Here is a 43,796-nt window from a genome sequence, read left to right as displayed (position 1 = left end):
GGTTGCGGCCGGGTCCCCGAGGGACCGGTCGGGGTGGTCGGTGTGGTGGGGGTGGTGGGGGTGGTCGGCGTCGCGCCTCCCGGCAGCGCGGGCGCAGGCGGAGCGGCGGGGGTGGACGGCGCGTCGATCGGGGCTGGAAGGGCGGGGGACGGGGCGACCGGCGCGGGGCTGGTCGGCGCGGGGGCGGCCGGTGCAGGATCGGTCGGCGCGGCCGTCGCAGAACCGTCGGCGGGCGCCGGGGCGGTGGGCTGTGCGGGCCCGGCGACCGCGGCGCTGGTGGGGGCGGGCGTGGGGGCTAAGAGCGACGGGCCGAGAACGGCGGCCGCAGCCACGGCGGCCGCTACGAGCACCCCGCCGACGGCGAACGACGTGATGGTCACGGCGCCGGCGCCGGCGGCACCTCCGGCCGACGTCGACGAGCCGCCCGCGGCACCCGCGGACGAGCCTCCCGCTGCGCCTGCACCCGCGAGGGCCGATCCTGTCCCGCCCGTGGCGGCCGCCGGCATCGCGGCCCCGGCGGCGCCGAGCGCGTACGACGCGGTGTGCGCTCCTGTCTGCATCCACGCCGTGTACGCGGTCGCGCCCCCGACGCCCGCTGCGAGCGGGAGCAGAACGAGGGCGATCCGGGATCCGACATCCTTCGCCTCCGCAGCGACGATCGTGCAGCGCGCGCAGTCGATCAGGTGCGCCTCGACCTTGGCGGTCTCCCGCTTGCCGAGACCGTGCCGGGCGTACGCGCCCAGCCGCTCGGTCGTCCACCGGCACTCCGACCCCTCGGGCACGGCGGCGATGTGCGCCTGGATCCAGGCCTGCCGGAGACCCTCGCGGGCACGGTAGGCGAGAGCGGCGACGGCGTTCGCCGACATCCCGAGCAGCGGGGCGATCTCGGCGGGTTTCATGCCCTCGACCTCGCCGTACCAGAGCACCTCCTGCCAGCGCGTGGGGAGGGTGCGGAAGGCGGTCGCCGTGAGGGAGCGGTCGAGGGCTTCGAGCCCGGCGGCCTCGGTCGAGGCCGGGTCCTCGATGGTCTCGGCGTCGTGGATGGGTGTCTCGCGCGCGCGGCGCCCCCAGGTGGCGGCCACGCTGCGCACGGTCGTGAACAGGTAGGCCCGGAAGCCGGAGGTCGGGCCGTGGCCGTTGGCGATGGCCTGGTAGATCTTGGCGTACGCCTCGGCCACCAGGTCGTCGGCGTCGAGGTCGCTGTGCGCCCGCGCGACCGTGAGACCCGCCCGCGCGTGGCGCCGCCAGAGTTCGGCGAACGCCTCGCGGTCGCCGCCACGGGTCGCCTCGACGAGCTCGAGGTCGGAGAGATCGTGGACGGCGCGCATCCCACGATTGTCGCGCATCCTGGCCGCGAAGTGGCTGTGCGATCCAGGCCGTGGGACCTCGGGAAAAAACTTCGGGAACCGGCGTCATGGAATGCGGAAGACCCGGTCTCTTCAGACGTGGCCACCGCACAGGGGGCGGAAAGACCACCGCACGTGCCGGACCCGAACCGGCACGAGCTCGAGGATGACCGGCGACCCGAACGCCGATCGCCCTCGACGAAGGGGAGCCTCGAGGGCCGGACCCGGAAACAGGGTCCGGCCCCGGGTCACCGTCAGCGCGCGACCGGCGCGCCCTCCGCGAAGACCTGCAACACCCGGAAGTCGTCATCGAGCACTACGGCGTCCGCGGCGTATCCGGGGGCGAGGCGGCCCAGGTCGTCGCCGCGGCCGATCGCCGTCGCCGGGGTCTGCGTCAGCGCGAGCACCGCTTCCTCGACCGGGATGCCGACCTCCAGGACGGCGCGGCGCAGCGCGTCGTCGAGCGTCAGAGTCGACCCGGCGATGGAACCGCCCTCCGCCAGCCGGGCGACGCCGTCGCGCACCTCGACCGCCAGCGAACCGAGCAGGTAGTCGCCGTCGTCCGCGCCCGCGGCCGCCATCGCGTCCGTGATGAGCGCCACGCGCCCGGGAGCGGCGGCGAACAGCATGCGGACGACCTCGGGGTGCACGTGCACGCCGTCGTTGATGACCTCGAGGGTCACGCCGGGTGTGCGGGTCGCGGCCGCCACCGGGCCCGGTGCCCGGTGATGCACGCCGTCCATCCCGTTGTACGCGTGGGTGAGGATGCTCGCGCCCGCCTCGAAGGCGGCGAGGGTCTGCGCGTAGTCGGCGGCCGTGTGCCCGACGGCGACGGCCGTACCTGCGTCGCGGAAGGCCCGGACCGCGTCCAGCCCGCCCGGCAGCTCCGGGGCGAGGGTGATCTGGCGCAGGGTGCCATCGGCGGCGTCGACCAGCAGGTCGATGTCGGACGATGTCGCCGCCCGCAGCAGACTCGGCTCGTGCGCGCCCTTGTGGCCGACATCGAGGAACGGGCCTTCGAGGTGGGAGCCGAGCACCCGCGCGTCCGACCGGGTCAGCGCCGCGATCTCCCGGAGGCTCCGGGCGAGATTCGAGACGGGCGCCGTCACGAGGGAGACGACGGCGCGTGTCGTTCCGTGGCGCTGGTGCAGGTCGAGCGCGCGGAGGATGCTCTCGGGGCCGTCGTCGAAGCTGGCGGTGGCGCCGCCGTGCCCGTGGATGTCGACGAACCCGGGTGTGACCCAGGCCCCGTCGGCGTCCGTGACGACCGCCTCCTCGCCCGCGACGGCCGCGCGCCAGTCGTCGCCCGCGCCGGTCGCGACGATGGTGCCGCCCGCGAAGCGCACCCACCCGTTGTGGACGACGCGGCCCTCGCTGACGAGGCGGGCGGAATGGATCACATGCGCGGTCATTGCACCGACGATACCGTCGCTCGCCCCGCGCTCACCGTTCCGGGTGCGGTACCGGGCCGTCGAGCAGGTCGCGTGCGCGCAGCGCAGCCCCGATCACACCGGCGTTCTCGCCGATGCTGGCGCGCAGCAGCACAGGGCGCCGCTGGAAGGTGAGGATGCGGTCGAGCCGGTCGGCGAGCGGGCCGAACAGCGCATCGCCGGCCTGCGAGAGGCCTCCGCCGATGACGACCGCTTCCGGGGAGAGCAGGGCGACGGTGTGCGAGAGGTCGAGCGCGAGGGCGTCGAGGGCGCTCTCCCAGACGGCGACGGCGTGCTGGTCGCCGGTTCGGGCGCGCTCCAGCACCTCGCGGGCTCCGGGCACGGACGCACCGGTCGCCGCGTTGTACCGGCGGGCGATCGCGGCCGCCGACGCCACCGCCTCCAGGCAGCCGATGCCGCCGCAGGCGCAGACCGGGCCGTCGGCGACCTTCGAATGCCCCATCTCGCCGACCAGCCCACCGCCGGTGATCAGCCGGCCGTCGAGGAAGAGCGCGCCGGCGATGCCGGTGCCGATGGCCATCACCACGACATCGCGATACGGGGCCGCTGCTCCGAGACGCTGCTCGGCCTCGCCGGCGCCGCGCACGTCATGGCTGAACGACACCGGGATGCCCAGGGCCTGCGAGGCCGCCGCGCGGAAGGGGAACTCGGTCCAGCCCAGATTCTCGGCGAAGACGCCCACGCCGCGCGCGTCGTCGACGTGCCCGGGCACCAGCAGCCCGAGGGCCGCCGGGGCGAGCCCGGGGTGGGCGAGCCGGAGCTCGCCGGCGATCGCGACGACCGCCTCCACCACGGCCTCCCCGGTGCGTGCGCCCTCGTGCGGCGTGGGCCGACGCAGGATCTCGACGATCCGGCCGTCCGCGTCGACGAGGGCGGCCTTCATGTCCGTCCCTCCCACGTCGATCGCGAGGACGGGGAGCCCGGGGCCGAGGAGGGCGGGGTGCCGCGAGGCTGGAGACGGATCGGTGAGTACGTTCACATGTACAGGATCCCATCCCGGTCGCCACTCACGGTGCGCCGGAGTACCATCCCCCTGAGCATGTCAGCGGGAATCACGAGCACAGCGCCCGGGCCGGGAGCCGGTACGCGCACACGCGGGGGACGGGTGCGCCTGTTCGGCCGCGATCTGCCGTGGTGGGGCGCGATCCTCATCGTCTACGCGTCGTCGCGGCTGCTGACCACCGTCTTCATGCTCTCCCTCTACGTCGCGGCGACCGTCGGCGACTGGCATTTCGCCAGCTCGCGGCACGACCCGACGTTCTTCACCTTCTCCAGCTCGTGGGACGGCTCGTTCTACCAGCGGATCGCAACCGGCGGCTATCCCACCACCCTGCCTGTCGACGGATCGGGCGACGTCGAGCAGAACGCGTGGGCGTTCCTCCCGCTCTACCCGCTCGTGGTACGCGCCCTCATGGCGATGACCGGGCTGTCGTTCGCCCCGGCGGGCGTGCTGAACGCGGTGCTCTGCGGCGCCGGCGCCGCCCTCGTGCTGTATCGCGTCGTACTGGCGCGCGGCGGCACGGTGTCCGCGCTGTGGGCGACGATCTTCTTCTGCTTCGGGCCGCTCTCGTTCGTGCTGCAGATCACCTACGCGGAGAGCATGTTCTTCCTGCTCATGTTCGGTGGGCTCTTGGCCATGATCCGCCGCCGGTACTGGCTCGTGATCCCGCTCACGGTCGCTGCGGCCTTCGCCAAGCCGGGCGCGCTGGCCATCCCGCTGGCGCTGGCCGTCGTGTTCGTGGTGCGTCTGCTCGCGGACCGACGGGGACGGGAGGAGTTCCCCCGGCGCGAACGCATCGCCGTGCTGGTCGCCGGCGCCGTCACCGCGTCGGCCGGGCTGGCCTGGCCCCTGATCGCCTCCGCAGCGACGGGGGCGCCCGACGCGTACGTCTCGACCGAGCTCTCCTGGTGGACGGGATTCATCGGGCACGTCTCCTTCGTGCCGTTGACGCCGTGGTTCCTGTTCACCTGGAAGTACGCGGGCGTGGCCGGTGTGCTGCTGGTGATCGCCGCTCTCGCCGGGTTCGTGTGGGTGCTGACCCGCCGCGGCGTGCGCGCGCTCGGCACAGAGGTCGTCGCCTACGCCGCGAGCTACGGCCTCTACCTGGTGGCGGTGTTCCTGCCGCAGCAGAGCCTCTTCCGGCTCCTGCTGCCGCTCGCTCCGCTCGGTGGGGCGCGCGGCCTGACCCACAGCCCCCGCGCGCGGACGATCGGGCTCGCGGTCGGCGTGGCCTTGCAGCCGGTGGCGTTGATCCTGCTCTGGTTCCTCGGCTATCCCTGAGCCTCCGCGGCTACCCCTGGCTTCCTCGGTTCCGAGCCCGCGACGGCTGCTGCGGAGCCCGGCGCGGGATCAGGGGCGAGCGCCCTCCGGCCACGGCACCTCGGCGACGCGACGGTACGAGGTGCCGGAGGCATCCCAGTGCTCCGCCACCGCCGCGAGCCGCCGGGCGAACGCGGGGAAGTCGCGCGCGGCCTCCACCTGCTCGGTGTCGGCGGGGGCCGGGGACCAGCCGATCTCGGCGACGGCGGCCAGCCGCGGGAAGGTCATCTCCTCGGCCTGCTCGATCGTCTCGACCGTCTCGGTCCACAGCGGCGCCTCGACGCCCAGGATGTGGGCGTCCCCGAGTCCCGGCACGATACGCGCCGGGTCCCACTGCAGCGCTGCGGACAGGCTGGTCGGACCGTCGGCCCAGTCCTGACCGATCGCATCACCCTCCGCGTACACGATGTCGAGGTAGGCGACGTCGGCCGGCGACATGATCGCCGCGCCGCCCTGTCGGACGAACGACAGGATGTCCTCCGCCGCGTTCCCGCGGGGCGTGCGGAAGTCCCAGTACTGGCCGACCGTCCCCGCGGGCAGCGCGTCGCACGCGCCCATCTCGTGCCAGCCGACCGGCGTCTTGCCCGCGGCCGCGACGAGCGCCGCGGCGTGCTCGATGAAGCGCACGAAGTCCCCCCGCGAGGTGCTGAGGCACTCGTCGCCGCCGATGTGGAGCAGCCGCCCGGGTGTGAGCGCGGCGACCTCCCCGATGACGTCGGCGAGGAACCGCTCGGTCGCCTCGTCACCCGTGAGCAGAGTGCTGAAGCCGACCGTCGTGCCGGTGTAGAGCTCGGGCGCGTCGCCGTCCGGGTTCAGTTCGGGATACGAGGCCAGCGCCGCGTTGGTGTGGCCGGGCATGTCGATCTCGGGCACGATCGCGATGTGCCGCTCGGCGGCATAGGCGACCAGGCCGCGGTACTCGTCCTGCGTGTAGAAGCCGCCCGCGCCTCCGCCCACCGCCGTCGACCCGCCGATGCGCGTGAGCTCGGGACGCGACAGGATCTCCAGCCGCCAGCCCTGGTCGTCCGTGAGGTGCAGGTGGAGGTGGTTGACCTTCAGGAGGGCGATCGCGTCGATGAACCGTTCGACGTCGCGCACCGGGAAGAAGTGCCTGGCCACATCGAGCATCGCGCCCCGGTAGGCGTAGCGCGGGTAGTCCCGTACCCGCACAGCGTCGATCGTCAGGGGATCGTCGGAGCACGACGCCGGAACGAGCTGGCGCAGGGTCTGCACGCCGTGGAACGCGCCGGCCGCGGTCGCTGCGCCGATGCGCACGCCCTCGGCGGCGACGTCGAGCGAGTACCCTTCTTCGCGGTGCCCCTCCGGACCTTCGTGGTCGGCGACGACGATGGCGATGTCGCCGTACTCCGGCGGCTCGATCACGACGACGAGTTCGCGGCGGCAGTCGCTGCGGAGCGCGTCGCGCAGCAGGGCGGCAACGCTCTCCGCTCCCGCCCCCGCGACGCTGATCCGGGCGGTGGGCCCGAGGACGAAAGGCGCATCGGTCGTGCTCTCGAGCTCGACAGGGCGGGGTACGACCACGGAGGCTCCTAACGCGGCTGGGGACTGCTCGGGTGTCGGCCGCCTCCGTCCACCCCGCCGGGCGGCCACCAGCGAGTATCGCAGCCCTCCCGACCCAGGGGCAAGGGCACGGCGCGCACCCGCCTTTGCTATGCTTGCCCACGTCGCGACTGGCGCTCAGATGGTCACCATCGGGGAGCGACGACGGTACCTCGAAAGCATGGGTGGATTCGGCCGCGCGCCTGGGTCGATACGTACGAATGTCCATCCCTGTCCGAAGGAGCCCGTTGTGACCGACACCCTGCCCTCGACCTTCACCGCCCCCCTCGCGGAGGTCGACCCCGAGATCGCGGAGGTGCTGCAGCTCGAGCTCGGCCGCCAGCGCGACTACCTCGAGATGATCGCCTCCGAGAACTTCGTTCCGCGCGCCGTACTCGAGTCCGTCGGCTCCGTGCTGACCAACAAGTACGCCGAGGGCTACCCGGGCCGCCGCTACTACGGCGGCTGCGAATACGTCGACATCGCCGAGCAGCTGGCGATCGACCGGGCGAAGAGCCTGTTCGGTGCCGAGTACGCGAACGTCCAGCCGCATTCCGGCGCCTCCGCCAACGCCGCGGTCCTCTCTGCGATCGCGACCCCCGGCGACACCATCCTGGGTCTCGAGCTGTCGCACGGCGGCCACCTCACCCACGGCATGAAGCTCAACTTCTCCGGCAAGCTCTACAACGCCGTCTCGTACGGCGTCGACCCGGAGACCTTCCTGGTCGACATGGACGTCGTGCGCGACAAGGCGCGCGAGCACAAGCCGCAGGTCATCATCGCAGGCTGGTCGGCCTACCCCCGGCACCTCGACTTCGCGGCCTTCCGCGACATCGCCGACGAGGTGGGCGCCAAGCTCTGGGTGGACATGGCGCATTTCGCCGGACTCGTCGCCGCGGGTCTGCACCCGTCGCCCGTGCCCTACGCGGATGTCGTCAGCTCCACGGTGCACAAGACCATCGGCGGCCCGCGCTCCGGCTTCATCGTGAGCCGCGACACCGAGCTCGCCAAGAAGCTCAACTCCAACGTGTTCCCCGGCCAGCAGGGCGGCCCGCTCATGCATGTCATCGCCGCCAAGGCGACGGCGTTCAAGCTGGCCGCGACCGAGGAGTTCAAGGACCGCCAGGCGCGCACCATCCGCGGCGCCCAGATCCTCGCCTCCCGCCTCACCGCCGACGACTCCCGCGCGGCCGGCGTCGACGTGCTCACGGGCGGTACCGACGTGCACCTGGTGCTCGCCGACCTCCGCACCTCGGAGCTCGACGGCCAGCAGGCGGAGGACGTGCTGCACGAGGTCGGCATCACGGTGAACCGGAACGCGGTCCCGTTCGACCCGCGCCCGCCGATGGTCACCTCCGGCCTCCGCATCGGCACCCCGGCGCTCGCGACCCGCGGCTTCGGCGACACCGAGTTCACCGAGGTCGCCGACATCATCGCCGCCGCGCTCGTACCGGGCGCCGACACCGCGGCGCTGCGCTCGCGCGTCGACGCACTCACCGCGGCCTTCCCGCTCTACCCGGGCCTGACCCCCTCCGGACAGGATGCCTTCCCGGTCGAGCTCCCGTCCTCCATCTGACCCGGCCCCACCACTCGAGTACACACAAAGTCGGCGGGAGACCGTCGAGTACGCGGACGATCCGCGTACTCGACGGCCGATCGTGAAGGAGCAGGGAACATGAGCGCGAAGATTCTGGACGGCAAGGCGACGGCGGCCGCGATCAAGAGCGAGCTGACGGAGCGCGTGGCGCGGCTGCGCGAGCAGGGCGTGGTGCCCGGGCTCGGCACCATCCTGGTCGGCGACGACCCGGGTTCGCAGTGGTACGTGGCGGGCAAGCACCGCGACTGCGCGGAGGTGGGCATCGCCTCCATCCGCCGCGACCTCCCGGCCGACATCTCCCAGGCCGAGCTGGAGGCCGTGATCGAAGAGCTGAACGCCGACCCCGACTGCACCGGGTTCATCGTCCAGCTTCCGCTGCCCGCGCACCTCGACACCGATGCGATCCTCGAGCTGGTCGACCCCGCCAAGGACGCGGACGGCCTGCACCCGACCAATCTCGGCCGCCTGGTGCTCAACGTCAACCGGCCGATCACCACACCTCTGCCGTGCACCCCGCGGGGCGTCATCGAGCTGATGGAGCGCCACGGCATCGAGCTGAACGGCAAGCACGTCGTCGTCGTGGGCCGCGGTGTCACCGTCGGGCGCCCCATCGGCTCGCTGCTGACCCGTCGCGAGTACAACGCGACGGTGACGCTCACCCACACCGGGACCGTCGACCTGGACGAGCACCTGAAGCGCGCCGACGTGATCGTCGCCGCGGCGGGCGTCGCCGGCCTGGTCTCGGCGGAGAACGTCAAGCCCGGCGCGATCGTCCTCGACGTCGGAGTGAGCCGCGTGGAGGACCCGGTCACCGGCAAGAGCGTCGTCGCCGGTGACGTGGCCGCCGATGTGGCCGGGGTCGCCGCGTGGGTCTCGCCGAACCCCGGCGGGGTCGGCCCGATGACGCGTGCGCTGCTGCTGCAGAACGTGGTCGAGTCGGCGGAGCGGTCCCTGGCATGAGCGCGGAGGGCGCCGACCGCACGCACCCGGCCGTCGAGAAGGTGGAGGCGGCGCTGCTCGCCGCCGGCGTGGAGCCGCGGGTGCGCTGGTTCGAGGCGGCGACGCCGACAGCCGTGTCCGCGGCCGCGGAGCTGGGCGTCGAGATCGGCGCGATCGCGAACTCGCTGGTCTTCACGATCGACGGCGAGCCGTTGCTCGTGATGACCTCCGGCGCCCACCGCGTCGACACAGCATTCCTCGGCGAGCGGCTGGGTGGTCGCATCCGCCGCGCCGACCCCGAGACCGTCAAAGCGGCGACCGGTCAGACGATCGGTGGAGTCGCGCCGGTCGGGCATCCCGCGCCGCTGCGCACGGTCGTGGATGCCGAGCTCGCGGGCTACCCGGAGGTCTGGGCGGCCGCGGGCCACCCGCACACCGTGTTCCCGACGACGTTCGCCGAGCTCGTGCGCATCACCGGCGGAGAGCCCGGCCCGGTCGAGCCCGGCTCCTCGGCGCACGAGGCCTGATCCCGCACATGGTCCGCTCTCTCAGTCGCCGCAACTTCGCGGCGGCGGCGGTGCTCTCCGGGTTCGCCGGTTTCGTGGACGGTTTCGGGTTCAGCTATCTCGGCGGGTTCTTCGTCTCGTTCATGAGCGGCAACACCACGCGGCTGAGCGTCGACCTGGTGCACGGCGCCTGGCCTGCTTTCGCGCTCTGCGGCCTCCTCGTGGTGTGCTTCGTGGGCGGTGCGATGGCGGGCACGGTGCTCGGGGCCGCACGGCACGGTTCGACCCGTGTACTGGTGCTCATCGCTCTCGCTCTCGCCGCGGCGGCCGCCGTCGCCTCGGCGGCGGCACTGTCCGGCACAGCCGATCTCCGCCCGATCGTCGGCGCCCTGCTGGCCGTGGGGATGGGAGCCGCCAACACCGTCTTCTCCCGCGGCGGCGAAGTCTCCTTCGGTATCACCTACATGACCGGCGCATTGGTCAAGGTCGGCCAGGGCCTGGTGGCGGCGTGGCGGGGCGGTCACCGCACGGGGTGGGTGCGGCATCTCGTGCTCTGGGCCGCGATCGCCACGGGAGCGTTCCTGGGCGCCGGGGCGTTCGTCCTCGCGAGCAGCTACGCGCTCTGGGTCGTCGTGGGAGCGCTCGCTCTGGTCACGGCGTGGCCGTCGGCCCGCCGTTGGCTGCATCCGGAGGCGTGACGTGCAGCGTCGCGGCGGCCGCGGGGCGGGGATGCTCGCGCGTGTGGTGGACGTAGGACTGCGCATTCTGCAGTAGTCCCTCCCGTTCCTCCGGCGTCAGCGCACGGCGCACCTTGCCGGGCACGCCGGCGACGAGCGATCCGGGCGGGACGATCGTGCCTTCCAGCACCACCGCGCCCGCCGCCACGAGGGATCCGGCGCCGATCACCGCGCCGTTGAGCACGGTGGCGTGCATCCCGATCAGGGCGCCGTCCTCGACCGTGCAGCCGTGCAGCACCGCGTTGTGGCCGACGGAGACGTCCGCGCCGATCGTCAACGGGAAGCCCGCGTCCACATGGCAGGAGACGTTGTCCTGGATGTTGCTGCGTTCGCCGAGCGTGATGTCCTCCGCCTCGGCGCGCAGCACGGCGTTGTACCAGACGCTCGAGCCGGACAGCAGTCGAACGCGCCCCGCGAGGACGGCGCCGGAGGCGACGAAGGCGTCCGCGGCGACGCGGGGGATCGAGCCGTCGGACAGGGTGACGATGGTCATCCCGTCAGCTTAGCCAGCCTCGGCGGGCCGCTCCCTGCTCTCGTCGACCACGATGAAGCGCTTGCGCACGACGCGCCCGTCGGGGGAGCCCGGCAGTTCGTCGAGCGCATCCCGCACCCGGTTCAGGATGCGCGGCGGGAGCTCCAGGGGCGGTTCGTCGGGCTGATCGATGGTCCCGGGCGGGTAGACGACGCCCGGCTCCCGCGACATCTCGATGTGGGCGCCTCTCAGCTCGCGCACGCGCACCGGCGCCGCGTCGCGGAACCGGATCAGGCGGTCGATGGTGGCCCGGTACTGCCCGGGATCGCGGATGTAGAGGTGCGCGGGAAGCACGGTGTCGCCGGTGAGCAGGATCCCGGTCCGACGGTCGAAGAACACGACGGCGGACGGTTCGTGGCCGGGGCCGCCGATGACGTCGATCGGGCGCTGGCCGAGGTCGTATTCGACGATCTCGTCCGGCCAGGCGCGGAAGCCGAAGAAGGAGATGACCTGCGCCGGCGTCGTGCCGACGACCGTCGTCGCGGGCCGTGCGGCGAGCAGCAGGTCTCCGGCGATGTGATCCCGGTGGGCGTGCGTGTGGGCGACGACGAGCGGGTACGGCCGCAGGAACACGGCGGGGTTGCGGCGCAGCCAGGTGTCGGTGAGCCGGTCGATCGTCGTGCGCAGCGGGAACACCGACTCGTCGCCGGTCGCGCCGGTGTCCAGCAGGAGCGCGCGACGGCGCCCGAACAGCAGGAACAGGAACGGCGCCTCCCAGTGCGACGACTTGGGCTGTCGCAGCTGCACCGTGTCGGCGTCGAGCCAGGTGATCTCGGGATCCGTCATCCCGTCCATGTTCCTCCCGGCCGGTTGCCGGGAGGTTAACGCCGGGTGAGGCCGGTCGTCAGCTCTCGCGACGCGAGCCCTCCGACGGGACGACGGTGAAGAGGTTCGGCTGGCCGAAGCCGTGCTCGGCGAACGCACCGTCGAGCGCGACCAGGACCCGGCTGACGGTGTCGGCCGGGACCAGCGCGATGGCGGAGCCGCCGAAGCCGCCGCCTGTCATGCGCGCGCCGATCGCGCCGTTCGCCTGCGCCGTCTCGACCGCGAGGTCGAGCTCGGGGACGGAGATCTCGAAGTCGTCGCGCATCGAGGCGTGGGAGGCGTCGAGCAGGTCGCCGATGGCGGTGGGCCCCTGCTCACGCAGGGTCCGGACGGTGTCGAGCACCCGCTGGTCCTCGGTGACGACGTGGCGGACACGGCGGAAGGTCACGTCGTCGAGGATCGCGCGCGCCCGATCGAGGTCCGCGACCGAGACGTCGCGCAGCGAGGGGACTCCGAGCGCGGCCGCACCGGCTTCGCAGGAGGCCCGGCGCTCGGCGTAGCCGCCGGTCGCGTGGGCGTGCTCCACCTGGGTGTCGATGACGACGATCTCGAGTCCGGCCTCGGCAAGACCCAGCGGGACGATCTCCGAGTGGAGGGTGCGGCAATCGAGGAACACGGCCGAGTCGGGCTCGCCGAGCAGGGAGGCGGACTGGTCCATGATCCCGGTCGGGGCGCCCACGGCCACGTTCTCGGAACGCTGCCCGACGCGGGCGAGGGTCTTGCGGTCGAGGCCGACCCGCCAGACGTCGTTGAGCGCGAGTGCGACGGCGCCCTCGATGGCGGCCGACGACGACAGGCCGGCGCCGACAGGGACGTTCGAATCGATCAGCAGGTCGAAGCCGGGCACGGCGGCCAGGTCGGCGCCGAACTCGCCGAGCGCCCAGGTGACGCCGAGCGGGTAGGCGGACCAGCCCGCGAGGGCGTCGGGCGTGAGCGCGTCGAGGTCGATCTCGACCAGCTCGTCGGCGAAGGTGCTGCCGACGCGCACGGTGCGGTCCTCCCGGAGTCCGAGCGCGGCGACGGTGCGCCGGTTGATCGCGAACGGGAGCACGAAGCCGTCGTTGTAGTCGGTGTGCTCGCCGATGAGGTTCACCCGGCCGGGGGAGGACCACACGCCGTCGGGCCGGCGGCCGAACACCTCGGCGAAGTCGTCGCGGACGCCGGAGCGCAGATCGGTCATCGGTCGGCCTTTCGGTCGGAGGTGGTGGCGGGGGTGACGGTGACCAGGCCGGAGATGCCCGAGGGCAGCGCGCCGACCGGGTTCTCGCGGTCGGCCCGCGCGACCGCCTCGCGGAGCGCCTCAGCGGACTTCTCCGGCGGGACGTCGCCGATCCAGGCGCCCATCGCGGCTTCGGAGCCGGCCAGGAACTTCAGCTTATCCGCGGCACGGCGGGGCGAGGTGATCTGCAGCATGAGACGGATCTCGTCGCGACGCACGTCGACCGGAGCCTGGTGCCAGGCCGCGATGTACGGCGTGGGGGAGTCGTAGAGGGCGTCGACGCCGCGCAGCACGCGCAGGTAGAGCGTCGCCAGTTCGTCGCGCTCGGCGTCGTTCGTCTCCGCGAAATCCGCGACGTGGCGGTGGGGGAGTACGTGGACCTCGATGGGCCAGCGGGCGGCGAACGGCACGAACGCCGTCCAGTGCTCCCCGGCGAGCACGACCCGCTCGGAGGCGCGCTCGCGTTCGAGGATGTCGGCGAAGAGCGTGGGGCCGTACGCGTCGAGCGAGCGGATCAGCGCGCTCGTCCGCGGGGTGATGTACGGGTACGAGTAGATCTGCCCGTGCGGGTGGTGCAGGGTGACGCCGATCGCCTCCCCGCGGTTCTCGAAGGGGAACACCTGGCGGACGCCCGGCAGCGCGGACAGCACCGCGGTGCGGTCGGCCCAGGCCTCGATCACGGTGCGGGCGCGGGACGGCGTGAGACTCCCGAACGAACCGCTGGTCGCCGGGCTGAAGCAGACGACCTCGCAGCGGCCGACGGAGGTGCGCGTGCGGCCGAGACCGACCTCGGCCAGGTCGTCGAGACCGAGCGGGGCGTCGGCGTCCTCCAGCAGCGGACCGAAGGATGGCGACTTGTTCTCGAAGACGGCGACGTCGTAGACGCTCGGGATCTCCGACGGGTTGCTCGGGGTGGCCGGGGCGAGCGGGTCGAGTTCGGCCGGCGGCAGCATGACGCGGTTCTGGCGGGCGGCCGCGATCGACACCCACTCGCCGGTGAGCGGATCCTGGCGCATCGTCGCCGTCGCGGGACGGGGTGCGGGCTCGCGCAGGTCGGGCGCGCGGTCGGGAGCCAGCGTCGAGTCCGCGTCGTCGTAGTAGATGAGGTCCCGGCCGTCGGAGAGGACGTGCGGGCGCTTGGTGATGGAAGCCATGCCAGCCTTTCGATTCCGAAAGCAAATGTACCGATTGGCTTTCGTATTGACAACCAAACGCAAGCCGAACAGCATAAGGCGTATGAGCGAATCGCCGCGCGACCCGCTGCCCGCCGCCCTCCGCCGTGAGCGGATGCTCGACCTGATCGGACGTGCCGGCTTCGTGAGGGTCAGCGAGCTGAGCGAGGCGTTCCAGGTCTCCGACGTCACGGTGCGCAGCGACCTCGACGCTCTGGACGAGCAGCAGAGCATCCGGCGAGTCCACGGTGGCGCGGTGCTGCGCGGCGCCGGGATGCGCGAAGCGAGCTTCGAGGAGGCTCTGGAAGCCTCCGCCGACGAGAAGCGCGCGATCGGCCTCGCTGCGGCGTCGCTCGTGACGTCCGGCAGCAGTGTGCTCCTCGACGTCGGCACGACCACCGCGGCCATCGCGCGCGCCCTCGTCGACCGGGAGGAACTGACCGACGTGACCGTGATCACCAACGGCCTGACGATCGCGCTCGAGCTGGAGCGCGCCATCCCGCGCTTCCAGGTCGTCGTCACCGGCGGCACCCTGCGGCCGCTGCAGCACTCGCTCGTCGAACCGCTCGCCTCCAGCCTGCTCGAGCGTGTGCACGCGGACCTCGCGTTCATCGGCTGCACCGGAGTCCACCCGAGCGGCGGGATCACCAACGTGAACCTGCCGGAGGCCGACCTCAAGCGGGCGATGGTGACCACCGCAGAGCGGGCGGTCGTGGTCGCGGACGGCTCCAAGCTCGGCCGGACGCATCTCGGACGCATCGCGGGGGTGGATGAGGTCGCCGCCCTCATCACCGGTGCCTCCGCGCTCTCCCCTCAGCTCGCCGCCCTGCGCGGGGCCGGGCTGCCCGTGACCGTCGCCGCGGGCCTAGGCTGAGCCCATGCGAGCACCCACCGGCGATCAGTACGACCTCGAGTTCGGCGACCTCACCGCGACCATCACACAGGTCGCGGCGGGCATCCGCACCCTCCGCTATGCCGGCGTCGACCTGACGGAGCCGTTCGCGGAGGGGGCGACGCCGCCGTCCGCCGACGGGATCGTCCTCGTGCCGTGGCCCAATCGTGTGAAGGACGGCCGCTGGGAGCTCGACGCAACGGCTCAGCAGCTCGCGCTCACGGAGCCCGCGCTCGGCAACGCGAGTCACGGCCTCCTGCGCTTCTCGCCATACACCCTGGTCGCCCGCACCGATTCCTCCGTCACGCAGGCGGCGACGATCTACCCGCAGGCGGGGTACCCGTTCCTGCTCGACACCGTGGTCGAGCACGAACTCGACACGGAAGGCCTCACCGTCACCCACACCGTCGCGAACGCCGGTGAGCGGCGTGCGCCGGTCGCGATCGGCGCACACCCCTACCTGCGCATCGGAGACGTGCCCGCCGACCAGCTCACGCTCACCGTCGCGGCCGCCACACGCTACGAGACCGACGACCGCCTGAACGTGACGGGGACGGCCCCGGTCGCCGGAACCCGTTTCGACCTCTCCGCCGGCGTGCGCGTGAGCGACCTCGACGTCAACGACGGGTTCGGCGGCCTCGCCGAGCGGCCGGAGCACGCCCTCGCCGCCGACGACGGCCGCCGGGTCGTGCTCTGGAGCGACCCCGCGTTCGCCTACGTGCAGGTCTTCACCCACCGCTCGTTCGCCACGAAGGAGCCGGGCGACGTGGCGCTCGCCGTGGAGCCGATGACCGCGCCCGCGAACGCGCTGAACTCGGGAGAGGGGCTGCGCTGGCTCGAGCCGGGCGAGGAGTGGACGGTGCGCTGGGGGATCCGGCCGGAGGGCTTCGCCGGGTCGTCCTATCTGGCCAGCTGGGGGTAGAGCGCGCGCACGTCCTCGTGGAGCTTGGACTTCACGTGCCGGGCGACATCGCCGACGATCGCCTCCGCCTCTCCGGCCCGCACGGCCTCGAGCGCCTCGTCGACGACCTGCGCCGGCGGTACCTTCACGCCCTCCGCCCCCGCCGCCATCTCGGTGTCGACGTAGCCGACGTGCACCCCGACGACCTGGATGCCCGCGGGTGCCAGCTCGACGCGCGCCGAGTTGCTGGCGGACCACAGGGCCGCCTTGGTCGCGCTGTAGGAGCCGAGCGCCAGCCAGCTGAGCGCGGAGTGCATGTTCACGATCGCGCCGCCGCCGTTGCGCTCGATCGCCGGCGCGAGCGCGCGGGTGACGAGCACCGGACCCCAGAAGTTCGTGTCGAACTCGCGGCGGATCTCCTGCAGGTCGCCCGAGACGAGCGACTGGTTGACGGCGATGCCGGCGTTGTTGACGAGCACGCTGATGTCGGATGCGGTTTCGGCGGCGCGGCGGATGCTCTCCGGGTCGGTCACGTCGAGGGCGAGCGGGACGACGCGCGGGTCGCGGACGGCCACGGTCTCGGGCCGGCGGGCGGCGGCGTAGACCTTCGTGGCCCCGTGGTCGAGCAGACCGGTGACGAAGGCGGCGCCGAGTCCGCGGTTGGCGCCCGTGACGAGGGCGATGCGTCCGTTCAGGTCGGTCATGAGTCGGTCCTCCAAAAGTAAACTGATCGGTGTACTCGGCAATGTAAACAGATCGGTTTACTTTGCGCAAGCGGGCCTCTAGAATCGCTGGATGACCTCCACAGCCGATGCCGCGCCCGTCACGCCGCCCGCGCCCCGGCCCAAGCCGCGCGAGCGGGTGCTCGCCGCCGCCGCCCGCCTGTTCATCGGGGAGGGAGTCGGCGCCGTCGGAGTGGACCGCATCGCGCAGGAGGCTGCGGTCTCCAAGCGCTCGATCTACCAGCACTTCGACGGCAAGGACGCGATCGTCGCCGAGATGCTGCAGGAGTACGGTCCGCGGGTGGTCGCCAGCTACTTCACGGAGGACGACCGGCGCTCCCCGCGCGACCGCGTCCTCCACGTCTTCGACGCCCTGCACGAAGCTGCGCGCTCCAGCGATTTCTACGGCTGCCCGTTCGTCAACGTGGCCACCGAGCTCCGCGATCGCGAGCACCCGGCCGCCCACGTGGCGCGCCACTTCAAGGGCCGGCTCACGGACTTCTTCCAGCGGCAGGCCGAGGCGGCGGGCGCCGCAGATCCGCACGTGCTCGCCGTCCAGCTCACGCTGCTCTTCGACGGCGCCTCCGCGAGCGCCGCGCTCTGCGGTGGAACCCCGCTCGCCGCCCGCCGCGCGGCGGAGCAGCTCTTCGACGCCGCGGTGGGCGCCCGCCGCTGAGGCGTCCGGCGTCGCCTACGCGGTCGGCGACAGACGAGCCCTGAATTCACCGTTCGGTGTTCCGGGGGCGTGAAGCGACGACTGCCCTCTCTCGACGGTCGCCTACTGAGATCTCTGAGGATATTTCGGAGACGCCGTTCTGCGGGGGTTGCACTGTTTCGGGTCAAAGCGGGTTCCGATGCCCGTCCCCGACCTCCCGCACCCAACCCGAACAGATTGAGACCACCATGAGTCGTTCCCTCCGCACGCTCGTCATCGGCGCGGCGGTCGCCGTCGGCGCCATCGTCTGCGTCCCTGCCGTCGCCTCCGCAGCCCCCATCGTCCCGGCCGCCGCAGAAGAGGTGACCCTCTCGACCCCGCCATTCGGTTCGACGGTGGCTCCCGGCCAGGTGTACTCCGGCACGATCGTCTATGCGGGCGTGACCGAAGGCGACAGTATCCGGCTCGCCGGAACACCGATCGAGGGCGGCGCGCAGAGCGCGTGCGACCAGGGAGTCGCCCTGGGCGCCGGAACGGTCGGCGTGGGCGGTTCGTTCGCTATCGCGGCGACCGGGACGCTACCCGACGGACTGTCGCTGATCCATGTCTGCCACGCGCGCGTCAGCTTCGGTGGCCTTTACACGATGGACAACCCTTTCGAGCTTCGCTCGCCCGCCCCGAGCGAAGCGCTCCCGGTGGACGCGCCGGTGCTGAGCGGCGTCGGCAGCCCCGGGTCCACCGTGGAGGCGACCTCCGCCGACGGCACCGCACTCGGTAGCGCCATCGTCGGCGAGGACGGCACGTGGAGGCTGACGCTCGACGGCGCCGCCCAGGGCCCGTCGACGATCACCCTCACTCAGGGTCGCAAGACGATCGAGGCGGGCGTCCTCATCGCCGACGGCGAGGAGTCCACGCCGTTGATCGACCCTCTCACGGGTGCAATGCTCGCCGGTGGCGTCCTGGCTCTCGGCGCGGTCGCGTGGCGTCGGAGCCGAGCCGCCCTCAGGCGCTGACGGCCGCCCGCGCTTGGCTCGCGATCGGCCGACGGAGAACGTGATACCGCGCGGTCGGGCTACGGCGCGATCGACAGGAAGATGAAGGCCGCGAACAGGATCAGGTGGATGCCGCCCTGCATCCGGACCGCGCGGCCGGGCATGAGTGTGAGGATGCTCACCGCGACCGTCAGAGCCAGCAGCACGATCTGGCTGGCACCGAGCCCGAGATGCAGCGCGCCGGGCAGCCAGATCGAAGCGACTGCGATCGCGGGGATCGTGAGTCCGATGCTCGCGATGGCGGAGCCGAGCGCCAGGTTGAGGCTGGTCTGCATGCGGTTGCGCTGTGCGGCCTTGGCGGCGGCGATGCCCTCCGGGAGCAGCACCAGGAGCGCGATGATGACACCCACGAACGACTGCGGCAGGCCGATCCCGGTCACGGCGCGTTCGATCGGCGTCGACTCGAGCTTGGCGAGCCCGACCACCGCGACCAGGGCGACCAGGAGCAGCGCGACGCTGATCAGCGCGGTCCGGGTGGAAGGGGGCTCAGCGTGGCTGTCCTCGTCGTCGGTCCCGTCGTCCGTGTGAGTGACCGGCAGGAAGAAGTCGCGATGCGCCAAGGTCTGGGTGAAGACGAACATGCCGTAGAGGGCGATGGAGGCGAGCGCCGCGAACACGAGCTGGCTGGGTGAGAACTGCGGACCGGGGGTCTCGGTGAAGGTCGGCACCACCATCGTCAGCGTCGCCATGGCGGTGACGGTGGCGAGCGCCGCGCTGCTGCCCTTGGCGTTGAACGAGGACATCGTCCCGCGGCTCGAGCTGAGCAGCAGCGAGAGGCCCACGATGCCGTTCATCGTGATCATCACGGCCGAGAAGACGGTGTCGCGGGCGAGGGACTCCGAGTCTTTGCCGGTCGTCATCAGGGTGACGATCAACGCGACCTCGATCACGGTCACGGCGACCGCCAGCACCAAGGAGCCGAACGGCTCGCCCACGCGGTGGGCCACCACCTCCGCGTGCTGCACCGCGGCGAGGACCGTGCCGCCCAGCACGAAGGCGATGAGGACGACCGCCCACGGCTGCAGCTCCACGGTCCAGAACAGGGCGAGCACCACCACGCCGATGATCGGGACGACGACCGCCCAGTAGCGGATGAGCCAGGACAACGTCGCTTTCATGGGTCCATCCTGCCAGGGTGCACCTCCACGGCGCAGGGGCGAGCAGGCATCGAACCCGCGAATCCCGGCCTGCACGGCGTGCTGTCCGGCCGAGCGCCGCCACTGCTGGTGGGATGGGCCAATGGCCCGTTACCGGATCAGCTCGTCCCGTCCCGCCTCCCGCCTGGCCGCCGCTGCGCTGGCCGCGGGAGCGCTCGTCCTCACGATCGCCGGCTGCTCGCCCTCGGCGTCTCCCACGTCGACACCGGCGGCGTCGACGTCGACGTCCACGCCGACGGGTACCTCCACCCCGCGCCCCACCGGCACCAGCACGTCCGCACCCGTCGACGGGCAGTGCGACACGGCGTCCCTCTCGGGCAGCATCCAGCCCGGGGGAGGAGGAGCGGCGGGCAGCGTGGAGGTGACGCTCGTGCTCACCAACAACGGCGCCACCGAGTGCGCGTTGCAGGGGTGGCCCGGCGTGTCCTTCGTGGGCGACGGCAACGGCACCCAGCTCGGTGCCGCAGCGGACTTCGACCGGAGCACGCCCCACCCGACCGTGACGCTGCAGCCGGGAGGAACCGCGCAGGCGCCGCTCAAGATCGTGCAGGCGCTCAACTACTCCGCCTCCGACTGCAACCCCAAGCAGGCCGATGGATTCCGCGTCTACCCGCCGGGATCCACCGCATCGCTGTTCGTGAAGGACGCCGACGTGACGGCGTGCCAGTCGAACTCGATGTCGCTGCTCACCGTGGGAGCCCTCGTCCCGGGAGCCTGACCCGCTCGGATACGCTGGTGCGGTGCATCCCGCCGCAGCAGCGCGCCGTCCCGGCACCCCGTCCTGGCTGATCCGCCTCGTCGTCGTCACCGCGCTCGTCGGAGTCGGTGGGGGCATCGGCGGCGGCCTGGTCTACCTCGCGCTGCACGGCATCCAGCACCTCGCCTTCGGGTACTCGGAAGGCTCGTTCCTGGAAGGGCTGCTCGAGGCGCCGCCGGTCAGCCGCGTCGTCGCCCTGGTCGTGGCGGGTGTCATCGGCGGTGTCGGCTGGTGGCTGCTGCGCCGGTGGGGGAGCCGGCGCCCCGACCACGCGGTCGTCTCCGTGGAGGCGTCGGTCGGGGGCCGGCGCATGCCCGTCGTCGTGACGCTGATCAACGCGGGCCTGCAGATCGTCATCGTCGGGCTCGGTGCCTCGATCGGCCGGGAGGTGGCACCGCGCGAGGTGGCGGCGCTCTGGGCCGGCTGGCTCGCGGAGCGCGCGGGGGTCTCGGCCCGGGAGCGCCGCATCCTCGTGGCGTGCGGCGCCGGCGCCGGCCTCGCCGCCGTCTACAACGTGCCGCTCGGCGGGGCCGTCTTCGCCGTCGAGATCCTCCTCGCCGAGGTGAGCTTCGCCACGGTGCTGCCGGCGCTCGCGACGTCGGCGATCGCGGCGCTGGTCGCGCGCGTCGTGGTGCCGGCGAATCCGCTCTACGCGGTGGAACAGGTGCCGCTCACGCCGACGATCGTGGCCTGGTCGGTGCTGGCCGGTCCCGTGCTCGGCTTCGCGGCGGTCGGCTTCGTCAAGCTCGCCGGGTTCGCGCAGCGGCACCGCCCGACGTCCTGGGGCATCCTGATCGTGATGCCGCTCGTGTTCGCTGCGGTCGGCGTGGTCTCGCTGTGGCTGCCCGCCGTCCTGGGCAACGGGCGCTCGCTCGGCCAGCTGGCTTTCACGGCGACGCTGCCCGTGCTGCTCGTCTTCGCGACCACCGTTGTCAAGACGGCGGCGACCGTCGGAACGATCGGCGCGGGCGCGGCGGGCGGGACGCTGACGCCGTCGCTCGCCATCGGGGCCGGTCTGGGGCTCACGATCGGAGCGGTCTGGAACCTCGCGTGGCCCGGCGCCCCCCTGGCGGGTTTCGCCTTGATCGGCGCGGCGGCCTTCCTCGCGGTGACCATGCGGGCGCCGTTCACCGCGCTGGTGCTCGTGATGGAGTTCACGAACCAGGGCCTCCAGCTCCTCGCGCCCATCATGCTCTGCATCGCGGGAGCCGTGGCGGTGGGCTACCTCGTCGAGCGCGGGCGCGTCACCGGCGTCGCCTAGCGATGACGAACGGGCGGCCCGGCGTGCTGGTGCATGCCGGGCCGCCCCTCCTCTGCTGAGGTGTCGCTCAGCTGGTCCGCGAGCCGTCCGAGGCCGCTGTGCGCTGCCGTCGGCGGAGCAGGCCGACGGTCGTGACGGCGATTCCGCTCAGGAGGAGCGCACCGGCGCTGACGAACGGCAGGGCCAGGTCCGACCCGGTGCGTGCGAGCGCGTCCGCCGATCCCGACACGGTCGACGCGCCTGTCGTGCCCCTCCCGGAGGTTCCCGATCCTGTCGGGTCTCCCGTTCCCGGCGCGCTGCCGTCGTCGCCTCCTCCGGTGCCCGGCTGGTTGGCCACGGCCGCGGTGAAGGAGACGCCGAACGGGTTCGGCGCCTTCTTGGCGTCCATGCTCGCTCCGGTGGAGTACCACCACGATCGCATCGAGGGGTCGAACCAGTCGATGAACTCGGCCGGGTACGACGAGGCGCTGGCGCCGTAGGTGCGTCCCGCGTAGTCGGGCGTCGCGGTCAGTGTCACGTCGTCTCCCGCGCGCTGCGCCGCGGTTGCGCCGAAGGTCGCGACCACCACGCGGCGGTAGCCGTCGCTCGTCGTGTCGGCAGCGACCGACCACGCTACGTCCATGCTGAGGCTGCCGGACCCGTCGGCAGCGACCGTCAGGATCGGGTTTCCGAGCGTCGAGACGACCTCGGGGGCGAGCGCTGCGTAGTGGCGGAATCGGAAGCCGTCGGTCCACGCGATCGAGGTGGCTCCGGTCGCGGGGTCCGTCCACCCGGTCCCTCCGGTGAACACGAAGTCGTCGCCGGCCAGGTCGACGGCTCCGAGCGCCTCGCGCGTCCAGGCCTTCGCGTACTCGTTGAACGACCAGCTCAGGCGGGCGTTCGCGACGGCTGCTGCTCCCGCCGGGGAGGTCGACGCCGACCCGGCGGCGGGCCCCGCCCACGGCTCGTTCTCCGGGGTCTCGGGCGGTGTCGTGTCGTCCTGTCCGGGCGTCACCGGCTGCGCGGTGATTGCCGGTGCGGCGCCCGAGCGCGAGATCACGCTCATCCGCGCCTGTCCGTACGGGTGGGTGACATAGAGCGTCGCGCCGTCGCCGCTCACTCCCAGCGCCCAGACGTCCGCGTTCCCGGCGCCGGTGCCCGCGGTGACGCCGAGCGCGGTGAAGTCGAGCGTGTGCGACACGGACCAGGTGTCCGGGCTGATCACCGAGAGCGAGTTCGAGAACCCGTTGAGCGTGTAGACCTCGTGGGTGGCCGGATTCACCTCGATCGCCCGGGCCGTCTCGCCGACGACGATCGGCGAGCCGAGTCGCTTCGTGGTGGTGGTGTCGATCGCGACGACGCGGTCCTCGTCCCAGCTGTCGGCGAGGGTGGACTGGACGACGACGTAGAGCTTCGCGAGCTGCTCGTCCACGGCGAGGCGCGCCGGGCGCCCGCCGAGCGCCGTGCCGTCGTAGGCGAACGAGCTGATCGGGATGTTCAGGCTGTCGATCCAGCGACCCGACACCGTGCTGAAGCCGGTCACGACCTTCGCGCGACCCTCCGCGATCCAAATCATGCGGTTCGTCGAGTCGTACACCGCGTCCTTCAGCAGCGGGTAGGCCTGCGTGGAGATCGGTATCTCCGAGCCGACGGTGCCGGTGGCGGGGTCGACCGGCGTGAGACCGTCGTCGAGCACATAGAGCATCCCGCTGTCGGTGTCCTGCACCAGCCCGCCCGCGTAGGTGGGCAGGCCCGTGACCGTGCGGGTGACGGCGCCCGTCGCCGTGTCGACCACCGAGAGGACGCCCTTCCCGTAGTGCAGGACGTAGAGCGTCGAGCGGTCGGCGCTGAGCACGACGTTCTCGGGTGCGGCGGTGCCGAGCGGATACGCGTCGGGACTGGGCGTCCGCGTGGCGGTGTCGAGCCAGGTGACGGCGCCCGGGTCGCTCGAGACGGGCACGTATACACGGCCGCGCGCGTCGTCGACCGCGAGACTGCGCGTCGTGGCGCCGACGGCCACCGTGGACTCGAGGGTGTAGGCGCCGGGGTCGGCGGGGGCGGCCGTCGCCGCGCTGGGGGTGCCGGCGAACGTGCCGACGGCGGCGATTCCGAACGCCGCGACGGCGGCGCTCCACAGGCGGATGGATCGTGACATGGGGATAGAGGGCTCTCGCTTCGGGAGGCGGCCGAGCGGCCGGGCTGGTGAAACTTAGGGTTACCTAAGTGAGGTTAGCCTATCCTTAACATCCCGCCCTCGTCCATCGACGAACCGCGCCTTCAGCACCGGGAGCGTGAGCGCGGAATCGGCACGAATGTCGCGAAAGAACGCCCGGGACTCACGATTCGGCACGAACGTCGCGAGGGATTGCGGGGAAGAGAGGTGGGCCCGGTGGGGCTCGAACCCACGACCCGCGGATTAAAAGTCCGATGCTCTGCCAACTGAGCTACAGGCCCGATCGCTGACTAATCTACCGTGGATCGTTCTCGGCTCGTACCAGGGGGAGAATGGGGCAATGGTTGAACGACACCACAAGCCGGTGACCTTCCCCGGTGGGATGTTCGAGGCGTTCCTGGGCGGGGAGGATCCGGCGCAGATCAGCCGGGTCGCCCACGAGACGGCGCGGGCGCTGCTCGCGCGGGTGCGCGAGAACCCGGATCCGGAGATCGTCGACCGGTTGGTCGCGTACACCGACGCGCACGGGATCGACGCGCTCGCCGAGCTCTGGTCGCGGTCGAACGCGAAGAGCCTGCCGGGGGCGCTGTGGCGAATCTACCTGCTGCGGCTGCTGATCCGGCAGGACGCGGACGGGACGGCCCTGCTCTACCAGCGCGGCACCGAGGTGCTCACCTCGATCGACCCCGTGGTGGCGGGAGCGCCGACGCCGGCAGGCCCGGCGGAGATCACGGAGCTCGCCGACCGCATCCTGCGCGGGCTGTTCGAGGGAGACTTCGCCGGCGCGCTCGACCGTGCCGCCGCGTTCTGCCGGGTGGTCGCCGCCGGAGCCGCGGCGGTCGCGGACGACCGGGACGTCGTCCTCGACACGGAACGCGCCGCCGAGCTCACCACGCGCGCCCTCCGCTTCACGACGACGGCGGAGGAGCTCACGGCGTGCGCGCGCCTCTGGCGGTCGGACTCCCTCGACTGACGCGCGCGGGATCGGGCTCTCAGCGGATTCCCCGTTCTCGGGCGGCGAACGGCACGCCGTCGACGTCCGGCGGGGGATGTGTACTATTGATGGAGCCGGGCCGCAGTAACCCCGGGCTCCAAAACTTGCCGCTCCGAGCGGCCTCGCGCCGAGAGGCGTTCTGCGGCCCGGTTTTTGTGTGCCTCGATGAAGCATGATGCCCCGACCGGCAGCGACAGAGCGGAGACGACGTGGACGACGCCGTAGCCTCGGACCTCGATGCGCTCGTGGTCCGGACCGCGACGGGCGATCAGCAGGCGTTCTCCGCCTTCTACGATCAGACCGCTCCACGCGTGCTCGGCCTCATCCGCCGCGTCCTGATCGACGCCGCACAGTCGGAGGAGGTCGCCCAGGAGGTGTTCCTCGAGGCATGGCAATCCGCTTCGCGTTTCGATCCGAACAAAGGTCGAGCGATGACGTGGATCATGACCATGGCCCATCGTCGAGCGATCGACCGGATCCGGGCGTCCCAGGCGTCCCGCGACCGCGACACCGCTGTGGGTATCCGCGACCTCCCCACGGCGTACGACCAGGTGGCAGAGACGGTCGAGATCCGAGTGGAGCACGAACGAGTGGAGGTGGCCTTGGCGACGCTGAGCGAAGCGCAACGCGCGGCGATCACACTCGCCTACTACGGCGGCCTCAGCCAGAGCGAAGTCGCCGCCGAGCTGGGGATCCCTCTCGGCACAGCGAAGACACGGCTACGGGATGCGATGATACGGCTGCGAGAGGAACTGGGGGTGACACGATGACCGACGAGACCCGCCGCACCCCCGCACGTCTCGGCACCGAGCTGGGCGCCGAGAACGAGCAGGAGGCCCGCGACTTCGAAGCCGTCGCGGCACAGCTCGGCCTCGCTGCCGAGCCCGTCACTCCGCGACCGGAATTGAAGACGGCGCTGTTCGCCGCCCTCCAGACGACGCCGCAGCTGCCCGCCGAGACGACCGATGCCACGGCTGCGCCGCAGGCGCCTGTCGCACCAGCGCCCCCGTCCGTCGCACCAGCGCCCCCGTCCGTCGCACCTGCGCCCGTCGCCACCGCGTCTCCCGCAGCCGCCGCCCCCGCAACCCCCGGCCCCGCCGAGCGTGCCGCCCAGCGCCGCTGGTTCTCGCGGCCGATGGCCATCGCCGCCGCCGCAGCGGCCGCCGTCGTGCTGTTCGTCGGCGGAACGGTCGTCGGCGGCGTCCTCTCCGGCACCGACTCCACCCAGCAGCAGCAGGCCTCCGCCCTCGCGTCCATCAACGCGGCTCCCGACGCCCAGCGGGCGACGGCTGCGGTGACCGGGGGAGGGACGGCGACCCTGGTGTGGTCCGCGAAGCTCGGCACCTCCGCCCTCATCGCGAACGACCTGCCGAGCCTGCCGAAGGACAAGACCTACGAGCTCTGGTACATCCGCGACGGCGAGGCGACGCCGGCCGGCACCATGGACGCGGCCGCCGCGGGCTCGACGTGGAAGGTCCTGGCCGGGACGATGCGCGCCGGCGACACCGTCGGAGTCACGGTCGAGCCGAGCGGAGGCTCGCCTCGCCCCACCACCACCCCCATCGTCGCCATCCCCTCCTGACCGGGGCACCCGCCGAGTACGCAGAAAGTGCGCCGATTCGTCGTGAATCGGCGCACTTTCTGCGTACTCGCGGCCGTTAGGGCGCGCGAAGCTCAGCTCAAGTCAACCGAACCGGCCGGAGACGTAGTCCTCGGTGGCCTGGACGGTGGGGTTCGAGAAGATCTGGTTGGTGTCGTTGTATTCGATGAGCTTGCCGGGCTTGCCGGTGCCCGCGATGTTGAAGAACGCGGTGCGGTCGGAGACGCGCGAGGCCTGCTGCATGTTGTGGGTCACGATCACGATCGTGTACTCGTTCTTGAGCTCCTCGATGAGGTCCTCGATGGCGAGCGTCGAGATCGGGTCGAGGGCCGAGCAGGGCTCGTCCATCAGGAGCACGTCGGGAGAGACCGCGATCGCGCGGGCGATGCAGAGACGCTGCTGCTGGCCGCCCGAGAGGCCCGAGCCCGGGAGGTTGAGGCGGTCCTTGACCTCGTTCCACAGATTCGCGCCCTGCAGGGACTTCTCCACCAGGTCGTCCGCCTCCGACTTCGACATGCGCCGGTTGTTCAGCTTGACGCCGGCGAGCACGTTCTCGCGGATGCTCATGGTCGGGAACGGGTTCGGGCGCTGGAACACCATGCCCACCTGGCGGCGGACCAGCACGGGATCGACGCCCGCGCCGTAGAGGTTGTTGCCGTCGATCAGCACGTCCCCTTCCACGTACGCGCCGGGAATGACCTCGTGCATGCGGTTGAGCGTGCGGAGGAAGGTCGACTTGCCGCAGCCGGACGGGCCGATGAAGGCCGTCACCGTGCGGGGCTCGATCGTGAGGGAGACATCCTCCACGGCGTGGAACTTGCCGTAGTAGACGTTGAGGTCGTTGACTTCGATGCGCTTGGACACGTGTGGATTCCTTGTCTCGGGTGACCGGATCAGCGGCCGTACTTGGGGGCGAAGACCTTGGCGATGATGCGGCCGACGAGGTTCAGCAGCATCACGATGATGATGAGGGCGAGGGCGCCCGTCCAGGCCCGGTCGATCGAGTCCTGCGCGTGCAGGCCCGCCGCCTGGGTGTACTGGGTGTAGACGAACACCGGAAGGGTCATCATCCGGTCGCTGAAGAGGTCGTAGTTCATGCTGGTCGTGAAGCCGGCGACGATCAGCAGCGGCGCCGTCTCGCCGATGACGCGGGCGATGGCGAGCATGACGCCCGTCACCAGCCCGGCGAGGGAGGTCGGCAGCACCACCTTGAGCACGGTGAGCCACTTCGGCACGCCCAGGGCGAGCGAGGCCTCGCGCAGCTCGTTCGGCACGATCCGCAGGATCTCCTCGCTCGAGCGGACGACCACGGGGATCATCAGCACCGAGAGGGCGATCGACCCCATGAAGCCGTTGCGCACAGCCGGACCGAAGATCAGCGCGAAGAGGGCGTACGCGAACAGGCCGGCCACGATCGACGGGATGCCGGTCATCACGTCGACAAAGAAGGTGATGCCGCGGGCGAGCATCCCCCGGCCGTACTCGACCAGGTAGATCGAGGTGAGCAAGCCGATGGGCACCGAGATGAGCGCGGCCATCGCCGTGATGAGCAGTGTGCCGACGATCGCGTGCAGTGCGCCGCCCCCGGCACCGATGACATTGCGCATCGACTCCGAGAAGAACTGGATGTCGAACCGGGCGAGCCCCTGCGCGATCACGGTCCAGCCGAGCGAGATCAGGGGGAGCAGCGCGATGATGAAGGCCGTGGCCACGAGCGAGGTGACCAGGCGGTCCTTCGCCTTGCGGTTGCCTTCGACCAAGAGCGACGTGAGGTAGATCGCGACGTCGAACAGCACCGTGCCGAAGAAGATGGCGCCGACGATGTTGAAGTCCTTCGCCGCGCCGCTCGCGGCGAGGATGGCGAAGACGGCGATGAAGACGGCCCAGGAGCCGACGAGCATCGTCCAGGGGGCCCAGCCGGGCAGCTTGCCGGCCGTGTAGCTGTTGGCCAGCGGGCGGGGACCTGCGGCGGTGGCGGTGGTGGCGGCCATCAGTTCGCTCCCGAGAAGGCCTTGCGGCGGTTGACGATGTAGCGGGCGAGCATGTTGATCAGGAGGGTCACGACGAAGAGGACGAGACCAGACGCGACGAGCGCGTTCACGCCGACGCCGGTGGCTTCGGGGAACTGCAGCGCGATGTTCGCGGCGATCGTGTTCGGGCTCTGCGCCTGCAGCACCGCGAACTTCACGACCAGGGCGGGCGAGAGCACCATCGCGATCGCGAGGGTCTCGCCGAGCGCGCGTCCCAGGCCGAGCATGATCGCCGAGATGATGCCGCTGCGGGCGAAGGGCAGGACGGCCATGCGGACCATCTCCCACTTGGTCGCGCCGAGAGCGAGGGCCGCCTCCTCGTGCAGGCGCGGGGTCTGCAGGAAGATCTCGCGGCAGATGGCGGTCATGATCGGGATGACCATGACGGCGAGCACCAGGGCGGCGGTGAGGATGGTGCGGCCCGTTCCGGAGACCGGCGGGGCGAAGAAGGGGATCCAGCCGAGGTTGTCGCCCAGCCAGGCGTAGAAGGGCTGGACGAAGGAGGCCAGCGTCGCGATGCCCCAGAGACCGAAGACGACAGACGGCACCGCGGCGAGCAGGTCGATGATGTAGCCCAGGGTCTGCGCGACGCGGCGAGGCGCGTAGTGCGAGATGAAGAGGGCGATGCCGATCGACAGCGGCGTGGCGATGAGCAGCGCGATCACGGCGGCCCAGATGGTGCCGAAGACGAGCGGCCAGACCCACGCCCAGAAGTTCGAGGCGTTGTTGGGGAGCTCGCCGGCGCCGGCGAAGAGGGCCGGGACGCTCTGGATGACGAGGAAGAGCGCCACAGCGGCGAGCGTGGCGAGGATGAGCGATCCCGCGACGATGGTGCTCGTGGAGAAGACGCGGTCGCCGAGGCGGACCTTTGCCCTGGGCCTGATTGCTCCTGCGGTTCCGGCGGTCATTCCTGGCTTTCTCTCATCGGGGGTCCCGCGCGGCCGCGGGTGAGGGAGACGTACCGCTCGACCCGGGCCGCGTGTGCAGCCCGGGCCGAGCGGCCGGTGTGTTACTTGATGGTCGCGACGGCCTTGCTCACCTTGGCGGCGAGGTCGGACGCGAGCGGGGCGGAGCCGGCCTGCTCGGCAGCGGCCTTCTGAGCGGCGTCGCTGACGATGTAGTCGACGTAGCCCTTGACGAGGTCCGCCTTGGCGGAGTCGCTGTACTGCTGGCACGCGATGATGTAGGAGACGAGCACGAGGGGCCAGTCGCCCTTCTTGTCGGCCTTGCGGTCGATCGCGATGGCCAGGTCGTTGGCCTCGCGGCCGTCGGCGATCGGGGAGGCGGCCACGACAGCGGCAGCACCGTCGGCGCTGAGCTTCGTGTAGGTGTCGCCGACCTTCAGCTGCGCGATGGAGAGACCGGCCGAGCCCGACTCGTCGATGTAGGTGATCGAGTTCTTGGCGTTCTTGGTGGCGTCCGCGACACCGGAGGTGCCCTTGGCGGCGTCACCGACCTGGAAGGGGAACGTCTGCGACGCCGGAGCGGTCCAGACGTCGGCCGCGTTCGCCGCGAGGTACTCGGTGAAGTTCTGCGTGGTGCCCGAGTCGTCGGAGCGGTGCACGACGGTGATCGGAGCGGACGGGAGCGTGGCGCCCGAGTTCTGGTCCTTGATCTTCGCGTCGTCCCAGGTGGTGATCTTGCCCGAGAAGATGCCGGCGATGGTGTCGGCGTCCAGCTTGAGGTCCTTCACGCCGTCGACGTTGTACGCGATCGCGATCGGAGAGATGTAGACGGGGAGGTCGATGCCCTTGGTGCCCGCGGCGCAGCCGGCGAACGTACCGGAGAGCTCCTCGGTCTTCAGCGCGGCGTCGGAGCCGGCGAAGTCGGCGGCGCCCGAGATGAAGGACTTGCGGCCCGCGCCGGAGCCCTGCGGGTCGTAGTTGACGGTGACCTTGGGGTTGGCCTGCTGGAAGCCGGCGGCCCAGACGGTCTGAGCAGCGCCCTGGGCGGACGAACCGATGCCGTTCAGCGTGCCGGAGAGGTTCGACGGAGCGGCCGACGTGGTCGACGGGGTGCTGCCCTCGTTCGACGCGCACGCGGTCAGAGAGATGGCGGCAGCGGCCAGAACGGCCAGAGGAGCGCCAAGACGCTTCAGTTTCACAGTTGTCCCTTCCGGGGATCAGTAACAACAGGACGGGGCCGGTGCGACCCGCGTGAGACGCTAACGCCGGTGTCTGACCAGCGTCCCCCGCAGTGGTAAACGGAAGGTGAACGAGGGGTGTTGTCTTGGGTCGTGCGCGCGACGGTCAGGCGAGGAGTCCGCGGATGTCGTCCGCGGTCAGGGCCGCGTCGAAACCGGCCCCGCCGTCGAGCACCGCGTCGAACAGCCGTGCCTTCTCGGCTTTGAGCGCCATCACCTTCTCCTCGATGGTGCCGGCGGAGACGAGCCGGTAGACCATCACCGGCGCGGTCTGGCCGATGCGGTGGGCGCGGTCGACGGCCTGCTGCTCGACCGCGGGGTTCCACCACGGATCGAGGAGGAAGACGTAGTCGGCCTCGGTCAGGTTGAGGCCGACGCCTCCCGCGCGGAGGCTGATGAGGAAGACGGGGGCGGATCCGGTGCGGAAGCCGTCGATGACCTCGGCTCGCCGGCGCGTCGTCCCGTCGAGCATCGCGTGGGGGATGCCGGCGGCGGTCAGCCGGGCCGCCGCTTTGGCGAGGTAGCCGGTGAACTGGCTGAAGACCAGGGCGCGATGCCCCTCGGCGATCACGTCGGCGAGCTGCTCCAGCAACGCGTCCAGTTTGCTCGACGGGATGCCGTCGAACTCGCCGTGCGGGTCGTCGGAGGTGTCGATCAGCGCGGCGTCGAGGCTGAGCCGCCGCAGCAGGGTCAGTGACCGGAGCACGTTGAACCGTTGGCGGTCGAGGTCGTCGACCAGGGCCAGGACCTTCTGGCGCTCGCGCTGCAGATAGGCGTCGTACACGCGCCGGTGGCTGGGCGAGAGCTCGACGGTCAGGACCTGATCCTGGCGCGCGGGCAGCTCGGGGGCGACTTGCTCCTTCGTCCGGCGGAGGAGCAGCGGGCGGATGCGGCGGCGCAACGTCTCGAGCCGGACGCCCGCGACATCCTCCCCGGCGGCGATCGGGCGTGCGAAGTGCTGCGTGAACCGGTGGGCGGGCGGCAGCAGCCCCGGAGCGACGATCGCGAAGAGCGCCCACAGTTCCAGGAGATCGTTCTCGAGCGGAGTGCCGGTGATGGCCAGCTTGAAGGGTGCGGGGAAGTCGCGCGCGCGGCGGTGCACCTGCGACTGCCTGTTCTTGACGACCTGTGCCTCGTCGAGCACCAGGCCCGCCCAGTCCAGCGTCGCGAAGTGGTCGGCGTCGAGGCGGAAGAGGGCGTAGGAGGTGACGACGAGGTCGGCGCCGGCGACGGCGTCCCGCAGGCGGGCCGCGCTCCGGACCCCCGCGTCGAGCACCAAGACCGTCAGCCCGGGGGTGAACCGCGCGGCTTCGGCGGCCCAGTTCGACACCACGGAGGCGGGCGCCACGACGAGGAAGGGAAGAGCGGAGTCGGAGTCGTCGCGGGCGGCCTTCGCGTCGGCGATGAAGCTCAACGTCTGCACGGTCTTGCCCAGGCCCATGTCGTCGGCGAGCACGCCGCCCAGGCGGTGCCGCCAGAGGAAGTGCAGCCAGCGGCGGCCGTGCTCCTGGTACGGCCGCAGCGTGGCAGTGGTGGAGGCCGCGTGCGGCGGCGCGTCGCCCATCGGGTCGCCGCCGCGGGTCAGGGCGAGCAGGCCGCCGACGGTCTCGCGCCAGGCATCGTCCAGTTCGGTGTGGTCCGCGAGTTCGTCGAGCTCGTCCCAGACCGCGGCCTGGTAACGGTTGAGCCGCAGGACGCCGGCCTCCCATTCGGGGAAGGTCGAGGCGTCCTGGATGAGCTCGCGCAGCCGGTCGAACACCGGCTGGTCGAGGGGCAGGTAGGTGCGATCGACGAGCAGCAGCTTCTTCGCCCCGCGCGTCAGGGCGGCGAAGAGCGGGGTGAACGGGATGTCGCGGCCGTCGACGCGCACGAGGACGCCCAGGTCGAACCAGTCGGATCCCTCGCCGGGCACGGCGGTGATCGTCAGCTCCGGGGTGTCGGTGATCGCCCGGAAGGCCGGGCGAGTGCCCACCTCCCGGATGCGGAGATCGCCGCGGCCCGCCAGCAGCGGGAGCGTCTCCACCACGAACTCCAGCGCGTCCACGCCGCGGAGCACGGTGGGCACACCGGCGACGAGACCGCCCGGGAGCGGGTCGCGGCCGAGCAGTGCCAGGCGTTGCGCCTCGGCGTCCAGGTCGCTGAACTCGCCCGGTTTCGGCTCGAGGTCCGTCGCGCGTCGCGTGCGGGTCGGGCCGACCTGGTAGAGCCACTCCCAGTGCAGCTCGACGGAGGCGCTCGGCCGGTGCTCGACCACGAGGGACAGCACGGGCGGTGCGATCTGCGGGAAGTCCACGCTCTCGTCCCCGCTCACGACGGAGATGGCCTGCCTCAGCGACGGGTAGGCCTCGTGGAGGAACTCGCGGACATCGGCGGCGGGCACGGGAGGGAGTGGATGCTCCAGGACCGACCGCTGTTCGGGCGTCAGCGGCGTGGCGGTCGGGGCGAGCAGGATCCGGGGCGCTGGGGACCAGTGCACCGCGTACAGGCCGTGGTCGCCGATGCGGCCGACCGACTCCGGAGGGTGGCGCTCGCCGTCGAAGAGCACGACGGTCTCCAGCGTCAACCCGTCGGAGTCCGCGCGGGCGTCGAGCAGCACCTCGGCCGCCCCGCCGAGGTGCACGGTCCCGGCCGCCGTGCCGGTCACGAGCTCGATACCGGCGGCGCCCGCCCCGGCGAGCAGTTCCCACAGCAGGGGGCTCTCGTAGTCGTCGAGGATGATGCGGTCAGGGTCGTCGCCGAGCACGACGGGGGTCGAGCGCTGCAGCGCCGACACCTGGTGGAACCACCGGGTCTGCGCGCGCGAGAGCGACAGCCGGTGCACGTGGTGCTGGACGGTGCTCCAACTGATCCCGGAGGTCTTCCAGCGCCCGGACGGTCCGAGCACCGCGGGGCGCACGGCCAGCACGACGGGTGCGTCCGTGCCCGGCTCGGCGGGGATCGTGCGCGAGGTCGGGCGCTGCCAGCGATCGGTGGGGCGCCGGACCAGCTGCCGCGCCTCGAAGTGGAGCGCGGCTCTCGCGGTGCCCACGGCATCCTCCGTGACCGGGCGCGACAGGTGGGCGAGCGCCTCCCGCCAGGCCGGGCGCGGAGCAGGATCGGGGGAGGTCACCGCGTCACGCTCCCACGGACCTGCGACACCGAGAGGACCGCCGTCACGCCACCGCGGGCGCGTAGGTCTCGATCGAGATGATCCCGGAGGCGGGGTTGGTCGCCGAGAGGTGCACGACTGAGAAGCCGCCGGTGTCGAGGTCGGCCGCGTCGGTGAGGTAGCCGCCCGGCATCGTCCCCGTCGCCAGTGCGATCTCGCGCAGGATCTCGGGCAGCACGGGACCGTGGCTGCAGAGCACGGCGGTCTTGCCGGCGCGTACGCGCTTGCCGATCACGCCGCGGACGTCGCCGCGGCCCTCCTCGTAGGCGTCCTGGCTGATGGCGTGGGTGCGCTGCGGCTGGATGCCGGTGGCGGCGGCGAGCGGCGCGACAGTGGCGACGCAGCGCACGGCGTCGCTCGTCACGATGCGCTTGGGACGCCACGCGAGCAGGGTGGGGACGTCGCCGGCGGCCTGCTTCACGCCGCGGTCGGTGAGCGGCCGGGAGGCGTCGGAGCCGTCCCAGCCTCCACGGGGCTCGGCCTTGCCGTGGCGCAGCGCGATCAGCGAGAACGTCGAGGTGATGCCCTGCTTGACGAAGCCCTCGAAGGCATCCAGGATCTCGACGTCACGCTCGTACGTCAGGTAGCCGCGGGCCTTCTTGACGGTCACCCACTCGACGGCCGCGATCTCGCCGTTCGGCACGAAGGTCGACTGCTCGATCGCGCGGGGGGAGACCTCCGCCGCCCAGTAGTGGACGATCTTCTCGCGGCCGCTGCTGAGCGGATACGACGAGACGCCCAGCGGCAGGCCGAGCGCCACCTTCAGACCGGTCTCCTCGTGGATCTCGCGCACCGCCGTCTGGGGGAGCGTCTCTCCGGGATCGACCTTGCCCTTGGGGATGGTGACGTCGCCGTACTTGGTGCGGTGCACGACGAGCACGACGATCTTGTCGTCCACGACACGCCAGCAGAGGGCGCCCGCGGCGTAGATGGCCTGACTCACCGCCTGGTTCCCGTGCGCTGGCTGCGGGGCCGGTGACTGATCTGCTGCATGAGCTTGTTCTGCAGGTCGATGAGCGGTTTGCCTTCCGGGTCGAGGTGATGGCGGGTCCAGACGCCGTCCTCCGCGAGCGACCAGGACGCGGTGCGGTCGTCGAACGCGAGGTCGAACAGCTCGTCGAGCTCGGCGAGGTGCTCCGGGGAGGTGAGTCGAACCAGGGCCTCGACGCGGCGGTCGAGGTTGCGGTGCATCATGTCGGCGCTGCCGATGTAGACCTGTGGGTCGCCGCCGTTGACGAACGAGAAGACGCGCGAGTGCTCCAGGTACCGGCCGAGCACCGAGCGCACGCGGATGTTCTCGGAGAGCCCCTCGCGCCCGGGGACGAGCCCGCAGATGCCGCGCACCCACAGGTCGATCGGGACGCCCGCCTGGCTGGCACGGTAGAGAGCGTCGATGATGGCCTCGTCGACGATGGAGTTGAGCTTGATGCGGATGCCGGACGGCTTGCCCGCGGCCGCGTTCGCCCGCTCGGTGTCGATGCGTTTGAGCAGCCCCTTGCGCAGGTGCAGCGGGGCGACCAGCAGGCGCTTGAACTTCTTCTCGATCGCGTAGCCCGAGAGCTCGTTGAAGAGGCGGGTCAGGTCTTTGCCGACCTGATCGTCGGCCGTCAGCAGTCCGAGATCCTCGTAGATGCGGGAGGTCTTCGGGTTGTAGTTGCCCGTCCCGATGTGGCTGTAGTGCTTGAGGACGCCCTTCTCCTCACGGATCACGAGCGCGAGCTTGCAGTGCGTCTTGAGCCCGACGAGGCCGTAGACGACGTGAACCCCCGCCTTCTCGAGCTTGCGGGCCCAGGAGATGTTGTTCTGCTCGTCGAAGCGGGCCTTGATCTCGACGAGTGCGAGCACCTGCTTGCCGGCCTCCGCGGCGTCGATGAGCGCCTCCACGATCGGGCTGTCGCCCGACGTGCGGTAGAGGGTCTGCTTGATGGCGAGCACGTGCGGGTCCGCCGCGGCCTGCTCCAGGAACGCCTGCACGCTGGTCGCGAACGACTCGTACGGGTGGTGCAGCAGGATGTCCTGCCGCGACACCGCGGCGAAGATGTTCGGCTTGGCGTTCGGCTCGCTCGGCATGAGCTGTGCCGCGGTGGTGGGCACGTGGTTCGGGTAGTGCAGGTCGGGCCGGTCGATGCGGGCCAGATCGAAGAGGCCGCCGAGGTCGAGCGGCGCGGGGAGGCGGTAGACCTCCTGCTCGGTGACGTCGAGCTCGCGCACGAGCAGTCCGAGCGTCACGTCGTCCATGTCGTCCGTGACCTCGAGGCGGATCGGCGGCCCGAACCGCCGGCGCAGCAGTTCGCGCTCGAGCGCCTGGATGAGGTTCTCCGTCTCGTCCTCGTCGATCTCGACGTCCTCGTTGCGGGTGACCCGGAAGACGTGGTGGTCGAGGATCTCCATGCCGGGGAAGAGGTCGCCGAGGTGGTTGGCGATGAGGTCTTCGAGCGGGATGAAGCGCACCTCGCCGAGGCCCTCGCGCTGGTCGATGCGCACGAAGCGCGGCAGCATCTGCGGCACCTTGAGGCGGGCGAACTGCTCCTTGCCCGTGCGCGAGTTGCGCACCCGCACCGAGAGGTTGAGCGAGAGGCCGGAGATGTAGGGGAACGGATGCGCCGGGTCGACGGCGAGCGGCATCAGCACGGGGAAGATCTGCTGCGAGAACACCTCCCTCATCTGCACCTTGTCGGCCTCGTCGAGCTGGTCCCAGGTGGCGACGGAGATGCCCGCCGCGTCGAGCGCGGGCTCGACGAGCTCGTTGTAGGCGCGCGCGTGCCGCTCCTGCAGTTCGTGCGCCTTCAGGGAGATGTCGGCCAGGACGTCCTGCGGCGCGCGGCCGACGTTGGTCGGCACCGCGAGACCGGTCGCGATCCGACGCTTGAGGCCGGCGACGCGCACCATGAAGAACTCGTCGAGATTGCTCGCGAAGATCGCCAGGAAGTTGGCGCGCTCGAGGACCGGGAGCAGCGGGTCCTCCGCGAGTTCGAGCACGCGCTGGTTGAAGGCGAGCCAGCTGAGCTCTCGATCGAGGTAGCGGTCGCCCGGGAGGTCGGGGTCGGGTTCGTAGATGAACGGCGCGAAGTCGTCGTCGAAGTCGCTGCCCAGGCTTCCGGTCAGCCCGCTGTCGAGAAGGATGTCGTCCGCGTCCATCCCCCCATCTTGGCACTCGACCACGGAGTGCGGGACGGACTGCCGTTAACGGTGGACGAACGAGCCGTCCACAGCTCAGCTGTGCGTGCCGGACGGGATGCGGTCGTTGTCGTCGTCGTACACGTTGAAGCGGTAACCGACATTGCGCACCGTGCCGATGAGCGACTCCAGATCGCCGAGCTTCGCCCGCAGGCGCCGCACGTGGACGTCGACCGTGCGCGTGCCGCCGAAGTAGTCGTAGCCCCACACCTCGCTCAGCAGCTGCTCGCGGGTGAACACACGCGACGGATGCGTGGCGAAGAAGCGCAGGAGTTCGAACTCCTTGAACGTGAGGTCGAGCTGGCGTCCGTGCGCCTTGGCCGAGTAGCTGGCCTCGTCGATGGTGATGCCGGACGCCTGGATCTTGCTCTGGGAGTGCTCCTGCGTCTGCCGGCCGATCGCGAGCCGGATGCGCGCGTCGATCTCGGCGGGCCCCGCGGTGTCGAGCACGACGTCGCTCGCCCCCCAGTCGGCGCTCACGGCGGTGAGGCCGCCTTCGGTGAGGACGAGCAGAAGCGGCACGGTCACACCGGTCGTCGTCAGGATCTTGCACAGCGACTTCGCACTGGCCAGGTCGCGGCGGGCGTCCACGAAGATCAGATCGCAGCTCGGCGCGTTCACAAGCGCCGCCGGCTCGGCCGGGATCTGGCGGGTGCGGTGGCTGAGGAGGGCGAGCGACGGGAGCACCTCCGCGTCGGGCGCAGAGGTGAGGATCAACAGCTGCGCCACCCAGGTCCTCCACCCTCTCGGTGCCGCAATGCTACCCGAAATGCGTGCGGTGGCCGTCCGCGGCCGCCGCCGCCGGGGCACAATGGGAGCATGAGCGACATCGCGCACGGCGCACCCGGCCCCGATCTGCCCGGTCCCGGACCGCATCCGCAGGGTCCGGCGGCCGCCGCGGATCCCGCGCCGCCCCTGCCGAAGCCGGCGCTCTACGGCAGCATCGGCGCGGTGTGGGCCGTCTCGGTCGTGCTCGCGTTCCTCATCGGCTTCCTCTCCCCGCGCTCCGGGTACGGCTCCTGGCTGTCGCTCGCGCTGGGCGTGAGCGTGCTCCTCGCCTTCGCAGCCCAGCTCGCGACGCAGCGGAAAGACGGCTTCGTGAACCGTCTCGCGGCCACCTTGACGGGCAGCTTCCTCATCCTGGGCGTCACGGGGGCGATCCTGGCCCTCCTTCCGGCCGCGAGCTGACATAGACTCTTCTCATGCTCGTCGCTCTCGAACTCTTCTTCGTCGGCCTGCTGGGCCTGGCCACCCTCGCGATCCTCGGCGTGTCCGGGGTCGTCGTCTACAACCTCTTCCGCGGCCAGCGCTAGACGGGGGAGCGGTCACGCCATGATCGAGATCCCGACCGACCTCCCCTCCGAGCTCGTCCCGCTCTCCTGGCTCATCGGCGTCTGGGAGGGCACCGGCGTGCTCGACTACGCCATCGAGAACGAGCACACCGAGCTCGAGTTCGGCCAGCGCGTCAGCTTCAGTCACGACGGCCAGGCCTATCTCAACTACTCCTCGACCACATGGATCCTCGACGAGGAGAAGACCCCGCTCGCGGCCGAGACCGGATACTGGCGTCTCAGCCGCAAGCTGATCGAGGGCGACCAGGGGCCGGCGATGCTGCCGGGCAGCGGTCCGCGGCCGTTCAACACCGCGCAGTCCGTCGAGACCCTCCGCAACTCCAACGGGGCCTTCGACATCGACGTCTCCGTCATCCACCCGGACGGTGTGAGCGAGCTGTACCTCGGACAGGTGAACGGCCCGCGCATCGACCTGGCGACCGACGCCGTGGTGCGCACCGCCGGCGCCAAGGAGTACACCGCGGCGACCCGCCTCTACGGCCTGGTCGAGAACCACCTCCTCTGGGCGTGGGACATCGCCGCCCTCGGGCAGGAGCTGCGCACGCACGCCTCCGCCCGCCTCGCCAAGGTGGAGTGATGACGGTCTCGCCGTTCCTGCGGCTCCCCGGCGCCGTCGATGCGGGGTCCGTCGCGGGCGCTCCCGCCGAGCCCGGCGTCGCCGCGCACTACGGCAACCCGCTGAAGGAGCAGCGCGCGCTGGCCGAGGGCCGCGCCATCGTCGACCTCTCCGACCGCGCCGTGCTCACGATCACCGGTCCCGACCGGCTGAGCTGGCTGAACTCCCTGACCAGCCAGGCGCTCACCCGGCTGCAGCCCGGCGAGTCGTCCGAGACCCTGCTGCTCGACGTCACGGGACGTGTGGAGCACGCCGTACGCCTCGTCGAGGATGGCGAGACGCTGTGGCTGCTGGTCGACCGCCCCGAGGCGGACGGTCTGCTGTCCTGGCTCGACCGCATGCGCTTCATGCTGCGCGTGGAGCTCGCGGACCGCAGCGACGATTTCGCGACCATCGGGACCCTCGGCGACCCGCCCCTCCCGGTCGCCGCACCGAACGGCGTCCCGCTGATCTGGCACGACCCGTGGCGCGCTGTCGCCGTCGGAGGCCACCAGTACGCGCAGGGCGAGCACCCGGGCGCAGGGTGGACGTGGAGCGAGCGGCTCGTCCCGAGGGACGCCCTCGCCTCCATCGTGTCGCGCGTCGAGAACGGTGAGCTCACCGTGGCGGGCGCCTCCGCCGCCGACGCGCTCCGCATCGCCGCGTGGCGGCCGCGGTTCGCGACCGAGGTCGACGAGCGCACCATCCCGCACGAGCTCGACTGGCTGCGCAGCGCCGTCCATCTCGACAAGGGCTGCTACCGCGGGCAGGAGACGGTGGCCAAGGTCCACAACCTGGGGCATCCTCCGCGCCGTCTCGTGATGCTGCACCTCGACGGGTCCGAGGGCGTCCACGCCGCACGCGGCGCGGCCGTGTCGTTCGGCGACAAGGAGGTCGGCACCGTCACCTCCGCCGCACTCCACTACGAACTCGGGCCGATCGCGCTCGCCGTGGTCAAGCGCGGCACGGACTCCGCTGGAACGCTCACGGTCGACGCGGACGGCACCTCGCTCGCCGCCTCGCAGGAGGTCGTCGTCCCGCCCGGGGCCGGCGCGGAAGCGCAGGTCCCGCACCTCCCGCGCCTCGGCGCCGTCACCCGCCGCCCGCGCACCTGACGCGTCCGACATTCGTCACGAATGTCGCGACGAGCGCGCGCTTTCGCCGCATTCGTCACGAATGTGGGCAGGGCTCAGGCGGGGGAGACGGCGGGCCAGGCGACAGTGAGCTCGCCGAGGCGCCAGCGGGCACGGCCGCCGAGCACGGGCCAGCCGGCGTCGCGCATCCCCTGCGCCACGGCGATCCAGCGCTGCGAGGGGCCGTACGCGGCGAGGGGCGAGTGGATGCGCCACAGCCGGTCGAGCTCCGACAGGAACGTGTGCACCCGCTCGCCCGGCACATTGCGGTGGATGAGCGCCTTCGGGAGCCGCTCGGCGACGATCGAGGGGGCGTCCAGCTCGCGCAGCCGGAGGGACACCGTGAGTGACGCCGGTCCTGCCTGGTCGAGCGCGACCCAGCTCGCGACGCGGCCGATCTCGTCGCAGGTCCCCTCGACGAGCAGGCCGCAGGGCTGGAGGCGGGCGAGCATGCGATCCCACGCGGCCGCCACCTCCGACTCGTCGTACTGCCTCAGGACGTTGAACGCGCGGATCACGGCAGCCCGCCGCCCGCCGGGGAGCGGCACCTCGAAGCCGCCCAGCGCGAAGCGGATGCGCGCACCGGGGTCGAAGCCGGTGCGTCCCTCCCGCACGGCGGCCAGCTGCGCGTCGGCGGTCCGCACCCTCCCCGGCTCGATCTCGAGGCCGACGACCTCGACGTCCGGTCGCGCCTTCGCGAGGCGCTGGTGCAGCTCGAGGGCGGTGACACCGCTCGCGCCGTAGCCGAGGTCGACGACGAGCGGGTCGGGGGTGCGGCGGAGCACCGGCTGGGCGGCGACCCAACGGTCGACGCGACGCAGCCGGTTGGTGTTGGTCGTGCCACGGGTCACCGTGCCGATCGCACCGGAAGCCATTACCCCAGTCTGCCGCAGCCGGGCACAGTCTGCCGCAGCCGGGCACGGTCGGCCGCCCGGGCGACCGGGCCTGCGGCGCCGGGCTCCCGGACGGTAGATTAGGACCATGTCCGCCCCCTACACTTTGATCCTCCTCCGCCACGGCAACAGCGAGTGGAACCAGAAGAATCTGTTCACCGGCTGGGTCGACGTCCGGCTCAGCGAGCAGGGCGTCACCGAGGCCAAGCGCGCCGGCGAGCTGCTCGCCGAGTCCGGCCTCCAGCCCGACATCCTCTACACGTCCGTCCTCACGCGCGCGATCCAGACCGCGAACTACGCGCTCGACGTCTCCGACCGGCTGTGGATCGACGTGAAGCGCACGTGGCGTCTGAACGAGCGCCACTACGGCGCCCTGCAGGGCCTCGACAAGGCGGAGACGCTCGAGAAATTCGGTCCGGAGCAGTTCCAGCTCTGGCGCCGTTCGTTCGACGTGCCGCCGCCGCCGCTCGATGACGACAGCGAGTTCTCTCAGGCGCACGATCCGCGTTACGCCGGCCTCGGCGACGACCTGCCGCGCACCGAGTGCCTCAAGGACGTCATCGACCGCATGCTGCCCTACTGGGAGTCCGACATCACGGTCAGCCTGGCCGAGGGGAAGACGGTGCTCGTCACGGCGCACGGCAACTCGCTGCGCGCGCTGGTGAAGCACCTCGACGGCATCTCGGACGACGACATCGCGGAGCTCAACATCCCGACCGGCATCCCGCTCGTCTACACGCTCGACGCCGACTTCCGCCCGACGGAGCCCGCGTACTACCTCGACCCCGAGGCCGCCGCCGCCGGTGCCGCCGCCGTCGCCGCCCAGGGCAAGAAGTAGCCGCGAGACGGCACGACGTACGCGAAAAACCGCCGAGCGGGCAGAGTATTCGCCCGCTCGGCGGTTTTCTCTTGCGTGCGAGCGGGGCTCAGGAGGCGAGCTCCGGAGCCCAGTCGCCGGTCGCGAGGTACTGCACCTTCTTGGCGATCGACACCGCGTGGTCGGCGAACCGCTCGTGGTAGCGCGAGGCGAGGGTGGCGTCGACGGTGTCGACGGCCTGGCCCTTCCAGGTCTCGCCGAGGACCTTGTCGAACACGCTGGCGTGCAGCTCGTCGACGTCGTCGTCGTCGTTGCGGATCTCGTCCGCGAGGCGGATGTCCTGGGTGCGGAGCAGTTCGGCGAGCTTCTCGGCGATGGCGACGTCGAGACGGCCCATCTCGGCGAAGGTCGAGCGGAGGCCCTTCGGCACCACCTTGTCCGGGAAGCGGTAGCGGGCGAGCTGGGCGATGTGCTCGGCCATGTCGCCCATCCGCTCCAGGGAGGCGCTGATGCGCAGCGCGCTCACCACGATGCGCAGGTCGCGGGCGACCGGCTGCTGGCGGGCGAGGATCTGGATGGAGAGCTCGTCGAGGATGACGGTGAGCTCGTCGATGCGGTGGTCGTTCTCGATGACGTCCTCGGCCAGCGACACGTCGGACTCGTTGAACGCCCGCGTCGCGTGCTGGATGGAGCGGACGACGAGCTCGGCGATCTCGACCAGTCGGTCCTGGACTTCGGCCAGCTCCTGCTGGAACACTTCGCGCATGGGGTGGGATCCTTCCTGGCGTGCGCGGGCACGCGGGATGTCGGGGTCGTCTGACCCCGTTCAGCATGTTCGCCGCATCAGGTTAACAATCGGTGCCCTGAGGCTGAACATCGTCCAACATACCCGCGAAAACACGCGGCGGAACGGGGCGAGCGACCTCCGGCGCGTTCCACGATCCCATACGCTTGCGGCATGGACTCCGCCTGGTTGGTGCTGCTCTCGCTGGGCCTGGGCCTCGCCGTCGGCGCCGGATTCGTGTGGATCCTGCACATCGCGGCGCGGCGCGGCGATCACGCCGCGGCCGTCGTCAACCCGGCGGTCCCCGACGGCGTCGATCAGGTGCTCGACGCGATGGAGTCCGCCGGTGTCGTGCTCGACCCGTCGAACAACGTGATCAAGGCCTCGCCGGGCGCGCACGCGATCGGTCTGGTCTGGAGCGGCGCGCTCGTCCACCCGCACCTGGTCGAACTCGTGAACCGGGTCCGCCGGTCGGGCGAGCCGGTGACCGAGGACTGCGAACTCGCACGTGGACCGTTCGGCGACGCGAACATCCACCTGAGCGTGCGCGTGGCCCGTCTGGGCTCCCGGTACATCCTGCTGCTGGCGGAGGACCGCACGGAGTCGTACCGCCTGGACTCGGTCCGACGGGACTTCGTGGCGAACATCAGTCACGAGCTGAAGACGCCGATCGGGGCGGTGGGCCTGCTCGCCGAGGCGCTCGACGACGCGTCGGACGACCCGGTGCAGGTGCGCCGGTTCGCGGCGCGGCTGAGCGACGAGGCCTCGCGTCTCGCCCGGATCACCCGCGACATCATCGAGCTCAGCCGCCTCCAGGCCACCGATGCGCTCGGAGACGCGCGCACGCTGTCGGCCGCGAAGATCGTGAAGGCCGCCATCGACCAGAACCGCGTGGCCGCCGAGTCGCGCGGAATCGAGATCGCCATGCGCGGTGAGAAGACGGCGGAGGTGCTCGGCAACGAGAGCCTCCTGGTCACCGCCGTCGACAACCTCATCTCGAACGCCATCCAGTACTCGCCGGACGACTCCCGCATCGGGATCGGCGTCCGCACGCTCGACGGCGTCGTCGAGATCGCGGTCACCGACCAGGGCGAGGGAATCCCCGAGGAAGACCTGGATCGCGTCTTCGAGCGCTTCTTCCGCGTCGATCAGGCGCGCTCGCGCAACACCGGCGGGACGGGGCTCGGGCTGTCCATCGTCAAGCACGCCGTGCAGAACCACGGCGGCGAGGTGCGCGTCTGGTCGCAGCCGGGGCGCGGATCCACCTTCACGATCCGGCTGCCCGAAGCCTCCACCGTCCGTCCCCCGATAGGAGAGAACCTGTGACATCCATCCTGCTCGTCGAGGATGAGGGCGCGCTCAGCGAGCCGCTCGCGT

General features: G+C 71.3%; 41 protein-coding genes, 1 tRNA gene and 1 riboswitch (1 of these 43 cut by a window edge). Of the genes, 20 read left to right on the top strand and 22 right to left on the bottom strand.

Translation table 11 applies throughout. The annotated features are described in order from the left end of the window. The 3 genes from LLS1_RS16825 to LLS1_RS16815 form a co-directional block, all read right to left on the bottom strand. The coding region (locus tag LLS1_RS16825) for a sigma-70 family RNA polymerase sigma factor (protein ID WP_226657352.1) at window positions 1-1,328 on the bottom strand (1,328 nt) is incomplete at its 3' end. 272 nt (window positions 1,329-1,600) lie between these two features. After that, a complete protein-coding gene (gene nagA, locus LLS1_RS16820) occupies window positions 1,601-2,758 on the bottom strand; it encodes an N-acetylglucosamine-6-phosphate deacetylase (RefSeq protein ID WP_226657350.1) in 1,158 nt (385 codons plus the stop codon). 31 nt (window positions 2,759-2,789) lie between these two features. After that, window positions 2,790-3,776, bottom strand: a complete 987-nt coding sequence (locus tag LLS1_RS16815; protein ID WP_226657348.1) for an ROK family protein — start codon at window positions 3,774-3,776, stop codon at window positions 2,790-2,792. Window positions 3,777-3,836: 60 nt separating this feature from the next. Here LLS1_RS16815 and LLS1_RS16810 point away from each other — a divergent pair, with 60 nt between their 5' ends. After that, window positions 3,837-5,078: a mannosyltransferase family protein gene (locus LLS1_RS16810; protein ID WP_226657346.1), complete on the top strand. Its 1,242-nt coding sequence runs from the start codon at window positions 3,837-3,839 to the stop codon at window positions 5,076-5,078. Between the two features lie 69 nt (window positions 5,079-5,147). On the opposite strand, the gene LLS1_RS16805 is transcribed toward LLS1_RS16810, so the two are convergent. Continuing rightward, on the bottom strand, window positions 5,148-6,659 hold the full coding sequence (locus tag LLS1_RS16805) for a beta-N-acetylhexosaminidase (protein ID WP_226657345.1): 1,512 nt from the start codon (window positions 6,657-6,659) through the stop codon (window positions 5,148-5,150). A 135-nt stretch (window positions 6,660-6,794) separates the two neighbouring features. After that, a riboswitch (ZMP/ZTP riboswitch) is annotated at window positions 6,795-6,893 on the top strand. 34 nt (window positions 6,894-6,927) lie between these two features. Here LLS1_RS16805 and glyA point away from each other — a divergent pair. The 4 genes from glyA to LLS1_RS16785 all read left to right on the top strand — a co-directional run bounded on the left by glyA (window position 6,928) and on the right by LLS1_RS16785 (window position 10,417). Beyond that, a complete protein-coding gene (gene glyA / locus LLS1_RS16800) occupies window positions 6,928-8,253 on the top strand; it encodes a serine hydroxymethyltransferase (protein ID WP_308443827.1) in 1,326 nt (441 codons plus the stop codon). A 99-nt stretch (window positions 8,254-8,352) separates the two neighbouring features. Then, window positions 8,353-9,234 carry a bifunctional methylenetetrahydrofolate dehydrogenase/methenyltetrahydrofolate cyclohydrolase gene (locus tag LLS1_RS16795; RefSeq protein WP_226657344.1) on the top strand — a complete coding sequence of 294 codons (882 nt, stop codon included), beginning with the start codon at window positions 8,353-8,355 and terminating at the stop codon, window positions 9,232-9,234. Continuing rightward, window positions 9,231-9,740 carry a YbaK/EbsC family protein gene (locus LLS1_RS16790; RefSeq protein ID WP_226657342.1) on the top strand — a complete coding sequence of 170 codons (510 nt, stop codon included), beginning with the start codon at window positions 9,231-9,233 and terminating at the stop codon, window positions 9,738-9,740. The genes LLS1_RS16795 and LLS1_RS16790 overlap by 4 nt, the downstream gene beginning before the upstream one ends. Before the next feature lie 8 nt (window positions 9,741-9,748). Further along, window positions 9,749-10,417 carry a YoaK family protein gene (locus tag LLS1_RS16785; protein WP_226657341.1) on the top strand — a complete coding sequence of 223 codons (669 nt, stop codon included), beginning with the start codon at window positions 9,749-9,751 and terminating at the stop codon, window positions 10,415-10,417. Here the strand turns inward: LLS1_RS16785 and LLS1_RS16780 are convergent. The 4 genes from LLS1_RS16780 to galT are packed head-to-tail and all read right to left on the bottom strand — an operon-like array spanning window position 10,371 to window position 14,186. Further along, window positions 10,371-10,949: a gamma carbonic anhydrase family protein gene (locus LLS1_RS16780; RefSeq protein WP_226657339.1), complete on the bottom strand. Its 579-nt coding sequence runs from the start codon at window positions 10,947-10,949 to the stop codon at window positions 10,371-10,373. The genes LLS1_RS16785 and LLS1_RS16780 overlap by 47 nt on opposite strands. Before the next feature lie 9 nt (window positions 10,950-10,958). Beyond that, window positions 10,959-11,774 (bottom strand): MBL fold metallo-hydrolase, encoded by an 816-nt coding sequence (locus LLS1_RS16775; protein ID WP_226657338.1) that lies wholly within the window; start codon window positions 11,772-11,774, stop codon window positions 10,959-10,961. 58 nt (window positions 11,775-11,832) lie between these two features. After that, window positions 11,833-12,993: a galactokinase gene (gene galK, locus LLS1_RS16770; protein WP_226657336.1), complete on the bottom strand. Its 1,161-nt coding sequence runs from the start codon at window positions 12,991-12,993 to the stop codon at window positions 11,833-11,835. Further along, window positions 12,990-14,186 carry a galactose-1-phosphate uridylyltransferase gene (galT, locus tag LLS1_RS16765; protein ID WP_226657334.1) on the bottom strand — a complete coding sequence of 399 codons (1,197 nt, stop codon included), beginning with the start codon at window positions 14,184-14,186 and terminating at the stop codon, window positions 12,990-12,992. Before galT ends, galK begins: the two co-directional genes overlap by 4 nt. 82 nt (window positions 14,187-14,268) lie before the next feature. Here galT and LLS1_RS16760 point away from each other — a divergent pair, with 82 nt between their 5' ends. Together LLS1_RS16760 and LLS1_RS16755 are read left to right on the top strand one after the other, a co-directional pair. Then, window positions 14,269-15,078, top strand: a complete 810-nt coding sequence (locus LLS1_RS16760; RefSeq protein WP_226657332.1) for a DeoR/GlpR family DNA-binding transcription regulator — start codon at window positions 14,269-14,271, stop codon at window positions 15,076-15,078. 4 nt (window positions 15,079-15,082) lie between these two features. Next, on the top strand, window positions 15,083-16,018 hold the full coding sequence (locus tag LLS1_RS16755; protein ID WP_226657330.1) for an aldose 1-epimerase family protein: 936 nt from the start codon (window positions 15,083-15,085) through the stop codon (window positions 16,016-16,018). Here LLS1_RS16755 and LLS1_RS16750 read toward each other — a convergent pair. Then, on the bottom strand, window positions 15,997-16,701 hold the full coding sequence (locus tag LLS1_RS16750) for an SDR family oxidoreductase (RefSeq protein ID WP_226657328.1): 705 nt from the start codon (window positions 16,699-16,701) through the stop codon (window positions 15,997-15,999). The two genes, LLS1_RS16755 and LLS1_RS16750, sit on opposite strands and share 22 nt — an antisense overlap. Before the next feature lie 91 nt (window positions 16,702-16,792). Here LLS1_RS16750 and LLS1_RS16745 point away from each other — a divergent pair, with 91 nt between their 5' ends. Both LLS1_RS16745 and LLS1_RS16740 read left to right on the top strand, forming a co-directional pair. Beyond that, window positions 16,793-17,395, top strand: coding sequence for a TetR/AcrR family transcriptional regulator (locus tag LLS1_RS16745; RefSeq protein WP_226657326.1), 603 nt, complete (start codon window positions 16,793-16,795; stop codon window positions 17,393-17,395). Window positions 17,396-17,622: 227 nt separating this feature from the next. Next, complete coding sequence (locus tag LLS1_RS16740; RefSeq protein ID WP_226657324.1) at window positions 17,623-18,387, top strand: Ig-like domain-containing protein; 765 nt, start codon at window positions 17,623-17,625, stop codon at window positions 18,385-18,387. 59 nt (window positions 18,388-18,446) lie between these two features. Here the strand turns inward: LLS1_RS16740 and LLS1_RS16735 are convergent, their stop codons facing one another. Further along, a complete protein-coding gene (locus LLS1_RS16735; RefSeq protein ID WP_226657322.1) occupies window positions 18,447-19,544 on the bottom strand; it encodes a calcium:proton antiporter in 1,098 nt (365 codons plus the stop codon). A 121-nt stretch (window positions 19,545-19,665) separates the two neighbouring features. Here LLS1_RS16735 and LLS1_RS16730 point away from each other — a divergent pair, with 121 nt between their 5' ends. Then, the gene (locus tag LLS1_RS16730) at window positions 19,666-20,301 is read left to right on the top strand and encodes a DUF4232 domain-containing protein (protein ID WP_226657320.1); all 636 of its coding nucleotides are present in this window, start codon (window positions 19,666-19,668) and stop codon (window positions 20,299-20,301) included. 22 nt (window positions 20,302-20,323) lie between these two features. Further along, window positions 20,324-21,601: a chloride channel protein gene (locus LLS1_RS16725; protein WP_226657318.1), complete on the top strand. Its 1,278-nt coding sequence runs from the start codon at window positions 20,324-20,326 to the stop codon at window positions 21,599-21,601. Between the two features lie 67 nt (window positions 21,602-21,668). Here the strand turns inward: LLS1_RS16725 and LLS1_RS16720 are convergent, their stop codons facing one another. Both LLS1_RS16720 and LLS1_RS16715 read right to left on the bottom strand, forming a co-directional pair. Beyond that, on the bottom strand, window positions 21,669-23,735 hold the full coding sequence (locus tag LLS1_RS16720) for an HtaA domain-containing protein (RefSeq protein ID WP_226657316.1): 2,067 nt from the start codon (window positions 23,733-23,735) through the stop codon (window positions 21,669-21,671). A gap of 226 nt (window positions 23,736-23,961) precedes the next feature. Further along, a tRNA-Lys gene (locus LLS1_RS16715) sits at window positions 23,962-24,034 on the bottom strand. A 59-nt stretch (window positions 24,035-24,093) separates the two neighbouring features. Here LLS1_RS16715 and LLS1_RS16710 point away from each other — a divergent pair. The 3 genes from LLS1_RS16710 (at window position 24,094) to LLS1_RS16700 (ending at window position 26,329) form a co-directional block, all read left to right on the top strand. Beyond that, a complete protein-coding gene (locus LLS1_RS16710; protein WP_226657314.1) occupies window positions 24,094-24,726 on the top strand; it encodes a DNA-directed RNA polymerase subunit beta in 633 nt (210 codons plus the stop codon). 230 nt (window positions 24,727-24,956) lie between these two features. Further along, window positions 24,957-25,517, top strand: a complete 561-nt coding sequence (sigK, locus tag LLS1_RS16705) for an ECF RNA polymerase sigma factor SigK (protein WP_223357742.1) — start codon at window positions 24,957-24,959, stop codon at window positions 25,515-25,517. Further along, window positions 25,514-26,329: an anti-sigma factor gene (locus LLS1_RS16700; RefSeq protein WP_226657313.1), complete on the top strand. Its 816-nt coding sequence runs from the start codon at window positions 25,514-25,516 to the stop codon at window positions 26,327-26,329. The genes sigK and LLS1_RS16700 overlap by 4 nt, the downstream gene beginning before the upstream one ends. Window positions 26,330-26,431: 102 nt before the next feature. On the opposite strand, the gene pstB is transcribed toward LLS1_RS16700, so the two are convergent. The 8 genes from pstB to LLS1_RS16660 all read right to left on the bottom strand — a co-directional run bounded on the left by pstB (window position 26,432) and on the right by LLS1_RS16660 (window position 37,574). Beyond that, on the bottom strand, window positions 26,432-27,211 hold the full coding sequence (pstB, locus tag LLS1_RS16695; protein WP_223357740.1) for a phosphate ABC transporter ATP-binding protein PstB: 780 nt from the start codon (window positions 27,209-27,211) through the stop codon (window positions 26,432-26,434). A 29-nt stretch (window positions 27,212-27,240) separates the two neighbouring features. Further along, window positions 27,241-28,338 (bottom strand): phosphate ABC transporter permease PstA, encoded by a 1,098-nt coding sequence (gene pstA / locus LLS1_RS16690; protein WP_226657311.1) that lies wholly within the window; start codon window positions 28,336-28,338, stop codon window positions 27,241-27,243. Next, on the bottom strand, window positions 28,338-29,285 hold the full coding sequence (gene pstC, locus LLS1_RS16685) for a phosphate ABC transporter permease subunit PstC (RefSeq protein WP_226657309.1): 948 nt from the start codon (window positions 29,283-29,285) through the stop codon (window positions 28,338-28,340). Before pstC ends, pstA begins: the two co-directional genes overlap by 1 nt. Window positions 29,286-29,386: 101 nt before the next feature. Then, a complete protein-coding gene (gene pstS / locus LLS1_RS16680; protein WP_226657307.1) occupies window positions 29,387-30,481 on the bottom strand; it encodes a phosphate ABC transporter substrate-binding protein PstS in 1,095 nt (364 codons plus the stop codon). Window positions 30,482-30,626: 145 nt separating this feature from the next. Next, window positions 30,627-33,629, bottom strand: coding sequence for a DEAD/DEAH box helicase (locus LLS1_RS16675; RefSeq protein WP_226657305.1), 3,003 nt, complete (start codon window positions 33,627-33,629; stop codon window positions 30,627-30,629). 43 nt (window positions 33,630-33,672) lie between these two features. Continuing rightward, the gene (locus LLS1_RS16670) at window positions 33,673-34,611 is read right to left on the bottom strand and encodes an NUDIX domain-containing protein (RefSeq protein WP_223357735.1); all 939 of its coding nucleotides are present in this window, start codon (window positions 34,609-34,611) and stop codon (window positions 33,673-33,675) included. After that, window positions 34,608-36,806 carry an RNA degradosome polyphosphate kinase gene (locus LLS1_RS16665; protein WP_223357734.1) on the bottom strand — a complete coding sequence of 733 codons (2,199 nt, stop codon included), beginning with the start codon at window positions 36,804-36,806 and terminating at the stop codon, window positions 34,608-34,610. The genes LLS1_RS16670 and LLS1_RS16665 overlap by 4 nt, the downstream gene beginning before the upstream one ends. Before the next feature lie 75 nt (window positions 36,807-36,881). Further along, window positions 36,882-37,574 carry a response regulator transcription factor gene (locus LLS1_RS16660; protein ID WP_223357733.1) on the bottom strand — a complete coding sequence of 231 codons (693 nt, stop codon included), beginning with the start codon at window positions 37,572-37,574 and terminating at the stop codon, window positions 36,882-36,884. Between the two features lie 90 nt (window positions 37,575-37,664). On the opposite strand from LLS1_RS16660, the gene LLS1_RS16655 reads away from it, so the two are divergent. From LLS1_RS16655 to LLS1_RS16645, 3 genes are all read left to right on the top strand, one after another. After that, window positions 37,665-38,033, top strand: a complete 369-nt coding sequence (locus LLS1_RS16655) for a hypothetical protein (protein WP_226657303.1) — start codon at window positions 37,665-37,667, stop codon at window positions 38,031-38,033. 144 nt (window positions 38,034-38,177) lie between these two features. Beyond that, complete coding sequence (locus tag LLS1_RS16650) at window positions 38,178-38,774, top strand: FABP family protein (RefSeq protein ID WP_226657301.1); 597 nt, start codon at window positions 38,178-38,180, stop codon at window positions 38,772-38,774. Further along, complete coding sequence (locus LLS1_RS16645; RefSeq protein ID WP_226657299.1) at window positions 38,774-39,907, top strand: folate-binding protein YgfZ; 1,134 nt, start codon at window positions 38,774-38,776, stop codon at window positions 39,905-39,907. Before LLS1_RS16650 ends, LLS1_RS16645 begins: the two co-directional genes overlap by 1 nt. A gap of 74 nt (window positions 39,908-39,981) precedes the next feature. Here LLS1_RS16645 and LLS1_RS16640 read toward each other — a convergent pair whose 3' ends face one another. Beyond that, window positions 39,982-40,800, bottom strand: coding sequence for a class I SAM-dependent methyltransferase (locus tag LLS1_RS16640; RefSeq protein WP_226657297.1), 819 nt, complete (start codon window positions 40,798-40,800; stop codon window positions 39,982-39,984). 106 nt (window positions 40,801-40,906) lie between these two features. Between LLS1_RS16640 and LLS1_RS16635 the strand changes: the two genes are divergently transcribed. Further along, entirely contained in the window at window positions 40,907-41,656 is a 750-nt protein-coding gene (locus tag LLS1_RS16635; RefSeq protein ID WP_223357728.1) for a phosphoglyceromutase, read from the top strand. Between the two features lie 88 nt (window positions 41,657-41,744). On the opposite strand, the gene phoU is transcribed toward LLS1_RS16635, so the two are convergent. Further along, window positions 41,745-42,401 (bottom strand): phosphate signaling complex protein PhoU, encoded by a 657-nt coding sequence (gene phoU, locus LLS1_RS16630; protein WP_223357727.1) that lies wholly within the window; start codon window positions 42,399-42,401, stop codon window positions 41,745-41,747. A gap of 192 nt (window positions 42,402-42,593) precedes the next feature. Here phoU and LLS1_RS16625 point away from each other — a divergent pair, with 192 nt between their 5' ends. Both LLS1_RS16625 and LLS1_RS16620 read left to right on the top strand, forming a co-directional pair. Next, the gene (locus tag LLS1_RS16625; protein ID WP_226657295.1) at window positions 42,594-43,745 is read left to right on the top strand and encodes a cell wall metabolism sensor histidine kinase WalK; all 1,152 of its coding nucleotides are present in this window, start codon (window positions 42,594-42,596) and stop codon (window positions 43,743-43,745) included. Beyond that, window positions 43,742-43,796, top strand: the start of a protein-coding gene (locus LLS1_RS16620; protein WP_223357725.1) for a response regulator transcription factor. Its footprint extends 629 nt past the window's final position; only the first 55 of its 684 coding nucleotides appear in the window; its start codon is at window positions 43,742-43,744; its stop codon lies off the right edge, out of view. Before LLS1_RS16625 ends, LLS1_RS16620 begins: the two co-directional genes overlap by 4 nt.

It is taken from the genome of Leifsonia sp. LS1, from assembly GCF_020521355.1.
GTDB lineage: Bacteria > Actinomycetota > Actinomycetes > Actinomycetales > Microbacteriaceae > Leifsonia.
This window is presented reverse-complemented; position numbering and strand designations above follow the sequence as displayed.

What these genes read in the sequence shown, in the direction of transcription:
- nagA (WP_226657350.1), bottom strand. Translation starts at nt 2,758, where the DNA reads ATGACCGCGCATGTGATCCATTCCGCCCGCCTCGTCAGCGAGGGCCGC.
- LLS1_RS16810 (WP_226657346.1), top strand. Translation starts at nt 3,837, where the DNA reads ATGTCAGCGGGAATCACGAGCACAGCGCCCGGGCCGGGAGCCGGTACG.
- LLS1_RS16795 (WP_226657344.1), top strand. Translation starts at nt 8,353, where the DNA reads ATGAGCGCGAAGATTCTGGACGGCAAGGCGACGGCGGCCGCGATCAAG.
- LLS1_RS16790 (WP_226657342.1), top strand. Translation starts at nt 9,231, where the DNA reads ATGAGCGCGGAGGGCGCCGACCGCACGCACCCGGCCGTCGAGAAGGTG.
- LLS1_RS16785 (WP_226657341.1), top strand. Translation starts at nt 9,749, where the DNA reads ATGGTCCGCTCTCTCAGTCGCCGCAACTTCGCGGCGGCGGCGGTGCTC.
- LLS1_RS16780 (WP_226657339.1), bottom strand. Translation starts at nt 10,949, where the DNA reads ATGACCATCGTCACCCTGTCCGACGGCTCGATCCCCCGCGTCGCCGCG.
- LLS1_RS16775 (WP_226657338.1), bottom strand. Translation starts at nt 11,774, where the DNA reads ATGACGGATCCCGAGATCACCTGGCTCGACGCCGACACGGTGCAGCTG.
- galK (WP_226657336.1), bottom strand. Translation starts at nt 12,993, where the DNA reads ATGACCGATCTGCGCTCCGGCGTCCGCGACGACTTCGCCGAGGTGTTC.
- galT (WP_226657334.1), bottom strand. Translation starts at nt 14,186, where the DNA reads ATGGCTTCCATCACCAAGCGCCCGCACGTCCTCTCCGACGGCCGGGAC.
- LLS1_RS16760 (WP_226657332.1), top strand. Translation starts at nt 14,269, where the DNA reads ATGAGCGAATCGCCGCGCGACCCGCTGCCCGCCGCCCTCCGCCGTGAG.
- LLS1_RS16755 (WP_226657330.1), top strand. Translation starts at nt 15,083, where the DNA reads ATGCGAGCACCCACCGGCGATCAGTACGACCTCGAGTTCGGCGACCTC.
- LLS1_RS16750 (WP_226657328.1), bottom strand. Translation starts at nt 16,701, where the DNA reads ATGACCGACCTGAACGGACGCATCGCCCTCGTCACGGGCGCCAACCGC.
- LLS1_RS16745 (WP_226657326.1), top strand. Translation starts at nt 16,793, where the DNA reads ATGACCTCCACAGCCGATGCCGCGCCCGTCACGCCGCCCGCGCCCCGG.
- LLS1_RS16740 (WP_226657324.1), top strand. Translation starts at nt 17,623, where the DNA reads ATGAGTCGTTCCCTCCGCACGCTCGTCATCGGCGCGGCGGTCGCCGTC.
- LLS1_RS16735 (WP_226657322.1), bottom strand. Translation starts at nt 19,544, where the DNA reads ATGAAAGCGACGTTGTCCTGGCTCATCCGCTACTGGGCGGTCGTCGTC.
- LLS1_RS16730 (WP_226657320.1), top strand. Translation starts at nt 19,666, where the DNA reads ATGGCCCGTTACCGGATCAGCTCGTCCCGTCCCGCCTCCCGCCTGGCC.
- LLS1_RS16720 (WP_226657316.1), bottom strand. Translation starts at nt 23,735, where the DNA reads ATGTCACGATCCATCCGCCTGTGGAGCGCCGCCGTCGCGGCGTTCGGA.
- LLS1_RS16710 (WP_226657314.1), top strand. Translation starts at nt 24,094, where the DNA reads ATGGTTGAACGACACCACAAGCCGGTGACCTTCCCCGGTGGGATGTTC.
- LLS1_RS16700 (WP_226657313.1), top strand. Translation starts at nt 25,514, where the DNA reads ATGACCGACGAGACCCGCCGCACCCCCGCACGTCTCGGCACCGAGCTG.
- pstA (WP_226657311.1), bottom strand. Translation starts at nt 28,338, where the DNA reads ATGGCCGCCACCACCGCCACCGCCGCAGGTCCCCGCCCGCTGGCCAAC.
- pstC (WP_226657309.1), bottom strand. Translation starts at nt 29,285, where the DNA reads ATGACCGCCGGAACCGCAGGAGCAATCAGGCCCAGGGCAAAGGTCCGC.
- LLS1_RS16665 (WP_223357734.1), bottom strand. Translation starts at nt 36,806, where the DNA reads ATGGACGCGGACGACATCCTTCTCGACAGCGGGCTGACCGGAAGCCTG.
- LLS1_RS16655 (WP_226657303.1), top strand. Translation starts at nt 37,665, where the DNA reads ATGAGCGACATCGCGCACGGCGCACCCGGCCCCGATCTGCCCGGTCCC.
- LLS1_RS16650 (WP_226657301.1), top strand. Translation starts at nt 38,178, where the DNA reads ATGATCGAGATCCCGACCGACCTCCCCTCCGAGCTCGTCCCGCTCTCC.
- LLS1_RS16645 (WP_226657299.1), top strand. Translation starts at nt 38,774, where the DNA reads ATGACGGTCTCGCCGTTCCTGCGGCTCCCCGGCGCCGTCGATGCGGGG.
- LLS1_RS16640 (WP_226657297.1), bottom strand. Translation starts at nt 40,800, where the DNA reads ATGGCTTCCGGTGCGATCGGCACGGTGACCCGTGGCACGACCAACACC.
- LLS1_RS16635 (WP_223357728.1), top strand. Translation starts at nt 40,907, where the DNA reads ATGTCCGCCCCCTACACTTTGATCCTCCTCCGCCACGGCAACAGCGAG.
- phoU (WP_223357727.1), bottom strand. Translation starts at nt 42,401, where the DNA reads ATGCGCGAAGTGTTCCAGCAGGAGCTGGCCGAAGTCCAGGACCGACTG.
- LLS1_RS16625 (WP_226657295.1), top strand. Translation starts at nt 42,594, where the DNA reads ATGGACTCCGCCTGGTTGGTGCTGCTCTCGCTGGGCCTGGGCCTCGCC.